The organism is Chitinophaga deserti (assembly GCF_003149455.1).
Lineage (GTDB): Bacteria > Bacteroidota > Bacteroidia > Chitinophagales > Chitinophagaceae > Chitinophaga > Chitinophaga deserti.
In genome coordinates this window covers 288,358-346,028 of the sequence record NZ_QFFK01000001.1, presented here as the reverse complement: position 1 = coordinate 346,028, position 57,671 = coordinate 288,358, and the positions used below count along the sequence as shown (strand labels likewise).

General features: G+C 50.5%; 40 protein-coding genes (1 of these 40 running past the window's edge). 31 read left to right on the top strand and 9 right to left on the bottom strand.

Features of this window, described 5'->3' with window-relative positions:
- Nucleotides 1–321: 321 nt before the first annotated feature.
- Nucleotides 322–1,086, bottom strand: a complete 765-nt coding sequence (locus DEV76_RS01280) for a hypothetical protein (protein WP_109694302.1) — start codon at nt 1,084–1,086, stop codon at nt 322–324.
- Nucleotides 1,087–1,349: 263 nt separating this feature from the next.
- Between DEV76_RS01280 and DEV76_RS01275 the strand changes: the two genes are divergently transcribed.
- From DEV76_RS01275 to DEV76_RS01250, 6 genes are all read left to right on the top strand, one after another.
- Nucleotides 1,350–5,252 carry a glycosyl hydrolase gene (locus DEV76_RS01275; RefSeq protein WP_198651902.1) on the top strand — a complete coding sequence of 1,301 codons (3,903 nt, stop codon included), beginning with the start codon at nt 1,350–1,352 and terminating at the stop codon, nt 5,250–5,252.
- Between the two features lie 204 nt (nt 5,253–5,456).
- A complete protein-coding gene (locus DEV76_RS01270; RefSeq protein WP_157962652.1) occupies nt 5,457–9,092 on the top strand; it encodes a hypothetical protein in 3,636 nt (1,211 codons plus the stop codon).
- A gap of 280 nt (nt 9,093–9,372) precedes the next feature.
- Complete coding sequence (locus tag DEV76_RS01265; protein WP_157962651.1) at nt 9,373–9,780, top strand: hypothetical protein; 408 nt, start codon at nt 9,373–9,375, stop codon at nt 9,778–9,780.
- Nucleotides 9,781–9,924: 144 nt separating this feature from the next.
- A complete protein-coding gene (locus DEV76_RS01260) occupies nt 9,925–11,007 on the top strand; it encodes an efflux RND transporter periplasmic adaptor subunit (RefSeq protein ID WP_109694295.1) in 1,083 nt (360 codons plus the stop codon).
- Nucleotides 11,008–11,034: 27 nt separating this feature from the next.
- Entirely contained in the window at nt 11,035–14,199 is a 3,165-nt protein-coding gene (locus tag DEV76_RS01255) for an efflux RND transporter permease subunit (protein ID WP_109694293.1), read from the top strand.
- 10 nt (nt 14,200–14,209) lie between these two features.
- On the top strand, nt 14,210–15,622 hold the full coding sequence (locus tag DEV76_RS01250; protein ID WP_232826842.1) for a TolC family protein: 1,413 nt from the start codon (nt 14,210–14,212) through the stop codon (nt 15,620–15,622).
- 53 nt (nt 15,623–15,675) lie between these two features.
- Here the strand turns inward: DEV76_RS01250 and DEV76_RS01245 are convergent, their stop codons facing one another.
- The gene (locus DEV76_RS01245) at nt 15,676–16,785 is read right to left on the bottom strand and encodes a right-handed parallel beta-helix repeat-containing protein (RefSeq protein ID WP_109694290.1); all 1,110 of its coding nucleotides are present in this window, start codon (nt 16,783–16,785) and stop codon (nt 15,676–15,678) included.
- Between the two features lie 82 nt (nt 16,786–16,867).
- Entirely contained in the window at nt 16,868–18,286 is a 1,419-nt protein-coding gene (pdxR, locus tag DEV76_RS01240; RefSeq protein ID WP_109694288.1) for a MocR-like pyridoxine biosynthesis transcription factor PdxR, read from the bottom strand.
- A gap of 98 nt (nt 18,287–18,384) precedes the next feature.
- Here pdxR and DEV76_RS01235 point away from each other — a divergent pair, with 98 nt between their 5' ends.
- The 4 genes from DEV76_RS01235 to DEV76_RS01220 all read left to right on the top strand — a co-directional run bounded on the left by DEV76_RS01235 (nt 18,385) and on the right by DEV76_RS01220 (nt 20,834).
- Complete coding sequence (locus DEV76_RS01235; protein ID WP_109694286.1) at nt 18,385–18,867, top strand: cupin domain-containing protein; 483 nt, start codon at nt 18,385–18,387, stop codon at nt 18,865–18,867.
- A gap of 35 nt (nt 18,868–18,902) precedes the next feature.
- On the top strand, nt 18,903–19,787 hold the full coding sequence (locus DEV76_RS01230) for a dihydrodipicolinate synthase family protein (RefSeq protein WP_109694285.1): 885 nt from the start codon (nt 18,903–18,905) through the stop codon (nt 19,785–19,787).
- 5 nt (nt 19,788–19,792) lie between these two features.
- Nucleotides 19,793–20,023 carry a thioredoxin domain-containing protein gene (locus tag DEV76_RS01225; protein WP_109694283.1) on the top strand — a complete coding sequence of 77 codons (231 nt, stop codon included), beginning with the start codon at nt 19,793–19,795 and terminating at the stop codon, nt 20,021–20,023.
- A 79-nt stretch (nt 20,024–20,102) separates the two neighbouring features.
- A complete protein-coding gene (locus DEV76_RS01220; protein ID WP_109694281.1) occupies nt 20,103–20,834 on the top strand; it encodes a YggS family pyridoxal phosphate-dependent enzyme in 732 nt (243 codons plus the stop codon).
- A gap of 42 nt (nt 20,835–20,876) precedes the next feature.
- Here DEV76_RS01220 and DEV76_RS01215 read toward each other — a convergent pair whose 3' ends face one another.
- The gene (locus DEV76_RS01215; RefSeq protein ID WP_109694279.1) at nt 20,877–22,052 is read right to left on the bottom strand and encodes a glucuronyl esterase domain-containing protein; all 1,176 of its coding nucleotides are present in this window, start codon (nt 22,050–22,052) and stop codon (nt 20,877–20,879) included.
- A 64-nt stretch (nt 22,053–22,116) separates the two neighbouring features.
- Here DEV76_RS01215 and DEV76_RS01210 point away from each other — a divergent pair, with 64 nt between their 5' ends.
- Nucleotides 22,117–22,563: a hypothetical protein gene (locus DEV76_RS01210; protein WP_157962650.1), complete on the top strand. Its 447-nt coding sequence runs from the start codon at nt 22,117–22,119 to the stop codon at nt 22,561–22,563.
- Between the two features lie 4 nt (nt 22,564–22,567).
- Here DEV76_RS01210 and DEV76_RS01205 read toward each other — a convergent pair whose 3' ends face one another.
- The 5 genes from DEV76_RS01205 to DEV76_RS01185 form a co-directional block, all read right to left on the bottom strand.
- Entirely contained in the window at nt 22,568–22,840 is a 273-nt protein-coding gene (locus DEV76_RS01205) for a hypothetical protein (RefSeq protein WP_109694275.1), read from the bottom strand.
- A gap of 212 nt (nt 22,841–23,052) precedes the next feature.
- A complete protein-coding gene (locus tag DEV76_RS01200) occupies nt 23,053–23,754 on the bottom strand; it encodes a WG repeat-containing protein (protein ID WP_109694273.1) in 702 nt (233 codons plus the stop codon).
- Nucleotides 23,755–23,850: 96 nt separating this feature from the next.
- Nucleotides 23,851–24,369 carry a DinB family protein gene (locus DEV76_RS01195; RefSeq protein ID WP_109694271.1) on the bottom strand — a complete coding sequence of 173 codons (519 nt, stop codon included), beginning with the start codon at nt 24,367–24,369 and terminating at the stop codon, nt 23,851–23,853.
- A 116-nt stretch (nt 24,370–24,485) separates the two neighbouring features.
- On the bottom strand, nt 24,486–26,873 hold the full coding sequence (locus DEV76_RS01190; protein ID WP_109694269.1) for an outer membrane beta-barrel protein: 2,388 nt from the start codon (nt 26,871–26,873) through the stop codon (nt 24,486–24,488).
- 74 nt (nt 26,874–26,947) lie between these two features.
- A complete protein-coding gene (locus tag DEV76_RS01185; protein WP_109694267.1) occupies nt 26,948–28,015 on the bottom strand; it encodes a helix-turn-helix domain-containing protein in 1,068 nt (355 codons plus the stop codon).
- Nucleotides 28,016–28,263: 248 nt separating this feature from the next.
- On the opposite strand from DEV76_RS01185, the gene DEV76_RS01180 reads away from it, so the two are divergent.
- The 20 genes from DEV76_RS01180 to DEV76_RS01085 all read left to right on the top strand — a co-directional run.
- The gene (locus tag DEV76_RS01180) at nt 28,264–29,451 is read left to right on the top strand and encodes an ROK family protein (RefSeq protein ID WP_109694265.1); all 1,188 of its coding nucleotides are present in this window, start codon (nt 28,264–28,266) and stop codon (nt 29,449–29,451) included.
- A 319-nt stretch (nt 29,452–29,770) separates the two neighbouring features.
- Nucleotides 29,771–31,402: a tetratricopeptide repeat protein gene (locus DEV76_RS01175; protein WP_157962649.1), complete on the top strand. Its 1,632-nt coding sequence runs from the start codon at nt 29,771–29,773 to the stop codon at nt 31,400–31,402.
- Nucleotides 31,403–31,620: 218 nt separating this feature from the next.
- Nucleotides 31,621–34,701, top strand: a complete 3,081-nt coding sequence (locus DEV76_RS01170; protein ID WP_109694261.1) for a SusC/RagA family TonB-linked outer membrane protein — start codon at nt 31,621–31,623, stop codon at nt 34,699–34,701.
- 22 nt (nt 34,702–34,723) lie between these two features.
- Nucleotides 34,724–36,244, top strand: a complete 1,521-nt coding sequence (locus DEV76_RS01165; protein ID WP_109694259.1) for a RagB/SusD family nutrient uptake outer membrane protein — start codon at nt 34,724–34,726, stop codon at nt 36,242–36,244.
- A gap of 59 nt (nt 36,245–36,303) precedes the next feature.
- Entirely contained in the window at nt 36,304–39,381 is a 3,078-nt protein-coding gene (locus DEV76_RS01160) for a glycoside hydrolase family 2 TIM barrel-domain containing protein (protein WP_157962648.1), read from the top strand.
- A complete protein-coding gene (locus DEV76_RS01155) occupies nt 39,378–41,273 on the top strand; it encodes an MGH1-like glycoside hydrolase domain-containing protein (RefSeq protein ID WP_109694255.1) in 1,896 nt (631 codons plus the stop codon). Before DEV76_RS01160 ends, DEV76_RS01155 begins: the two co-directional genes overlap by 4 nt.
- A gap of 4 nt (nt 41,274–41,277) precedes the next feature.
- Nucleotides 41,278–43,575 (top strand): aminotransferase class III-fold pyridoxal phosphate-dependent enzyme, encoded by a 2,298-nt coding sequence (locus DEV76_RS01150; protein WP_109694253.1) that lies wholly within the window; start codon nt 41,278–41,280, stop codon nt 43,573–43,575.
- An 11-nt stretch (nt 43,576–43,586) separates the two neighbouring features.
- Nucleotides 43,587–44,483 (top strand): DUF1338 domain-containing protein, encoded by an 897-nt coding sequence (locus DEV76_RS01145; RefSeq protein ID WP_109694251.1) that lies wholly within the window; start codon nt 43,587–43,589, stop codon nt 44,481–44,483.
- Nucleotides 44,480–46,003: an L-piperidine-6-carboxylate dehydrogenase gene (gene amaB, locus DEV76_RS01140; RefSeq protein WP_109694249.1), complete on the top strand. Its 1,524-nt coding sequence runs from the start codon at nt 44,480–44,482 to the stop codon at nt 46,001–46,003. The genes DEV76_RS01145 and amaB overlap by 4 nt, the downstream gene beginning before the upstream one ends.
- A 121-nt stretch (nt 46,004–46,124) precedes the next feature.
- A complete protein-coding gene (locus DEV76_RS01135) occupies nt 46,125–46,463 on the top strand; it encodes an ArsR/SmtB family transcription factor (RefSeq protein ID WP_109694247.1) in 339 nt (112 codons plus the stop codon).
- A 41-nt stretch (nt 46,464–46,504) separates the two neighbouring features.
- Nucleotides 46,505–47,587, top strand: coding sequence for an ACR3 family arsenite efflux transporter (arsB, locus tag DEV76_RS01130; RefSeq protein WP_109694245.1), 1,083 nt, complete (start codon nt 46,505–46,507; stop codon nt 47,585–47,587).
- Nucleotides 47,588–47,598: 11 nt separating this feature from the next.
- A complete protein-coding gene (locus DEV76_RS01125) occupies nt 47,599–48,120 on the top strand; it encodes a DUF6428 family protein (RefSeq protein WP_109694243.1) in 522 nt (173 codons plus the stop codon).
- Nucleotides 48,121–48,140: 20 nt separating this feature from the next.
- On the top strand, nt 48,141–48,557 hold the full coding sequence (locus tag DEV76_RS01120) for an arsenate reductase ArsC (protein ID WP_109695337.1): 417 nt from the start codon (nt 48,141–48,143) through the stop codon (nt 48,555–48,557).
- A 296-nt stretch (nt 48,558–48,853) separates the two neighbouring features.
- A complete protein-coding gene (locus DEV76_RS01115) occupies nt 48,854–49,567 on the top strand; it encodes an RNA ligase family protein (protein ID WP_109694242.1) in 714 nt (237 codons plus the stop codon).
- A complete protein-coding gene (locus DEV76_RS01110; RefSeq protein ID WP_109694240.1) occupies nt 49,548–50,657 on the top strand; it encodes an AAA family ATPase in 1,110 nt (369 codons plus the stop codon). The genes DEV76_RS01115 and DEV76_RS01110 overlap by 20 nt, the downstream gene beginning before the upstream one ends.
- A 333-nt stretch (nt 50,658–50,990) precedes the next feature.
- A complete protein-coding gene (locus tag DEV76_RS01105) occupies nt 50,991–51,347 on the top strand; it encodes a hypothetical protein (protein WP_109694238.1) in 357 nt (118 codons plus the stop codon).
- 172 nt (nt 51,348–51,519) lie between these two features.
- Nucleotides 51,520–52,875 carry an AraC family transcriptional regulator ligand-binding domain-containing protein gene (locus DEV76_RS01100; protein ID WP_109694236.1) on the top strand — a complete coding sequence of 452 codons (1,356 nt, stop codon included), beginning with the start codon at nt 51,520–51,522 and terminating at the stop codon, nt 52,873–52,875.
- Nucleotides 52,876–53,003: 128 nt separating this feature from the next.
- Nucleotides 53,004–53,600 (top strand): sigma-70 family RNA polymerase sigma factor, encoded by a 597-nt coding sequence (locus DEV76_RS01095; RefSeq protein WP_109694234.1) that lies wholly within the window; start codon nt 53,004–53,006, stop codon nt 53,598–53,600.
- 68 nt (nt 53,601–53,668) lie between these two features.
- Nucleotides 53,669–54,844, top strand: coding sequence for a FecR domain-containing protein (locus DEV76_RS01090; protein WP_109694232.1), 1,176 nt, complete (start codon nt 53,669–53,671; stop codon nt 54,842–54,844).
- 104 nt (nt 54,845–54,948) lie between these two features.
- On the top strand, nt 54,949–57,671 hold the 5' portion of the coding sequence (locus DEV76_RS01085) for a TonB-dependent receptor (RefSeq protein ID WP_198651901.1). Its footprint extends 643 nt past the window's final position; the window shows 2,723 of its 3,366 coding nt (coding positions 1–2,723); the start codon lies at nt 54,949–54,951; the stop codon falls past the right edge of the window.

Genomic DNA, 57,671 nt, shown 5'->3' with positions numbered 1-57,671 from the left:
GGCATTTGCATTAAAGCGGTTGGGCTTACGGTATTTGAAGCTTATTTGAAGCTTATTTGAAGCAGTTATCTACGGGTCGTCTACGTGTCAGTTATAGGTGAATTAGCAGTAAAGTGTGTCGATGAGGTGGACTTGAGGCGGAGGTGATGCGGAAGTGATGTGGATGCGGTGTGAAGGTGATGGCAGGCTGTAAAAGGGAAGACCGGGTGGCTGTGGCCCATGGCACTGGCTGGCGGAGGAGGGGCCTGCCGTGTAGATCTGGGTTCCAAACTTATTGATATTAAAATACTTACAACAAAAACACCCTGATATGGCTAAGGGCTATTCCCGTTGGATGTGTACCTGATTTTCCGGAATGGTAGTGGGTGCCCCGGGATTGGGTAATAAGAAGCCGGTGCGGGGCTTTTCTTTGGTGTGGGTAACCTGTGGAGCCTGCTCTTCCACAACGGCTACAATATCTGCTGCTTCGCTCTTCTTGTCGCGGATATCGAAATCCTCAGTAAAAAGCTTTACCTGTAATACTACCAGTAAGGTGCCTTTGCCGGGTACATCTACGCGCAAATCCGCCCCTTCGAAGTAGTGGCACTCCTTGTTGAGATCGATTTTCAGGAGGGCAGTATCTGTGCCTTTAATAGTGCGGGTGCTGAAGTCGATGCGGGTAGCAATTACTTTCAGCTCCATGCGGAGGGCATCTCCATAACCTTGAATGTACTGCGCAGGTATGTGCAGGGAGCCGTCTTTTTTAAATACAGTCTTGCTGCCGAAGAACCTGTCCAGCCCGGTGTAGCCTTTGAAGCGGAAATTAAGCAGCCCTGCGTGGTTGTTTCTGCCCGCTCCCAGGATGTAGCTGTTGAGGCGGTTTACCAGCGCACGGTCCGGGTGGATGTTTAATTCAGGCGTAATAGCATGCCGGATAAGGGCGCCCTTGCGGCTGGTAGCACCGAATACTTTTGCCGCACGGCGGGTATTATCCGTTTGCCGTACTGTTTGTGGTACTGTACGTAAACAGTGTTTGCCGTTGCGCTCGTACGAGATAATATTGCCGAGCCGGCCTTTAAATGGAATGAGAGAATCTAAGATTGCCATAACAATGTGTTTTAGTTGTTGAAGTTAAATTTACGAATAGCGCACCGGAGTAGTATGGGCGCGGGTTTAGAGGCTATTCAACACCACAGTATTACGGTTTGCCGAACTACGAAATTTCAAAGCAGTCAGGATGAATAATTTCGAAGCTGACAGTAGCAGGGTTTGGAAGTTTTCGAAAATTGCAATATTCCCGGAATACTGCTCACCAACAGGGACGCATTAAAATTCAGTATCTTGTTAAGGCTATCAACAAGATGGGTAATATGCAAAGAAGGGAGTTCCTGAAAAATTCACTGATAACGGCTACGGGAGTATTGGTATTGCCGGCATTGAGTAGTGCCGGTGTAAGCGATGAACCGTTTAATGCAGCAGGCTTTATGCGGCCGCCGGCCCGTTACCGGCCACAGGTATTCTGGATGTGGCAGAATGGTCATGTTTCGGAAGAAGGCATTACGAAAGATCTGGAAGCCATGCGGCAAATGGGGCTTGGCGGGGCCATGCTGTTTAATGTTGAAGCTGCCACGCCTAAAGGGCCGGTAGATATGGGTAGTGCAGCGTGGCGGCAGATGGTATTGTTTACCACGCAGGAAGCGCAACGCCTGAAGCTGCAGATCACATTGCATAACTCATCTGGTTTCTCAGGTACCGGTGGCCCATTCGTTCAGCCAGATCAGAGTATGCAACAGCTGGTATGGAGAACTGTGCAGGCCGTTCCGTCAATAAATACTTATCATCTCCCGCAGCCTTTTTCGAAACTTGGATACTACAGGGATATTGCCGTGCTGGCTTTCCCGGAACTACCTGAGCCCGATACCCGTCAGTTATGGCTGAACGGGGAAGCGGCAGATGTTTCCCTAATTGCTGACGAACATCCTGAAACTGCTTTGCGGTTAGAGAAAACAGGAGAGCTGGTGTTTGAGTTTACAGCCATAAGCACCATTCAGTCGGTAACCATCTGGCGCAAGCCGGAAGTACCTGCTGATGTATATAACGGCCCCCCGGATAACCCGCCCACTTTAACAATAGAAAGCAGTGCAGACGGTGTGAGTTATGCTCCTGTATGCAAAATGCCCATGCCGCAGTTGCGTAAAATGAATGCTCCCGGCGTTGCGGTATTCCCTGCTGTTCATGCAAAATTTCTCCGCCTTAAAACCAGTACGGCTACCTGGCTGTCTGGCATACGCTGGCATGCCCATGCGGGTGTGAATAACTGGCCGGGTAAAGCTAACTTTTATCAGTACGTACCGGCTACCGGTGCTGAACCTCCTGCAACGGAAGGCATCAGGGAACGGAATGTGCAGGATCTTACCCGTCTCCTGCAGCCAGACGGTACACTTTCCTGGAGCCCTCCAACAGGCCGGTGGACCATCCTGCGCATCGGGCACACTGCTACCGGGCAGTTAGGTGCATCCCAGCCTGCAGCAGGTGCGGGGCTTGTGTTGGATAAATTCAGCCGCAAAGCTTTGGACAATTGGTGGCAGCACATGGACGATTACATTTTCAAAGACCTGCGTTCCTGCCCTGCTTTCGGAGGTTTGCTGATAGACAGCTGGGAGGTAGGCGTTCAGAACTGGACGCTGGAGATGCCTGAAGCTTTCCGCTCCCGGAATAATTACAGTATCATCAGCTGGCTTCCAGCGCTTACCGGGCGTATTGTGGAAGATGCGGATGCAACCAACCGCTTTCTGGCTGATTTTCGCCGTACACAGGCCACCCTGGTAGCCAAAGAATATTACGGCGGGTTTAAAGCACATTGCAGGGAGTATGGCTGGCATTTGTGGGGCGAACCTTATGGCGATGGGATGTTTGACAGTTTCGAGGTTACGCAGCAGCTGGATATGCCTATAGGCGAATTCTGGACCCGTTATGCGCCCGGCTCCATGAACTGTATCAGTACATCCTTATCCGCAGGGCATACTGCAGGTAAGCGGGTTATTGGGGCAGAAGCATTTACCGGATTGCCGGAAACCTCCCGTTGGACCGATTACCCTTACAATCTCAAAGTACAGGGCGATCATTTTTATTCCATAGGAATCAATCAGATGGTACTGAGCATGATGGTGCACCAGCCTTACCGGTATGGTGCACCGGGCTTTTCAATGGCGCATTTTGGCGCTCACTTCGACCGTACCAATCCATGGATGCCTTTTGCCAGCGGCTGGACGGATTACCTGACGCGTACCCAGTACCTCATGCAGCAGGGGCATTATGCCGCAGATTTCGTATTCTTTAAAGGGGAAGAACCTTCCGCTACCGTACCTGACATTGATCTTGCCTCACCCTCAGCCCCTACCGGATACGGTGCTGATGTGATGGGGCCGGATGCATTGTTCAGTGATATCAGCATCCGGCAACATGTAATCGTATTTCCGGATGGGATGCGGTATAAAGTAATGGCGCTGATACAGCAGCAAAGCATGTCTGTCCGCGTACTGCAAAAGCTGAAAGCACTGGTGGAGAAAGGTATGTGGCTGGCAGTAAATGAGGCGCCGGCATCATTACCCGGGCTGGATGGTGATAAGGCCGAACAGGAAGCACTGGTCAATGCAATATGGGGCGATCTGGATGGGGTAAAGGTAAAGGAACACAGGCTGGGAGCGGGAACGGTTTTCCGGGGTAAATTGCTTGCGGAAATCATTCAATTACCGCCTGATTTTACCTTCACTGCTCCACGCCGCGATGCTGCCATTCGCTTTACCCACCGCCGTACCGGTACAGCAGATATTTATTTTGTGAGTAACCGGCTCCGCCGGTATGAGCGTGTTACAGCCGAGTTCAGAGTGAAAGGCATGCAGCCTGAATTATGGAATGCGGAAACCGGCAGTATAACAGACGTATTGATGTACGAAGCAACGGAACATGGTATCCGCATACCGCTGGAGTTTTCTCCCGGAGGGGCGTGGCTCGTTGTATTCCGGAAGCCACTGCCGGGCAAAGGGATCAGGACGTTGTTAAAAGATGGGGAAGTGCTTGCTGCTGCACGGCCATACACAGTTCCGGAAGCAACACAATGGAAGACTGTTCGGCAAACATTTTCGATGGAAGTTTGGCTGAAGCCGGATACTTATGCCATGCCGGGGAAAGGGTATGTTGTGTTCCCTGCAGAGGGAGAAGTGGTATATGGTAAAGGCATCACCACTGCAGGTATTGCAGCCGGACAAAATGTTATCCGCATATGTGAACGTGCGAAAGGGGCCGCCTATTTCTCTAAGGATGTTGTGGCGGTGTATGCCCCGGTTTCGGGATGGACGCATGTGGTAGCTGTATATCATAACGGTGCTCCTGCATTGTATATAAACGGAAAGCTGGCAGGGCAGGCTCCTGCAGGGGATCATATAGTTATACCCGGCCTTGGTACCAAGCCCACGGGAGAGCTGCAGTCTGGTGTGTTCGAAGGGAATGCCACAGCACCTAAACTTTACCGCGAAGCACTCAGCCCGCAAAAGGTACTGGCACAGTATTCTGCCGGATTACCTGCCCCTGAATTACCGGGCGGTATGGTGATCTATGGACAGGGAGCCCGTAGGAAAGCGCTCGTCCGGGAAAATGGTGATTATTGGATAGATGGCCTGCAGCAGAAAGTAACAGACAAATGTTCGGTTCACACGGTTAAGGGGCCCTGGCAATTATCTTTTGAAGCAGGCCGTGATGCTCCGGCAGGAATAACCCTTCCGGAATTAACGTCGCTGCGTAACCATCCGGATTTTAATGTGCGTCATTTCGCGGGAGTAGTCTCGTATGATAAAGCTATGCACATCTCAGCAGCCATGCTGCAAAAGGGTAAGCGGGTGTTCCTCGATCTGGGAAGGGTAGAAGTGGTTGCTGCCGTAAATATCAATGGGAAGGATGCAGGCCTTTGCTGGAAAGAACCCTATCAAATAGATATCACACCATTTGTACATACAGGAGAAAACAAGTTGCGCATTCAGGTGGCTACATTATGGCCCAACCGCCAGATTGGAGATGAATACCTCCCGGCAGAAAACAATTATTCATCTTCCAATTACATCACTGCCTTACCCGATTGGCTGGTGCAGAACAAAGAAAACCCCGGGCGGCGTATCTCATTCTCTTCATGGAACAACTATAAGAAGGACGATCCCCTGCTTGAAGCGGGCTTACTGGGGCCGGTAAGGTTACAGATTGCCTGGGAAGCAAGCCTGTAGCGAAACAGCAGTAGAATTTTATCTGCACTAATTTGGAATTGTCTTACATTTATTGTGGTAAGGCCTGAAACGCCTTTTCGTATTTTTTCTCCTTCAGCCTATTTTCCGTTCCGGCAATATTTTTTAGAAGTTATCAGCAGTATTAAGCGAAACTATTTCGTTCGGCTTACTATGCCCGATTCCATATCCTTAAAAATTATTGTCATGGGAACTCAACCTCAGATTGCCGGCTCGCAGCAAACGAACACTGCACCTGCCACCACAGATGTGGCTTCATTCACCACTAACTGGACCTCCTCCCGGTCAGTTGGTCCATCAGCATCTGCCTGCCTTTCCGACCACTGTGTGTGGTATTGTTCCGGAGATAAACTGTATGGATTTGATCAGTTTACGGGAGAGGAACAATATTGTTTAACCGGGTTTGGCGCCAGAACTACTTCAACCGTATTTGTTCAGCCTTATGATGATGGCTTGCTGGTAGCCTGCGATGATGCGGGGCTGTATTACATCGAACTTTCTGTTGCTGCACCTGTACCCCTAAAAATCGCAACTATCGACGATGGTGGGGATCACCCCGGGCATCACGATCAGCCCCTGTGGATGGAAGCCCTTAATGGGTCGGTGTACCTGTATTCCGGAGACGGGCACCTGTTTCGTATGCCGCCCAAATCAGAAAGTGCGCATAAGATCGTTTGGGGAGAAAAACCCGGCTCCGGGTGTTATCCCAGTTTGGGTACCGATGGGGTGTATTTAACAAAAGGGAAAGAGCTGTGGGTGTACGATCTGCAATTATTGAAGAAAAAACATTCGCTGAAATTAGAACACAGCGGCTGCGGCAGTATCCGTACAACATCCACTGCGCCGGTATACTGCGTTGTTTTAAATTCGGGTAAGCTTTTTAATATTGTTTGCGGTATTTCCGGCGGGGCACACCCTAAGGTTTTATGGACCACCACGTTTGAGGTGTCTCTCAGTTCCACCGGCGTGCTTGTAAGCGATGCATTGTATTGTTACATCCCCCTTGTCAGCGGCTCACTGGTGGTGCTGGATGTTTTAACCGGTAAGCAGGCCACTTTCAATAAGAAGAATGTAGGTCCCTACTCGCTGGGTACCATCATTCTCGGCAAAACCATCATGCAGGAAAGTATTCTGTATATGGCCTATGCGCAGGACGGAGTTTCCGGCGGTTTTGTATATGCCATTAATCTGAACACCGGGGTAATAGCATCCATGCATACCGATCCCGGTCCTCAGTTGATCGGAGTGGATAATGGGGTGCTGTATTACAGTGACCTTACGCCGGAAAGTGAAGCGGAAAGGAATATACATGCGGTACGATTGTCGGATCTGGTAAGGGAATTTTATGCAGAAAGCATACTGATGCAGAATATGGAGTTTACCGGGCATACGGATGAGCTGGGAGCAGTTCCTGTTAAATCCGCAAGTATCGCAACGGAGATCACCCTGTTTGATGTATCCGGCACTCCCCGCTTAGGGCAGTATCTCCGATTGGGCGCTACGGAGCCTGCCGTGATACAATGCGAAGGTGTGGAATATCGGGTGGGGCCATCCCAATTTGCTGATCTGATCACAGATGCAAGCGGGAGGATGCGAATAACCGTGAAGCCGGGTTATACTGATAGCTCGGGTGCCTTCCATGACGGACTGACCTTTCCCGGCCTGACCTTGTATTCAACCTTTATGGATAAGGACCTCAGCATGCTCATCCGGCCGGATGCACAATTGCATGATGTACTAACCGGGATAACAGCGGCAACCCTCACCAATGGGATAGATTTTAATGGTAACCCCGTGATAATGGATGACTACCGGAAAGATGATACTATCATGAAAGATGTGGCAGACAGTATCAAAACAACGGCCATGATGGTAAAAGCATCCATAGCTCACAAGAACAAGAGAATGGAAAGCCGCTACCTGGCAGGTGGTTGTAATATGGATACCATCTGCTGTTGTGCCACCGGCGATTTTCATTGCCCCGTAGTTTGCTCCAATAACTATGCATTTGACCTGGGTGGGGCTGCAGGAGGCCAAACGTATTTTAAGGACCAGTTGAATGAAGCAGGTATTCAGGAATGGTTACGGCAACACCCGGTAACTACACACCTGGTGCCCATGTCATTTGGGGATTTCTGGGATAGTATTAAAAGCGGTGCGGCAGCGGTTACAGATGCCATCGTTTATGCCGCAGATAAAGTGCTTGCGAGAGTAACTGCGATCATCAATAAAGTGAAACATACCATCGACCTGGTGATTGATACACTGGGAAAAGCCATGCTTGTGGCACAGGGTATATTCAACACTATTGCCAGGGGAATTGACAAAGTGAAGGAAATGCTGAGCTTTTATTTCGACTGGCAGGATATCCTTGCCATGAAAGATATACTGAAAGGACAGGTAAACTCAGCCGTGAGTAAACTGTTAGATCCGCAGGAGCATGGTGAACCCAGTGTTTTCGATCAAATGAAGGGAAAGGGAGTTGAGATGTTTGCGAAGCTGAATGAAACCGTGCAAAAGAATTTAACGGATCTGGAAAAGGAATATGGAGCATATACCGGGAAGGTTGCCCGGGAAGATGCGGAACGGGCTGCGGGTATTGCCAATTCCGCAGCCGGAAGTGTAAAGTCTAATTGGTTACTTTATAATGTAATGGATCAGTTGCTGTCAAAAAGGATACTTACAGCCGATAAATTAAATGTGGAAATGTCTGGCCTGCCATTCGGGTATCTCATTCCTGACCTAACAGTACCCGACAGCCTGAAAGAAGAAATACAGAAGTTGTTCGGGGACCTGGAGCATAGAGTGACGGACGATATTAAAGCAACCATGCGGGAAGTGCAGGCAGGTTTAACAGAAAATGCCGGCAACCTTTTCTCCGCAACGGTTAAATTTTTTATCGGTATAGTAAAAGGTGCCGCCAGGGTAACTATCGATGTGGTTAGTGGTTTGTTTGAAGCGATGATGGCCATATTGAAAGCGCTGTTAAAGATGGTAGATGCATATCTTACCCAAAAGATAGAAATACCTTTCGTTTCAGACCTGTACCGGTTTATCACAAGGCCAGACAAAAATTCCAAGGGCAGCGACCTTACAGTGGCAGATTTTGTATGCCTGCTGCTGGCCATCCCAACCCAGCTGGTAACCAAGGCCACGGCCGGATTAACGGCGGTCCCGAATAAGGTTGCGGCTATATTGAGTATTGCCAGTGGTGCCGGGCAGGAGCTGTGGGCACTGTTTAATGCACAGTTAGGCGGCACTAAATTGTTAATGGACAGGGGGAAGATGGTTTTGGGCAAAATTGGCAAGCCGATTTATAAAATTGCCCAGCTGATAGGAATCGTAGTAATTGGAGGAGTCGTACGATCTCTGCTCTTTCTGGTAGAATTCTTTGCAAATGCAGAAAACCCCACGGCGCTGGCTTATGATACGCTCTTATGGGCGGTAACAACCTTTGGTGTGTTTGTGGATGTAATCGTAATGAGTGTGTTCGCATACACGAAGTTTATACCTGATGAGGGGAGAACAGCCATCAATGCAGTGCTGGGTCTTTTTATGGGCCTGTCCGGACTATTCATTTTAGGTTACGTGTCTAATGTGAGTACAACCTCCAACCCGCTGGGTGTTTTATTTTCATTCCTGGGCTTCGCTGCAATTTCAATGCGGCCAGGTGTGTTGATTGGCACACCCCGAAGCAGGGGGATATGTATCGGCACTGCCTGGGTATTTACATCCGGAACAGCAGCCATCAAGCTCTACACTGGCATAAAAGCTTATAAGGCGCTGAAGGAAAGTAATGCCGTGATGTCAGAAATGAACTAGCAGACAGGATAATTGTAATTTGCTACCGGGGAAAACATATTATGGCTATAGCTATGTGTGTTTTCTTCCGGTGATGCATCAATTTTAATGAAAAATTAATCTCTTTTAACCCGCAATAGTTTGCTGTTTGCCCGCAAACCTTTTAATTTTACGCCCCACTGCTATATGCATGCACAGGGGAATGATGGATTCTTCCACATTACCTCCGGGGAATAAGAACATGTGAGCATTGATAATCAGGTGTGCCTGGCGTATCAGGCACGGTAATTTAAATTGGAAAATGGTACGGTCGCTGATCGGATTTATGCTATTGGTAATAGTCCTCCTGTTGGACGGGTACCCTCATTGCATACATTCGTCTGCCCGGTTTTCCCCCGGCAAATATTATCTTAACCTTACAGAAGAGGAGCTGGCCGATGAACCCTGTGATGTGCTGGAATTCAGTAAATCCGGTACACCAGACGCCAGGAGCTCTTCCGAAAAGATACAGGCCGTTGAACTCTCCGAAGAAGACATTGAATCCATTTTCCGCAAGCAGCATATTCCTTTTAAATTAGTTATTACCGCACTTTATACACACACCACTACCTTTTCATCTGTAAGCCCCCCAACTCCATTACCTTTCTCTCCCCAAATTTCCTGCACCACGCCCGATAAGATTATTGTGCAGCGGGTGATCCGTATTTGATCTGCATTCTGCAGTTCCGCCTTTCCCGGCTAACTGAACTATTATCAGCTTCCGTCCGCGATGTTCCAACATCCGGTAAGGCGCCTGTATGTGCCTGTATGGTTGCTGCCGTTATCTGAATCCATCCTTAAACAAATACACTAAATGAAGCCAATTCTGACAGTATTGGGCTTGTGTGCCCTCCTGTGCCATACCAGCTGCCATCCCAAAGAAGAACATCACGAATCTTCCTCCAAACTGCTTGTAACCAGTCCGCTTAAAACGGATACCACCATTACCCGCGAATATGTTTGCCAGATCAAATCTATCCGCAACATCGAAGTGCGCGCCCAGGAAAAAGGGTATCTGCAGGAAGTGCTGGTAGACGAAGGCCAGCATGTAAAAGCCGGACAGCTCCTCTTCCGGATCATGCCCCGCCTGTATGAAGCGGAAAAACTAAAGGCTGAAGCCGAAGCCCAGGCCGCAGAGATTGAAATGCAGAATACCAAAACCCTGGCAGACAAGAACGTAGTATCAAAGAATGAGCTGGCCCTGGCCAATGCCAAACTGAAGAAGGCACAGGCAGAGCTGGCACTGGCGCAGGTGCATCTCGCCTTTACGGAGATCCGTGCTCCCTTCGACGGTATCATCAACCACCTCCATCTCAAACTGGGAAGCCTTGTGGAAGAGGGCGACCTGCTCACCAGCCTCTCCGACAACAGCAGGATGTGGGTGTATTTCAATGTATCAGAACCGGAATACCTCAACTATGCCGCTGCCATCAAACCGAAAGAGAAGATCAACGTGCACCTGCGGATGGCCAATAAAGAAGAATTTAAACATCCCGGCGTGGTGGAAACCATTGAAGCGGAATTTAACAACGAAACCGGGAATATCGCCTTCCGCGCTGCGTTCCCCAATCCGGAAAGCCTCCTGCGCCATGGGGAAACGGGCACCATACTCATCCGGGAATCCCTGAAAGATGCGGTTATCATCCCGCAGAAGGCTACCCTCGAGATTCTGGACCGGAAGTATGTGTATGTGGTAGACGCGCAAAATACTGTGCAGTTGAAACCCATTACCATCGCCGCCGAAATGCCCGACCTGTTTGTGATTAAAGAAGGCCTGACGGGGAATGAAAAAATACTGCTGGAAGGATTGCGGAAAGTGAAGAACAACGACAAGATATCTTTCGATTTCCAGTCGCCGCAAACCGTCATTTCGCAATTGGTGCTGCCGTCAGAATAAACTTTAGACCCATAAACCGACAACCGAATGTTTAATATATTCATGAAAAGGCCGGTCTTTGCGATCGTCATTTCCATATTTATCATCTTTCTCGGGGTGCTGGCCATTAATGTGCTGCCCACCTCGCAGTTTCCGTCTATTGCCCCGCCACGGGTTATCGTGAGCGTGGCATACCCGGGTGCCAGTGCCGACGTGCTGGTACAGTCTGTACTCATCCCCATGGAAAAAGCCGTGAATGGTGTGCCGGGCATGAAGTACATGACCTCCGATGCCGTAAGTGCAGGGGAGGCTAACATCCAGGTGGTGTTTGAACTGGGGACAGACCCCAACCAGGCTGTGGTGAACGTTAAAAACCGTATCGAACAGGTAACCAGCAGGTTGCCGGAGCTGGTGCAGCGGGAAGGGATTATCGTGAACATCCTGCAGCCCAACATGCTCATGTACGTCAATGTTTACAGTAAAGATCCGAAGGCAGACGAGAACTTCCTTTACAACTATTCCAATATCAACATCCTGCAGGAGCTCCGCCGTGTAAATGGTATCGGCAGTGCGCAGATCCTTGGCAGCCGGCAGTACGCTATGCGTGTATGGCTGAAACCAGACCGGATGCGGGCATACAATGTTTCTACGGAAGAAGTGATGGAAGCCCTCTCTACGCAGAGCATCATCGGCTCCCCGGGCCGTTTGGGGCGTAGCGATGGTAAGCGGTCGGAAGCACTCGAATACGTGCTTACCTACCCGGGCCGTTACAATAAACCGGAGCAGTACGAGAATGTCATTATCCGGGCTAATCCGGAAGGCGAAGTACTGTATCTGAAAGATGTGGCGGAAGTAGAGTTCGGCAGTGAATTCTATGATATCTATTCAAACCTGAACGGCCATCCCTCCGCGGCTATCGTACTCAAGCAAACGTACGGTAGTAACGCCAGCGAGGTGATCAGGGATATTAAAGCCAAGCTCAATGAGATTAAGGCAGACTTCCCTCCGGGCATGGATTATGAAATCAGCTACGACGTTTCCAGCTTCCTGGATGCTTCTATCGATAAAGTATTGCACACGCTGGGCGAGGCGTTTATCCTCGTGGCATTGGTGGTGTTCATCTTCCTTGGCGACTGGCGTTCCACACTGATCCCCACCCTGGCGGTACCCGTTTCACTGATAGGTGCGTTCTTCTTTATGCAGCTGTTCGGCCTTACCATTAACCTGATCACGCTTTTTGCCCTCGTACTGGCAATCGGTATTGTGGTGGATAATGCGATTGTGGTGATAGAAGCGGTGCATGCGAAGATGGAGGAGGAAAACCTGACGCCTTATGTGGCATCGTACAGAGTAGTGCATGAAATCAGCGGCGCCATTGTGGCCATCACTTTTGTAATGGCGGCAGTGTTTATCCCGGTGGCATTCATGTCTGGCCCGGTAGGGATCTTCTACCGGCAATTTGCCATTACCATGGCCACGTCTATCGTACTGTCCGGCGTGGTAGCACTTACGCTTACCCCCGTGCTTTGCGCCATGATCCTGAAAAATAACCATGGCAAGCCTAAGCGCAAAACACCGATCGATCATGCATTGGATGCCTTCAACAGGGTATTAGGTAAACTGACCGGCCGGTACGAAAAGCTGCTGCACAGGATCGTTAGCCGCAGGGTATTGACAGTGGTGGTGTTACTGGTATGCTGCGCCGGGATCTTCGGGATATCGAAGAGCCTGCCATCAGGGTTTATTCCCAACGAAGATCAGGGGATGATTTATGCCATCGTGCAAACGCCCCCCGGTTCCACACTGGAGCGTACCAATGATATTTCCCGTAAGCTGCAGGAGATCGCGGAGAAGGTGGAAGGCATCCGTTCCGTATCCGCACTGGCAGGTTATGAGGTGCTCACAGAAGGCCGCGGTTCCAACGCCGGTACCTGCCTTATCAACCTGGAAGACTGGTCGAAGCGTAAGCACAATGTAAACGAGATCATCGAGGAGCTGGAAGAGAAAGCGAAAGAGATTCCCGGTGCTACCATTGAGTTCTTTGGTCCTCCCGCTGTACCGGGGTATGGTGCGGCAGGTGGTTTTGCTTTGCGCCTGCTGGATAAAACCAATAACGACGATTACAAGGAACTCGAGAAAGTGAACGATCAGTTTATGGAAGCTTTGGAAAAACGCAAGGAGCTTACCGGACTGTTCACCTTCTTCAGCGCCAACTATCCGCAATACGAATTACAGATCGATAATAAGGCAGCCATGCAAAAGGGTGTGTCTATCGGCAAAGCAATGGACAACCTGTCTATCCTCATCGGTAGTACCTACGAGCTGGGTTTTGTCCGCTTCGGTACGGCACTGAAAGTATACGTACAGGCATCTCCTGAATACCGCCGCCTGCCCGATGATCTGATGCAGCTCTATGTGAAGAATAATCGTGATGAAATGGTACCGTATTCGGCCTTTATGTCTATAAAGAAATCGCATGGGCTGAATGAGATCACGCGCTTCAATATGTATACCTCATCCGCGATCCGTGGGGAGCCTGCTGCAGGTTACAGCAGTGGTGAGGCCATTGCAGCCATCCGGGAAGTAGCGGCTAAAACATTGCCGCGCGGGTATGATATTGACTGGGAAGGCCTATCGAAAGACGAGTCGGAGCGTGGGAATGAAGCCCTGTACATCTTCCTGATCGTACTGGCGTTTGTGTACCTGATTCTGGCAGCGCAATATGAGAGCTTTTTCCTGCCGCTGGCGGTGGTATTGTCTCTGCCGGCTGGTGTATTCGGAGCATTCCTGCTGGTGAAGGTGATGGGGCTGGCGAATGATATTTATGCGCAGGTAGGGCTGGTGATGCTGGTAGGCCTGCTGGGTAAGAACGCGGTGCTGATCGTGGAGTTTGCGGTACAGAAGCACCGTGCAGGGATGCCGGTTTTGCAGGCTGCCATTGAAGGCGCCCGTGTAAGGTTCCGCCCTATCCTCATGACCTCCCTTGCGTTTATTGCCGGCCTGATACCCCTGGTATTTGCCACAGGGCCGGGAGCTATTGGTAACCGTACCATTGGTGCTGCCTCTGCAGGAGGTATGATCCTGGGAACGCTGGGCGGGGTATTGATGATACCCGGGCTGTATTACATCTTCGGAAAACTGGCTGAGCGGCGTAAGCTCATTAAGGATGAAGAAGAAAATCCATTAACAGAAGAACTGGAACACAATGTTTAAATATCGGAAATTGACATACTTCGCCATAGGATGTGCGTGCCTTACTTACACGGCATGTAAGATCCCGGAACTGGCGGAAACACCGGCGGTTAGTAATGTGCCGTCCGGATTTAATGATAGCAGGGATACGGTAAGCACAGCTTCCCTTTCATGGAAAGCATTCTTCGCAGACCCGGATCTGGCCGCCCTGATTGATACTGCGCTCCTTCATAACCAGGAACTGAACATCGCGCAGTGGGAAATTGAGATAGCGCGGAACGAAGTGCGGGCACGGAAAGGGGAGTATCTCCCTTCTGTAGGGATCAAAGCTGGTGCCGGTGTGGAAAAGGTAGGGCGTTATACCAGCCAGGGGGCCAACGATGCCAATACCGAGATCAAGGAAGGCAAGGAAATGCCCGAGCCGTTGGGCGACTTTATGGTGGGTGCGTTTGCCAGCTGGGAAGTGGATATCTGGCATAAGCTGCGTAATGCGAAGAAGGCTGCAGCAGCCCGGTACCTCGCTTCTGTAGAAGGGCGGAACTTCGCAGTAACCAACCTCATTGCAGAAATTGCCACATCCTACTATGAGCTGCTGGCCCTCGATAAGCAGCTGGAAATCGTAGATCAGAACATTGCCCTTCAGGGTAATGCGCTTTCTGTGGTGAAGCTGCAAAAGGAAGCCACCCGTGTAACGGAGCTGGCAGTGCGCAAGTTTGAAGCAGAAGTGCTGCGTACCCAAAGCCTCCGGTTCGACATCCTTCAGCGCATCGTAGAAACTGAGAACAGGATGGGACAGCTGACAGGCCGATACCCCTCGCATGTACCGCGGAACAGCCGGCAGTTCGGGGCAGTAGTTGCAAGTATCAGTGGAGGTATCCCCTCAGCCATGCTGGCAAACAGGCCCGATATCCGTGAGGCAGAACTGAAGCTTGCTGCTGCAAAGCTCGATGTGAAATCGGCCCGAGCGCAGTTCTATCCTTCCTTAGGGATCACTGCGGGCGTGGGATACCGTGCTTTCAATCCCTCGTATCTCATCAAAACACCGGAGTCTCTTCTGTATTCGCTCGCGGGCGATCTCGCAGCGCCTTTGGTGAACAGGAACGGCATTAAGGCGGCATATCTCAATGCCAACGCCAAACAGATACAAACGGTGTATGAATATGAACGTACCATCCTGAATGCATATGTGGAAGTGGTGAACCAGTTGTCGAAGATCGCTAACCTGGAGAAGCGTTATGACCTGCAATCGAAGCAGGTAGAGGCGCTTACCCAGTCCATTGCGATCTCTAACGATTTGTTTGCATCCGCACGGGCGGATTACATGGAAGTACTCATGACGCAGCGAGATGCACTGGAATCGAAGTTCGAACTGGTGGAAACGCAATTGCAGCAATTACAGGCCGTGGTAAGTGCGTACAGGGCACTTGGCGGTGGATGGAAATAATAATAAGCAGGGTAGATTGGAAAGACGGGCTTTGCAGCAATGCAAGGCCCGTTTTATTTAAGGGCAACAGGTATGCTGCAATTCCTGCAGGCGGGGTTATATGAGACAGTTTCGCCACTTTCAGATACAGGTAATTGTGGTCCCTGCCAGGTACTGTCTGAATTATGCGTCCATTGATTGCCGGAGAAGGTAAAGCTTTCCGGAGCTGTGCCTGGGCCGATACTGCAAACGGTGCGTACCTGACTATTGATACAAATCTTATTGTTGCTGAAAGTATTGTCCGCGCATTTAACAAAACGCAGGGTGTCTTTATTTTCCTGCAGTATCCGGATCACCCATCTTTCAGGATGGCAGATGGTGTTGCTGATGACGGATGAGCGGATGCAGCCAACAAAGGCCACGGGTACGTCTGAGCCGGAGAAGTAGTTATTATCAACGGTAAGATCTGCTGCTTCCCAGGTAGCATTGGCCGGGCGGAAGAATGCCTCGCCCGTACTGCCCCCCAGGTTAATGGCCCGGCTGCCGGCATGGATGAATACGCTACGCTCCACTTTAATATGACTGCTGCCGCCTTTCATCTGAACGGCATTGGCGCCCAGGTTTTCGAAATGGCATTGGGAGATGAGCCCTTTATGGCAGCCCACCATATCTATCCCGCTGCCTCCTTTTGCGCCATTGATAAAAGTACAATGCTGAATGGTAACTTCATCCACTCCGGAAAGCTTCAGCAGATCGTTGTTGCCACTGGCAGCCATGTCTTTAAAAATGCAATGCCGGAAAACGATATGATGTGCCGGCGAATTGTATGTGCTGCCATCATCGAAGTTTACACCATTGCCGGTTTGTTTGGCGAACCCTATCCCTTCAATATGCAGATATGCTACATCAGTACCCCTCCAGGCAGATGTGCCTCCCTCAAACCAGACAGATCCCTGTTTCTCTGCTATGATGTATATCCATGCTTTTGCGGTTCCCTGTAAGTTCCCCAGTATCTGATTTCCGGGATAGGTACCTGCATGTATAAATATGGTATCTCCGGGAGTGGCGGCTTTAGCGGCAGCGGTAACATCGGGGAATGGTTGTCTGTGGCCAGTATGGAGGATTTTGGCCGCAAGGGGGCGGGGGATGAGGGCGATGTTAAGGAAGAGAAGGAGCAGGCGCATATGGTCCGGCGTTTTCTTAAATGTAATAAAATTGTCTGCGTATTAACTTTTTCATATCCCGGGTCCGTTTGTTTTTAGCAGGTTACAATACTGCAGCGATGGCCATGATCCCTTCTTCCAGCTGTGCTTCGGTAACTGAGCCGTAGCTCATCCTGATGCCGTTCACGGCTTTGTCGCAGCTGAAGCGGTCTGGCGTAATGATCTGGATGCCTTTGTCGCACAGCTTGCCTGATACTTTCTTCCAGTTGGGCATTGCATTTGGTACGATCCAGAAGGCGAGGCCGCCATCAGGGGTTTGAAAAGTGGCTTTGTTTGCCAGATGCTTATGTAACAGGGCTTCGGTGTAATCCCGCTTTGCTTTGTAATACTGTGTTGCTTTACGGAGGTGGCGTTTGATGGTGCCATCGTTGATGAGCTGCAGCACCGCCTGCTCCATAATAGCGTCTCCCTGCACATCGATGATCTTACGTAATGCACTTACCTTTTCCATCAGCGCTGGTGAATTACTGACCAGGTACCCGATCCTCAATGCAGGTGCAACCACTTTGCTCATGGTGCCTATGTACACATAATGCTTCAGGTTGCCGTGGCTGGATAACGGAAGTACCGGCCTGTAACCGAAATGGAATTCATTATCATAGTCGTCTTCAATAATGGTAAAGCCGTATTGGTTGGATAGTTGTACGAGTTCCAGCCGGCGCTGAAGACTGAGGGTTACTGTAGTGGGGTATTGGTGGTGGGGTGTGGTATAAAGGGCTTTGATGTTTTTGCCTGATTGCAGGTGTTTAACAATATCGCTGATAATAAGCCCTTCACCATCTACACGTACCGGTAATACCTGGGCCCCTGCATGTTCAAAGGCTTTCCAGGCAGGCTGGTACCCCGGGTTTTCAACCATCACGAAGCTGTCTTTTTCAAGCAGGCACTGGGCGGTGAGGTACATGGCCATCTGGCTGCCCCGGGTGATGCATATTTGTTGCTCATTCATCTGCATTCCCCGCTGGTGGTTAAGCATCTGTACAATGGCCCGGCGGAAAGCAATATCTCCCAGTTCATGCGTGTATCCCATCAGCTGCCATTTGGCTTTCCGCTGGAAGATCTGGCGGTAGGCTCTTGCCAATGCCGTAATAGGGGCTATTTTACTGTCGGGGTGCCCGTCGTCGAAGTTGATCCGGGTGGAAAGCGTTAAAGCTTCAGGCGCGCTTTTGAGTGAAGTCTTACGGGTACCTTTTTGCAATGCCGGCAGCGTTTCTGACACAAAGGTGCCCCGCCTTTCCCGCGATACCAGCCATTCTTCATTGAGCAATACCTGCAGTGCTTCCACAATGGTATTCCTGTTCAGTTTCAGCTCCTGCGCAAGGGCACGGCTCCCCGGCAGGGCGGTACCACCTTTTAACCGGCCTGATTGAATATCCGCAATAATAGCATCGGCTATCTGCAGGTAAACCGCCTTCTCCGAGCGGTCGTCTATCTGTAATTCCAATTTCCAGGGTCTAAGCATCTGGACTACCTGATTTTATGAAAACTGTATCATTAAGGTGGTCCAAAGGTAGGGTAATTTTGTGTCGTCATCAATCAGATCACTTAAAACATCTTCCCATGGTTCAAACAAATCAGGCACCTGTAACTGATGCAAAACAGTTCAGTTCCAAAGACTTCCATGAAACATTTGCCCGTCCTAAGTTTGTAAAACCTTCGCATCTCATCCACCGGAATGTGGAAAAAGCCGGAGAACATAATCAGTTCTCCACGGAAAGGAAGCACCCCGTCTTCTTCGTGGACCTGCCCAGTAAAAACGTGAGCATGACCATCGGCGGGCTCCTGCCGGGGCAGATCACCAACCGCCACAGGCACACCTATGAAACGGTGTTATATGTGATAGAAGGCCGGGGCTGGACGGAGATAGAAGGAGAGAAAGTGGAATGGCAGGCCGGAGATGCGGTATACATCCCTTCCTGGGCCTGGCACCGGCATCAGAACCTCAGTAATGACGAGCCGGCCAAATACATCGCCTGCGAAAACGCGCCCCAGTTACAGAACCTCGGTGTAGCACTCCGGGAAGAAGAAGGGCGCGACCTCTGATCCGGTATTCATCATATCCAGCACAGCATTACCACATGAAACACATCCCGATTCAGGGTGTTGTCGCTTACCCGATCACACCCTTCAATGAAAAAGAACAACTGAACCTCCCCCTGTTCAGATCCCTGGTGGAAAGGCTGGTGGTTTCCGGCTCCCACGCCATAGCCCCTTTAGGCAGCACAGGTGTTTTGCCATACCTGACCGATGAAGAGAAAGAGGCGGTTACAGAAGCCTGTATACAGCAGGTAGCCGGCCGTGTACCAACACTGGTAGGCGTATCTAACCTTACCACCGAAAAAACGATCTACCATGCACGGTTCGCCGAAAAAGCTGGCGCTTCTGCCGTCATGATCATTCCCATGAGCTATTGGAAGCTGACAGATGATGAGATCGTACAGCATTATGATGCGGTGGCTGCTAATATTGGTATTCCTATCATGGCATACAACAATCCTGCAACGGGCGGAGTAGATATGTCTCCTGCACTTCTGAAGCGTTTGCTGGAAATCCCCAACGTAACAATGATCAAGGAAAGCACGGGCGATATCCAGCGGATGCATTACCTCCGCAGAGAGCTGGGCGAAGATGTAGCTTTTTACAATGGCTCGAATCCATTGGCACTGGCAGCTTTTACTGCAGGCGCCCACGGGTGGTGTACGGCTGCACCTAATCTCATCCCTGCATTGAACGTTGCATTGCACGATGCAGTGCAGCGGAATGATTTCAATGCTGCCCGCCAGGTATTTTATCAGCAACTGGATCTCCTCAGATTTATAGTGGCTAAAGGATTGCCACGGGCTGTGAAGGCAGGGTTACAGATTTTAGGGGAAGATGGCGGTTTCCTCAGAAGTCCGCTAAAGCCCCTTACACCCGCCGAATCGGCCGAATTATCCACCATTCTTTCACTCATTAAAAACTAATCAAAATGGCAAAATCAGTATTTTATCACGCAGGATGCCCGGTATGCGTGAGCGCAGAGCAGGACATTATTCAGCTTATCGGAACAGAAAACGTTGAAGTAGTACATCTCGGTAATGATAAGTCGCGGCTGGCGGAAGCGGAAGCTGCAGGCATACAGTCGGTACCCGCATTGGTAACGCCCAATGGAAATGTATTGCACATCAATTTCGGAGCAGCTTTTGCAGATTTGAAATAGTAACGGACAATGAAGCCGCCCGGCAATTGGTGCTTTACCATTTGCCGGGTTTTGGCATGTAATAACTTAATACGACAGGATGTACCAGGATGTAAGCAACAATATAGTCCGTATCCGGCAGCGGATAGCAGCGGCCTGTATGGCCAGTGGAAGGGCACCCGGAGAGGTGCGCCTGCTGATGGCTACTAAAACAGTACCTGCCAATGGTATCAGGATCGCACTGGAAGCAGGAGAAACGCTCATTGCAGAGAACAGGGTGCAGGAACTGAAAGAGAAGTATGATGCATTGAAAGATATACCCCATGAGAATCATTTCATCGGGCATTTACAGACCAACAAGATCAAAGACCTCCTGAAATGTGAGGTGACCTGCATTCAGTCGGTAGACCGTTTATCGCTGGCAGAGAAGTTGCACCAGCAATTATCCGCCGCTAACCGTACTATGGATATCCTCATACAGGTAAATACTTCCGGGGAAGAAAGCAAGTTCGGCGTTCATCCCTCTCAGGCGGCAGAGCTCGTGAAACAGGTGGCTGCGTTTGGAACGCTGAAAATAAAAGGACTGATGACGATCGGGCTATTCAGTACCGATGAAGTAAAAGTGAGGGAATGCTTTCGCATCCTCCGCAAACTCCGCGATGAGATTGCTGCTATGGATGTACCGGGTGTGGAAATGAAAGAATTATCGATGGGGATGAGCGGGGATATGGAAATGGCTATCGCGGAAGGGGCTACTATTGTAAGAGTGGGCACTGCCATATTCGGACAGCGCCCTACTCCGGATAGTTTTTACTGGAATGAAAAGTTTTAATGCCCGGCAGGCGGATGGGAGCAGGTGGGGGCAGATCGGTTATTATTTCCCGAAATGGTGCCTGGCAAACCGGATAAACTGCCTCCAGTCGAACTCCGTCATATCATGTTCCCCTTCCCGGTTGTGATAACCGAGCGTGGAGTTAACTACCGCCTCATTCACAGCAGGGGGAGCGGCCGGCAGCTGCGACGATTTTCTATATAGCGCGTATACCTTCTCCGCATTTTTCATTGCGAGGAAAGTGCCTGTAGGATCGGCCCAGAGATCTTTGGTGGCATTGGTGGCATACACAGGGCGCGGGGCAATCAGTGATATGAGCATGTGCTGATCTACCGGAAGGTCGTTTTCCTTATCGTTGTATTGTTTGTAATTATTGCAGAACCAATGAGGGAATACGGTATTGATGCGGCTGATACGCTCCCCGAACTGCCTCCGGGAAAGGGCGGCGCCTGTGTTACCGGAACAGTTGCTCACGCAGATAGCAAAACGCTGATCCTGCGCTGCTGCCCATAGTGAAGTTTTACCTCCTCTCGAATGCCCCACCAGTACTACCTGCTTCGCATTCACTAACGGTTCCTGCTCAAAGTAATCCATCACTCTGGAAGCACCCCATGCCCAGGAGCCGATAGCTTTCATCCCATTGGGCTGTTGCAGCATTTCCGGATACAGGCGTAATGCGCCTTCGGGGTATTTTATTTTATCATCGGGTGCCAGATCGCTCACGTGAAACGCCGCTACGGCATAACCACTGTCTATCACCATTTCTGCCGGCCAGAAAGCGCTTTTCTCTTTCCTGTCGGCGTCAGTGTTCTTTTTAGGGCGGTTGTTGATGAGCAGGAATACCGGTACGGCGCCTTTGGCGGCTTTGGGGATGAAGAGCGTTACGTCAATGGACACGGAGTCGCCGTGGTGATATACCATTACACGGGTCTCTTTCAGGATGGCATGGCCATTCATTGCGCTGCGGCTTTCACGGACAGGGGTATAACTGATCCGGTCAAATGTTTTCGGCATCTGTCCATATACCAGGTTTTCGAATAAGCGGAGTATTTCCGGCCGCCGTGTCTGCTCCCATGACTTTACATTTTTAACCGGCCGGTTGTTCAGTGTTATCAGTGGATCGGGCAGTGTATATGCAGGTACAAGCGCTTCATTGTAATTCTGAGCGAAGGTAATTGTGCAGAAAAGCATGGCTGCGAAAAAGGGAATTGTTTTCATGGTGGAATTTTTAGGCCGGTGTGCCGCCAAAAAAGATACGGCATTTTTTTATGACATTTGCATCATGCATATTCGTTTTATAGCCATACTCGCGCTGCTGTTCGTTTCCCTGCAAACCCGCGCGCAGGAGAAGCCCCTCCTGTTACTCTATACCGGAGAAATCGACGGAAAGATCCCCGTTACCATGTTCCTCGAAGGCGTACCGGATCCCTGCAACGGTGAACCGAAGTACCGGGGCATATACACTTACAACAAGCAGCTCGACCGGGAGAAGTGGCTCCTGCTGACGGTGGATTACAATGGTAAAGACCAGTACGTGATGGTAGAAACCGGTGTTTCCGGTGTGCTGATCCTTCAGCGCAGTGAAGAAGGCTTCACTGGCAGCTGGATATCTCCGGATGGGAAAACCATCCGTAAGGTTACGCTCCGCAAAAAGGAACTACCCGCCAATAAGCAGGAATTTTATGAAGATGCGCTGGAGCATACCCATTACCGTTATAACGATTGCTGATCCTTTACCGCAGAATTTTAAACAGGTAAACGAGGTGTGCCAGCAGTAATATAGCCGCAACCGCCAGCAGGGGAATGTTTTCCCGGGTGAGTTTAGACATCAGTACAATGCAGAAAACAAAGTAAAAAATGCCGGCAATAACGGCATAGTAAAGATGCGTCAGGTCGTAATAACCCCCTCCGATACCATCGCTGTCCAAATTAACCAAATACAGTACGAAGGCAGAAATCAATGGCAATAGCAATAAAACGATTTTAATGATCAGGGTCTTTTTCATAATGTGTAGGGTTTAAGCTGGCTCTCACTCATGAATATACGATGTATTCTGTTTTTTCTAAAACCTGTCATTAAAAAAAATACAGGCCAGATCTCTGTCATATCGACAAGTTATATCCGAATAAAATATTAATTATAAGAATTTAAATATTTGCCGGAATAGAAAAGGGCTGTCTCTTATTACAGAGACAGCCCTTTTCTATAAACTGCAGTTTATTTTTTTACAATCTTCCCATCGGGGTAAACGATGTAATCTTCTCCATCTGCCTTCTGCAATACTACCTTTCCGTTTTCGAAAGGAGCTACAAAGGTGAATTGAGGAGGAATCACTACTTCATTCTTCAGGTTGATGAAGCCCCATTCCTGTGGCTTATGCATAAAGGCTACCAGTCCTTCCCCTACGGCCTCGGCTTCTGCATATTGGATGGGGATCACTACTTCGCCTTTCAGGTTGATCATGCCAACGGAATCATTTTTAACAGCCCGTAAAAGCCCGAATGTGGCATGGTCGGCCAGCATATTATATTGCGGCGCCACTATCTCCTTACCCTCCCAGTTTACAAGACCTATGAGGTTTTTACGGTGAACCTGGCAAACACTGTCGGTAAAGCCCACGCTTAAGCCATCATAAATAAGCGGTACACGGATAACGCCCTGGCGGTCGATAAGGCCCATGCCAATGTTCTCGCCAGTGGAATCCTGCTTTGTGATACTGGCGAACTCAGCACTTTTATCGTAGAATGCGCTGGCGGAATAGGCCTGATCTTCACAGATCCATTGGTCCTGCAGGGTATCGAGGTATCCCGGGATGGAGTTTTCTGTTGTTGTAACCTGGGCATTGGCGGCCGGGGTACCGGTTTGCGACTGGCAGGCTATTAAAAGAGCGCCTGGCAGGAGGAAAAGGAATAGCTTCATAATCTAAGGTTAATGGATATCACTGCTTTTGGCAGCGTTGGCGAAGCTAGTAAAAATGATGGTTATCACCGGCCAACCGGATGGGTTTTCTCCGTTTTATTTTGAGACGCTGTTAAAATGAGGCAGCATATTTTTCATCTGATGTGTATGCCTTTTGGCATGGCTTATCATAAACTTCATCCATTCAAAGCCTGTTAATTCTCCCAGTTCAGGAAATGCGAAATCTGTCAGATGCCTTGTCAGATCCCTGGTGGATATCAGCTGCAGGATATGTTCACGGTTTTGTTTCAGTTGCTGCCTGAGCGCTTCACCGTTTTTGGGTTCTTCGTCGGGGAGAATGAAATCGGGAGATTGCATTTTAGTGGTGAAGTCGAGGAAGATCGAGTGTATCACGGGTACCAGGGCATCGGGTTCCCGATTGGCAGGAGCGGTATTGCCTTCAAAAAGTTGAGGAATGCCGCTTTCTGATTTCAGCAGATGTTGTGCCACCTGCCCCGGCGTCCAGCTGCCGGCAAAAGGAACCTGGTTCAATTGTTCATGCGTAAACAGGCTGATAGCATCCAGTAATTCATCTGTGGAGGTGCGGATCTCTGCTATAAGGGTTGTGGTTGTCATAATGCGGATATTTAATAATCAAAATTAAGCATCCTGCATTGCTGCGTCCTGTGCATATGCGACAACCTGAAGGCGTATTTGTGACAGGATAAATCACTATACGTATGTATCTGCTTTTACATCCCGATCCTGTTTTCTTCTTCCTGCTTCTTTCGCTGGCCGGCTTTGTATACAGACTGGCCAAAGCGCCAGGATAATGACGCCACCAGCCTCCGGGTGCCAAACCAGTGGCTGAGCTGATTATCAATTATCTGTTTCTCCCGGAAAGTAAACACTACTCTGTAAGTATCGAACATGTCGTAGAAGTTCAATCCTGACTGCAGTTTTCCTTTCAGCCAGGCCTTTTGTAATCCTATATCGATGGCATACATATGTTTGGACCGGTACAGTCCATTACCTCCGCGGGATCTGTAGTTGTAAGCTAAGTCGGCTGTGATGCCGGCAGGTAATGTAAATACCTGGCTGCCGTTAACAGTCCATTGGAGGATGGGAATTTTGTAAGTGGCATTATGATAAGGCGTGATCTCTTTCCGGTAGTAAAGCCCGAAGTTGTTGTTCATCCTCCACCAGGGTGTTACCCGTAAAGGAAAGGCAGATTCAATACTGGCGAAATCGCTGTAAGGAAGGTTGCGTCCAAGGTATTCCAGTACATGCGTTTCGCGGTTATACTCAGGGTAGCGCGCCATGGGATCTTCTTCGCGGCCCATCAGTAAAGTAACTGACCATGCCTGTTGTGTATATCCCATACTAAGCGTATTGAGAATGGCTGGCTGCAACTGGGGGTTGCCTACGAAGTAATTCAAGGGACTGAAATAAAAACGAAAAGGGTTTAGCTGTGCAAAATTAGGTCTTGTAATACGGCGGGTAAAACTCAGCAGCAGCTGCCTGTCTTTCCCCAAAGGCTGCATAAGGCTGAAGCTGGGAAGCCAGCTGAGGTACCGGCGGGTATTAGTGATACCTTCCTGTACAGACTTTCCCAGGGTGTGTGTACGCTCCACCCGCAGGCCTAAGGAATATTCCATCTTATTCAGGGTGCCGCTGCGGGAGAGGTATATAGCGGAAATGCGTTCGTCGTAATTGAAGTGATTAGTGCGGCTGCTGTCTGTATGGAATCCCCAGGCTGACAGGGTATCGTACCGGAGGTTGTTCCTGGTAGTATTAAATGCCATGCGGAAGCCGGCGCTCCATTTCCCTGCTGCCACAGGAATCGTGGCGTCGGCCTGCAGGGTACGGATGCGGATATCATTTTTTAACACAGTTCTCCATTGGCCGGGGCGCCGGGCATTCAGGTCATCACTGAAAACAATGTCTTCCGTCTGGCGGTTACCAATACTGAAAATGGCCCCGGCAGCTTCCAGCTGCCATTTTTTGAAATTACTGAGGTGGCGGATGTCGCCTGATAAATTATGCTGCACAGGATGCCCGTTATTGCGGAACCTTGTAAGAGCCACAGTTTCCGGCTCGGCTGCAGGAATTGTAGTGTGTATGGTGTTGTCAGTAAACGTACGGCGGTTAGAGCGGAACCCACGTAACACTACTTCTGTACTATGGCGATCATTGATGCGGTACAGGGTTCCGAAATGGATAGTGTAGTTGTCGTGCCGGGTGGGCACGCTGGTGCGGGTGCGCTGTATGTTTTTATCGGACAGATGTTGCAATGCGCCGTAACGGTAAATGGTGCTGCCTCCGGTATAGCCAAGGCGTGTTGAATAAGTGAAGCGCGGGGTGCGGTAATGCATTGCCAGTGAATTGTCGGACTGGGTGTATTCGTTTTGCTGCAGGGAAGAAGATAGTTGCCCGTTCCAGCCCAGCGTCTGATCGCGCCGGAGCTTCAGGTCAATGATGGCTTTAAATTCCGCATCGTACCGCGCCGAAGGCTGGGTGATAACATCGATGGAAGCGATCTGATCAGGGCGCAGGCTGCGCAGGTATTGCCTGATTTCTTCGGGGCTCATCTGTGCAGGGCGTCCGTCTATGAATAATGCGGGAACAATACGTCCGGATACCAGGAGGCCGCCTTCGCCATCCACTTCCAGCCCCGGTACCTTTCGCAGTACATCGAATGCATTGGCGGAGGCGAGGAACATCTTGTTGTCTGCCACCTGAACAGTGATCCTGTCGGCCTGCCGCCGGATAGCCATACGGTCTGTGCTGATGGTTACTTCTCCCAATAAACTGGCAGAGGGTTGCAGTGAGAGGGTGTCGGACTGCCAGTGCTCCATGGGTGGAATGGGAACACGGCGGGTTTCGTATCCCAGCGCAGAAAGTTCAAGGAGGTATTCCGCACGCCGGAGCCCTGTGAACGAAAATCTTCCCGCGGAATCAGCCACTTGTCCTGTTATCATCACAGCGCCGGGCGTAAGCACCCTAACGGCGGCGAAGGGTATCGCATTGCCGGAAGAATGGTCGGTGGCCCGCCCTGTGATTTTACTTTGGGCGGAAAGAGATGAAAAGGAAATAAGGCAAAAGCATGTCAGCAGTGTTCGTTGCACCAGGGTCGGCATGAGGGTTGTTTTTCACAAACCTAGTACCTCCCGTGGCCGGGAACGTCCGGTTGCGGGAATTCCGGCGTCCTGTATTATAATCCCGGACGCCCGCTAAGTGGCACTTCTCCATTGTTTTCACGGAACAGCGCCGGCGTGGTGCCGGTAACTTTCCGGAAGGCTGTATAGAATGTGGATTTGGAATTGAAGCCTACTTCGTAGCCAATCGCTTCAAGAGAAAGGTGGTCGTTGGCGGCAATGATCCGGCATGCTTCCCCGATCCGGTATTCATTTACGAAAGCGGAGAAGCTCCTGCCGAGGTTATCGTTCAGGAATTGGGATAACAGGTGAGGGGTAATATGCATGCGGCGGGCCAGGTCGCCCAGTTTGAGATTGGGATCTTTATATATGGCAGGGTCGGCCATAGCGGCTGTGAGTTTATCGTGTAAGGCCTGAGCATCGCCTTCCGGTATTTTCTTTTTCGCAGATGGAGATCCGTTTGTTTTTGTATTACCGCCGTAGAAGAAAATGAAAATGGTTACATATAATATAAAGGAGAACGAAACGGCCGCAGAAATATAAGCTGCGGGGAGATAGCGGAAAAGTGCGAGTGCATAAAAGAGATACAGGATGATATTGCCGGCGAGTACAGACAGCATTTGCCTTTCCAGCACGGTTGCTTTACCTGCGAAAATGCCTGCAATCTCTTTCCGCATAATATAAACGGAGGCCAAGAGGTAGATGCACCACTGGGCATATATCATATAAGCGATCACTTTGTTCCAGATTGCCGGGTAGGCCTGGTAGGAAATGGCGGTGCCGCCGACGATTACGATCCCCAACAGAATGGCCCATGCTACTTTCCAGCTTTTAGGCACCGGCTTCCCGGCGTTCCGTGCAGAGAGTAACATATAATATAAAGAAGGGCCGATGAAGAAGCAGGCGCTTAGGCCGGTCTGAAGGCATGGCTTCGGAAGGGCTGGATTGAAATAAAATAATACGGATTTGGCTACGCGGATGCTGATCATTAACAACATGAGGCCCATGAAGAAGGTCCACAATGGCCGGCCCTTCCGGTTGAGTAAAAGATACAAACCGAGGATGAGACCATTACAGGCGCCAAGAGCGCTGAGGGATAAGAGTATTTGCTGCCAGGTGTTCATAGATAACTCCTAAAATAAATAAAAATCAGGTGGCTTCATGATGAATAGTGGACAAAGGAAAACTGTAAAGTTAGACGGAGAATAGGGTGGACGGGGGAGGGAAACGGGGAAAAGTAAGATGGGTTGACTTGCGAATGTGCTTTATTATCAATTGGTTATAAGGACTAGACAAATACTTCCTAAAAAAGTTAGAAAGTTTTGTCTTCATTCTAAATTTATTATTATCTTGAGGTGGATTCTTTCCCTGCATGAAAAAAGATGAGCAATATAAACGTTTGATACTGAGGGAGATTTACTATGCAAATACGTTATCTGCCACTGAATTGAGCGAGCGCATCGGAAAGAGTCTGCCGCTTACGATCCGGACGGTTAATCACCTGGTGAAAGAGAAGATTCTGGAGCCTTCGGGCTATGCACCATCCAGCGGCGGGAGGCGTCCCATTACATACACCATTAATAAAAAGGCACTTTACATACTGTCGGTTTCCATGGACCAGCTGGTGACGCGCATCTCTATGATGGACCTTACCAACAGCCATGTAGGCGGTATCCGGAGGCACGAGCTGCCTTTGAAGAATAATCCGACGGCACTGAAGGCTTTGGCTACACTGCTGGCGGATGCGGTAAATGAATCGGGGATAGACCGGTCGCGCATCCTGGGAGTTGGTATCGGAATGCCGGGGTTTATTGACGGGATGCGTGGTGAAAATTACAGCTTCCCCATGCAGGACGGAACGGAGCAGCAAACGATTGTGGAATACCTGGCAACAGCCACCGGCCTGCCGGTCCATATCGATAACGATTCCAGTCTTATCGCACTGGCGGAATACCGGTTCGGCATCGCCCGGAAAGCGGCCAACAGTATGGTAGTTAATATCGGATGGGGCGTAGGCCTGGGAATGATCCTTAACGGATCACTCTTCCGCGGCAACAACGGTTTTGCCGGTGAGTTCAGCCACATCCCGCTTTTCAATAACAACAAACTTTGCAGCTGTGGAAAGAGCGGCTGTCTCGAAACAGAAACTTCACTGCTCGTGTTAATAGACAAAGCCGTGAAGGGCCTGCAGGACGGTAAGATATCTTCCCTGCAGGATCATTTCCCCACCGGTGAAATTGAAAAAGATGCCGAAAGCATCATGGAAGCAGCAGCCCGGGGAGATAAATTCTGTATAGAGCTGATCAGGGAAATAGGGTATCACATCGGGCGTGGCGTAGCCATCCTGATCCACCTCCTCAATCCTCGCTCTATTGTGCTCAGCGGCCGCGGATCACTTGCCGGAAGGCTTTGGCTCGCGCCCGTACAACAGGCACTCAATGAACATTGCATACCGCGGCTGGCTACACAAACCGCGGTAGAAGTATCCGCCCTCGGCTATGAAGCCGAACTGCTCGGATCCGCAGCACTGGTCATGGAGAATTATGCAACACCTCAGTAAACCAACCGCATCATTATAAAGGCAAAATTGAAATACAGTGAACAAGGAAACCGGCCCTCTTTCAGGGTCGGTTTTTTTTATACTATATGCTCACGATAATGATATGGTACCCTTCAGTATATTTACCGTAATCTTACCTAAGTAGTACTGTAATGTATATAAATCTGTACCTTATCCAGTACTGTATTGGGTTTTACTGCATTTTATATACATTAGATATACAGTAACCCTTCTTTAAATAAGGAGTAAGTATACATTAGATCAGTCTTTTCCTAAATTTTGTTATTTTTCCTTCATGAGGATTTGGATTTGGTTCTTGATGGCATGCTTTTGCCAGGCAGCTTCCGCACAGGTAAACACCGATAGTCTCACGGCCCTGCTGGCCGGTAAGTCGATGTCAGCCCCGGAAAGAATCCGAACGCTCAACCTGCTGGCCGGCTATTATAATAAAGACTCCACCAACATAGCCCTTGTATGGGCCAACGAAGCATACCTGCTGGCACTGAAAGAAGAAGATCCCGCCCTTCAGGCCGCTTCACTCCTCAATTTATCGGAAGGCTATTTATATAACGACCAGTACGACCAGGCTCTTAACTATGCCTATACTGCGCTCGACCTCGTAAAAACCGACAGTGCCCGTGCCCGGAGCCTCACACACCTGGCCTGGATATTTTACGATACGGAAAACGCCCATTTCGCCCTCCAGTACCACCAGGAAGCATATGATATTTACCGCCGCCTCAACGATCCGCGCAGGATTGCGCTCTCACTGAACGCCCTCGGCCTGGTATACCTGCAAAAAGACGAGTTTGCCACTGCCCGCAAGTATTTCGACAGTACCCTGCAGCTTGCCCGGGATCGGGGATTGGAAGGCATGGTGGCTACTGCCCTCAGTAACAGGGGGATATGTGAAAACGAGTTTGGCCGTTATCCTGAAGCAATTGCCGACTTCAATCAGGCACTGGCCACCCTCCGGCAAACGGATGGCCTGTCTCATGCGGAAGTGCTTAACCAGATGGCCTACAGCCGCATTATGCTGAAGGAGTACCCTCAGGCCCGGGAGTTGCTGGCACAGGCACGTACCCTCATTCACCAAAGCAATTCCAATACCCGGAAAGAGAAGCTGCTCGATAACCTTACCAATTCCGTTCTCCTGTACCAGAACCTGGGTGAATACAAAACCGCCTTCAACGAACTGCAGGAATATACACGCGTCCGGAACGAGATACTGTCTAAAAGTAAAAGCGAAGCCATCTCCGCCCTTAAGCTTAAGCGCGAAGCCGATGAGAACCAGACGCGCATCATTACCCTCGTGGCCCAGAAAGAGCTCCGGTCCTTCCAGCGGAACGCCCTGGCCGCCGGGGTGATACTCCTTATTATTATAGGCTTCCTCCTGTATTCCAAGCTGAAGCAAAAGCAGAAAAAGGAAAAAGAGCTGGAAGAAGTGAAGCGGGCGCTCATCAAACATGAGCTGGATGGCGCCCTCATGGAAAAGGAAGCCCTCAATAATAAACTGGAGTTCCGGGACAACGATCTTAAAAACTACGCCCTTTACATTTCCCAGCGTAATGAAATGATCCGCCATTTCATCGACGAGCTGGCCTCCCTCGACATCCACTCCGATGCCAAAAAGGAGAATATTGCCCGGTTCAATAAGATGGTCAATAAGTTCCAGCACGATCTTGATATCAATAAAGACGCGCAGGATTTCAACCTTTCGGTGAACGAGATCCACAAGGATTTCTTCTTCAACCTCCTCCGCCAGTTCCCCAACCTTACCGAAAATGAGCGCCGCCTTTGCGCCCAGATCCGCCTCAACCTGTCGATAAAAGACATCGCCTCCCTCAATAATATCTCCGTAAAGTCAGTTGAAATGGCCCGCTACCGTCTCCGGAAAGCGTTTAACCTGGAGCATAAAGACAGTCTGTCTGACTTTCTCCGTAATTTCTAATTATTTTATTATCAATTAGTTAACCCTCTTGTAGGGGTCCTGTAGAGGTGCCTGTAAGGCACGGATAGAGGCCCTTAATGCCGCTGCGCCCGTTTTTCCGGTCTACTTTACGAATACATTCCCGGGGCTGTGATTTCACGTCCTTCTGCTACAAAAACCTATGCAAGCAGTACCCGGGCAGGTCCATGTTATTCTTAAAAAACTAAAAACCAAAATGTATGTGGAAATTATTCCGAGGGAACGGACTGTTGCTGGTCCTGTTAATATCCGGGTTTGCGGCGATGGCCCAATCCGGTAAGCCCCTCAAAGGTAAAATTACGGATGCCGCCGGGCAGGCCATTCCCGGGGCCAGCATCCAGGTAAAGGGCACCAGTAACGGAACGGCCAGCGGTGTTAACGGTCAATTTACCCTCACAGTTCCAGACAACGCAGTGCTCGTTATCTCCGCCATGGGTTTTGCCTCCCGTGAAATACCGGTAGCAGGCCAGAGCGATATCACCGTAGCGCTCGAAGAAAGCTCCAAAGGTCTTGATGAAGTGGTAGTGGTAGGGTATGGTACCCAAAAGAAAGGGGATGTTACATCGGCCATTTCCACCGTTAACACCAAAAACCTGTCTAAGCAGCCTTCCGGTAATATCGGAACCATGCTGCAGGGCCAGGCTGCCGGTGTGATCGTTAGCTCAGGTACGGGCAACCCCGCTGCCAACCCTACGGTGCTTGTACGCGGACTGAACAGTATCAATAACGATAACCCGCTGTATGTGGTAGATGGTATCCCCCAGGGATATGCTTACGACATCAACCCGAACGATATTGAGTCGGTAAGCATTCTGAAAGATGCATCTGCCGCCACCATTTACGGTGCCCGCGCAGCAGGGGGCGTTATCATCATCACCACTAAAAAAGGGAAATCCGGCGAGCCGCGTATCAACTTCAACTCCTACGTTTCCATGCACCGGCTCAATAACAACATCGATCTGCTGGATAAGTTTGCCATGAACAAAGTGGTGAAAGAAGCGTATGCGAACGATGGTTCCTCTTCCGCACCTCCCATCTATGTGCAGGACGACAGCAAGTACGCCAACTCCGACTGGGTAGGTGCGTATATGAAAAAAGGTGTGGAGCAGAAGCATGATGTAGACGTGTCCGGCGCTTCGGAAAAGATTTCGTACCGCCTTTCTCTCGGCCACTGGGAGCATTCCGGGAACGTCATCAATTCGGGCTCCAAGCGGGATAACATCCGCCTCAATACCGAGATCCGGCTCATGAACAACCGGTTGAAAATCAGCCCTATCTTCTCCTATACCCGTTTCAATAACAAGAACTTCGGGGATGTGACCGGTGACGGTGGCGCTGGGTTTTCGCCCATCATGAACCTCTATAACACCCTTCCGCACAAACGCATTTTTGATGCTTCGGTGCCCAACGGGTATGCCAAGCCGGAAGCAGAACTGGGATCAGGGAACCCCGTTGGGGAAATGATGCTGAGCAACAGCCGGTCTGCCGACGATCATTTACAATTCAACATCGCTGCCGATCTGAAGCTCTGGAAAGGATTCTCCTACAACTTCAGCGCGGGCCGCAACATCGTTAATACTTTTGGGTTTACACAAACGCCTGCCTACGACTTCGGTGCACAGGCACTGGTAGAAAACCCCAGCAGGTCTGAAAGCCGCGGACGTACCGAGTTCCAGGTGTTTACACATCTGCTGAACTATGAGCAGACTTTTGGCAAGCATAATGTGAAAGCCATGTACGGCTTCTCCCGTGAGAAGTCTGTAAGCCAGGGTACAACAGGTTCGGGTAACCACCTGAGCAGCCCGCTGATTGAATCCCTCTCCGGGCTCATCATCGACGGTACCAGCGATTTCGTACGCGCCAATGGCTGGAACTATTCCAGCACGCTCCAGTCGTACTTCGGCCGTGTGTCTTACAACTACAACGATAAATACTTCCTGCAGGGAAGCCTCCGCCGCGATGGTTCTTCCAAGTTCGGCCCGCTCAACCGCTACGGTACTTTCTACTCCGTATCCGGTGGCTGGAATCTGCATAACGAAAGCTTCTTCGATGTACCCTGGATCTCAGAACTGAAGCCCCGCTTCAGCTACGGTTCTGTTGGTAATCAGAACGTGGCCAACTTCCAGTACCTCGCCAAGATTTACATCGCCGGTTCCGACGGGCTGCTGAACTATCCTTTCGGTTCCGCACTGAGCCAGCAGGTGTATGTGGGTGCCATCGCCAACAGTCTTGCCAATAACAATATCAAATGGGAGCAAACCTCCACCCTCAACGCTGGTTTGAGCTATAGCTTCCTGAAAGGTGCCATCAGCGGCAGCTTCGATTATTTCCAGTCCAGAACGTCTGACATGCTGGCTGAAACACCAATCCCTTCTTCATCGGGCATCACGGCTATGCCGCTGACCAATATTGCCGACATGGAGAATAAAGGATGGGAACTGACGGCCACTTACCGCCAGCCCGGCGCCAAAGCATTTTACTGGGATGTAACGGTGAACCTCTCGCACAGCCGTAATAAAATCATCCGCCTTGGATACGACGAAGGGATGATTGCTGATGGCTTTGTGGATTTCGCAAACAGGGGTACTACCATCACCCGCAAAGGTGAAGCGCTGGCATCTTTCTATCTCTACAAATCTTCCGGCATCTTCCGCTCACAGGCAGAGGTTGATGCGCATGTGAATAAAGGTGGTGATAAGCTGCAGCCCAATGCCGCGCCCGGCGATCTCCGTTTCGATGATACCAATGGAGATGGTGAGCTGAACGATGAGGACAAGCAGATCATGGGCAACGGTTTGCCGAAACTCGATTACGGTGTAACCTTCAATGCTGCCTGGAAGAACTTCGACCTGATGATCTTCCTGAATGGTAAGCAGGGGCAGAAAATGTACAATGGTGCAAAGATGTTCCTGTACCGCTTCTACCGCTCTGCAGACCTCGTGAATGCCTGGAGCCCTTCTAACTCAGGGTCCGACATTTACCGCCTGAGCAACGAAGACAGGAACGAGAACCTCCGCGTATCAGATTACTTCCTCGAAGATGCATCGTTCCTCCGCTTACGGAACCTTCAGCTGGGATACACCCTTCCGCAGGAGCTGACTAAAAAGGCGCATGTAGACCGTCTGCGTATTTACGCCGGAGCATTCAACCTGCTCACGTTCACGAAATACACCGGCTTTGATCCGGACTTATCCAACACCGGTATTTTCAGCCGTGGTGTAGACCGTGGGTATTATCCCATGAGCCGCTCCTTTGTGGTTGGTGTAAACGTAGGCTTCTAAACTGAATCAAAAATCGAACATTATGAAACTTAAAATAGCCGTCCTCAGTTTCCTTACCGCCGCAACTTTCACTGCGTGCTCGGACAAATACCTGGAACTGGACGATAAGCAAAACTTAACGGAGAATACTTTCTGGACCACCCGCCAGCACGCCCTTCAGGGTATCACAGCCACCTATGGTGCATTGCAGGCGCACGACGGTTCTAAATGGACCTGGTTCGAAGAAGTGTTTACCACACTGAATTATAAAGGCGACGATATCGATAATAATAAGAACGAGCCTTATGGGAAAAACCTCGCTGCATTTGTGAATAGTGCAGATGAAAGCGGTCCCTGGGGGCTGTGGGCTACCTGCTATGCCGGTATTGGCCGTGCCAACCAGGTGATCGAGAAAGTACCTTCCATTAATGTGATGACGCAGGACGAGCGTAACCAGATCGTAGGGGAAGCCAAATTCCTCCGCGCATACAATTACTTCCTGCTGGTGAACGGATTTGAAAATGTGCCGCTGGTACTGAAGTTCGAGAAGGATATTACCAAGCTCCAGGCACCGCAGGCATCTGCTGCAGATGTATGGGCGCAGATCGAAAAGGATCTGACGGATGCTGAAGCCGTGCTTCCTCCCAATTACACAGATGCCTATAAAGGCCGTGCTACAAAAGGTGCCGCAAAAGCATTGCTGGCTAAAACCTATCTGTTCCGCGAAAAGTGGGCACTGGCAGAAGCCAAGTTCCGTGAGATCTACGGGCAGTACACACTCAACGCTAACTACGTTGACAACTTTAATGGTACGAAGGAAAACGGACCGGAAAGCATTTTCGAGATACAGTTCAGCGGAGACCGTACGGTGTCTGATGAAAGACATCCTTTCAACTTCGAGGTGCGCCCCGGTGTGCTCGATGGCTGGGAGCTGCTGTACCCCTCAGACTGGCTGGTGCAAACCCTGAAGAACGATAAAACACCCGGTGGTGGTTTCAGTGACCGTGTGTACGGTACCATCTTCTTCGATGATCCGCAGTCTGCCATGTGGGACCTCAATACCCCTGCCAACCTGGTGCCTTATGCCGATGTGAAAGGTACCATGGTGCGTACGGTATACTTCAACAAATACGCCTATCCTAACGACAGGGGAGGAGCTTATGTAGGGTATAATATTTCCGTGATCCGCTATGCCGACGTGCTGCTGATGCTGGCAGAAGCTGCCAACGAAAACAATAAAACCGCAGAGGCCATTGGATTTGTGAACGAAGTACGTGTACGCAGCCATGCAGCACCCATTGCAGGTTTAAACAAAGATCAGTTGCGTGAGCACATCCGCCATACCGAACGGCCGGTAGAGCTGGCAATGGAATGGGGCATCCGGTGGTTTGACCTGATGCGTTGGGCACGTGGCACTACGGCTAAGCTGAATGTGAAAAGCACGCTGCAGCTGCATGCCAAGCCTTCGGCAGCCAACTATGTGGAAGATAAACACATCCGCTTCCCAATACCCTTGAAAGAGATCAGTGTAAACCCGCTTCTGAAACAGAACAATTTGTATTGATTTCCTGCGGCGGCGCCTCATACCGCGCCGCCGCTTTTTTAACTATTAGCACGGAACGCATGATACATCGAATAGGATTCACCATTGGAATGGTATGTTGCCTGGCATTGAACGCCCGTGCACAGCAGGAAGGGAAGCCCTGGCAGAACCCTGCGGTGCAAACGGAAAACGCTTTGGAGCCACATGCTCACTTTATACCTTCGGCCACCGAAAGTGATGCGCTGGCAGGAAAGCCTTCACCATTTGTATTGTCGCTGGACGGGAAATGGCGCTTTCAATTATCGCCTTCGCCTGCGCAGCGGCCGGATAGCTTTTTTGCTGATAAATATGATGTAGGGGGATGGAAGGAAATAAAAGTACCGGCGCATTGGCAAACAGAGGGTTTTGACCGATTCATTTTTACGGATGTGGAATATCCTATCCCTGTAAACCCGCCGTATCCGCCGGAGCATGATAACCCCGTAGGCTCTTACCGCCGCAGCTTCCGTGTACCGGATAACTGGAATGGCAAGCGTGTTGTATTGCGCTTTGGTGCGGTAAACTCATTTTTCTACTGCTGGATCAACGGGCGGTATGTGGGCTTCAGTAAAGACAGTAAAACTGCTGCTGAGTTTGATGTTACCGACTTACTCAGAAAAGGCGACAATACCGTATCCGTACAGGTATTCCGCTTCAGTGATGCTACCTACCTCGAGGGGCAGGACATGTGGAAGCTTTCCGGTATTGAGCGCAGTGTGGAACTGATTGCACGACCTAAAAATGCAGTACGCGACTTCTTTGTACAATCGCTTTTAGACAGTACTTATAAGAATGGCATCCTTCAGTTGGATGTTGCTATGAGTACACCTGCTGCAGGAGGCCGCCTGCAGATCCGGTTGCTGGATGATGGTGGCAAAACCATTTACTCCGCACAGCAGCCTCTCCGTAACAAAGACCGTTACCATTTCGAAGCCCGGCCGGGCACTGTAAAAAGCTGGAATGCAGAGCATCCCCATCTTTATACGCTGCTCATATCTCACTTCGATAAAAATGGCCGGCTTGTGGAAAGCATCGCTCATAAAACGGGCTTCCGGACGGTAGAGATCCGCAACGGGCTATTCCTCGTGAATGGTGTGGCCGTGAAGATCAAGGGTGTGAACCGGCATGAACACGATATGTATACCGGGAAAGTAATTACAGTGGAAAGCATGGTGAATGATATCCGGCTGATGAAACAATATAACATCAATGCCGTACGTGCCAGTCATTACCCTAACAGTCCTGATTGGTACCGCCTGTGCGATGAATATGGATTGTACGTGGTAGATGAAGCTAACATCGAATGCGACGGGATGTATTTTCACCCCACCAAAACCCTGTCTGATAAACCGGAATGGAAAGAGGCCTACCTCCACCGTACCCGGAGGATGTTTGCTTCGAATAAGAACTATACCTCCATCGTAACCTGGAGCCTCGGCAACGAAAGCGGTTTCGGGGAAAACTTTATTGCCACCTATCAATATCTGAAATCGAACGACAGTACGCGCCCCGTACAATACGAAGCTGCAGAGCGCAATGCATATACGGATATTATCTGCCCCATGTATAAATCTACCAGCGTGTTGCTGGAGTATGTGCGCCGCTGGCGCGACAGGCCTTACATCCTCTGCGAATATGCGCATATGATGGGCAACGGCGGAGGGAACCTGCAGGATTACTGGGACCTGATGTACAGGCACCCGCAACTGCAGGGGGGCTTTATCTGGGATTTTTCTGATCAGACATTTAAGAAGAAAGACAAAGCCGGCCGCGACATCTGGGCTTATGGCCGGGATATGGGTAATGTGGGTGCTACCAGTGATACGAGCTACTGTGCCGACGGACTTTTTACTGCCGCCCGTACACCGCATCCGCAGGCTTATGAATTTAAGAAAGTTGTTCAGCCGGTAACCTTTTCAACAGTGCCGATGTCTGCCAATCAGATCCGGTTAACCAACCGTTACGATTTTACGGGGCTGGATCAATTAGACTTTTCCTGGTTTGTAACCAGAGATGGCAAACGGGTGGCGGAAGGAAAGCTGGATCGTGTGCAGGTTGAACCACAGGGAGAAAAAGTAATTACACTTCCCCTGCCTGCAACAGACTCACAATCCGAATACTTTGTAACGATAGAAGCGCGTACCCGTGATAATTCACCGCTGGTTCCTGCCGGACACCTTGCGGCATGGGAGCAGTTTCCAATGAATACACTGCAGCGGGCAGTATTGCCGACCGTTAGCGGGCAGGTGAAAGTAGTGGAAGCTGATGGAAAGCTGCGCGTTGCCGGAAATAATTTCGAATTACAGTTAGATCAAAAAACTGGATGGCTGCAGCAATACACCCTTAACGGGAAAGAGATGATGATTGCTCCGCTGGAGCCTCATTTCTGGCGGGCTCCTACCGATAATGATATCGGTAACAGTCAGCAAATGCGTTGTGCTGTCTGGAAAGATGCGCCGGCCTCTGCACGCCTGGATTCTTTCCGGGTGATGCAGGATGTTTCCGGAGTAAGGGTACGCACTCAGCATTACCTGCCAGCCGTTCAGGCAGTTTACATCGTGGAATATCACATACAGGTAGATGGCCGGGTGGTAGTGAACGTGGCTATGAAAGCGGGTAAAAATCCCCTGCCTGAGTTGCCCCGCTTTGGTATGCGCATGCTCCTGAAAGGGGATATGGATAATGTAAGCTGGTTTGGCCGCGGTCCGTTTGATAACTATGAAGACAGGAAGACTGCAGCGGCAGTGGGGTTGTATAGCATGAAAGCCGACAGTCTTTTCCATCCATACCCCCGTGCGCAGGAAAGCGGATACCGTACCGATGTACGTCGTATTTCCCTGACGAACGCAGCGGGTCTGGGGCTTACAGCACAGGGGGAGCCGCTCATCTGTACCGGTGTGCTTCACTTCGATATGAACCGCATGGAATTCGACAGGCATGCACCGGAGAATATTCACGGCGGCTCCATGACCAACGACGATCTCATCTGGTGGAACATCGATTACAAACAATCAGGCGTAGGTGGCGATAACAGCTGGGGAGCAACCCCGCATGCCGAATACATGCTGCCTTACCGCGATTATCAATATTCATTCATTCTCCTTCCGATAGTGCCATGAAGTCCATTCTCCTTTTCATCATATTATTAACTGTAATGCCGGGCGCGTTTGCACAGCGCGCCCGTTTCCCCGATGTGCTGGACCTGCGTACAGGTATGCCACAGGGGCGAAGCATTGAAGCCAATGTATTCAGCGATATGGGTGCATGGCATGCATATGCATTGCCTCTGGAAGAAGGGGATTATGGTGCATTCGCCGGTCCGCTGGTAATGGATATGAACGGGCGCTGGCTGTCGGATGCCGTATCCCGGCTGGCAGTGACAGTAAACGGTCAACGGGTGAATCTGGCAGAAGGGAAAGCTGCGATCCATTACTATCCCGGTTTGCTGGAGCAGTCGTTCGACAGCAAAGGCTGGTCGGTAAAGCAGCAATTGATCTTCGTATCAGGCAGGGAAGCCCTGTTGCATACGCGTATCATCAACCGTGGCAGCAAGCCTGTTCAGTTGCAGGTGGAATACAGCGGTAAAGTGAAGGGCATGGCTGCTGATAAGCAGGGCTTGCAGGGACGGGGTTTTGAAATCAACTGGCCGATGGCAGATGCCATTACATCCGATTCACTGGGGTATTCGGCAGTATGGAAGAAGACGCTGCAGCCGGGAGGTGTATATACACAAACCCAGCGGCACTCCTATGCACCGGATGGTAAACACCCGCATGGGAAATATGATTTTGCGGCGGAGCTGAAAAGGAACGAAAGGAGATGGAACGGTTATCTCGCTACCTACTTTTCCCGGGCAAAAAATTTGAATGCTGCGGAAAGCCGCCTCGCAGTGAAATGCATGGTTACGCTCATCACCAACTGGCGTAGTGCTTCGAAGCACATCCTGCACGACGGGGTTTTCCCTTCCGTGAATTACCAGGGCTTTTATGGTGTATGGAGCTGGGACAGCTGGAAGCAGGCTGCCGGAATCGGTATGTTCTTCCCGCAGCTGGCGAAGAATAACATCCGCAGCATGTTCGATTACCAGGACGAGTATGGCATGATCGCCGATTGTATATACGCAGATAAAGATGAGAATAACTGGCGCGATACTAAGCCGCCCCTGGCCGCCTGGGGTGTTTGGGAGGTTTATAAACATTCGGGCGACCGGGCTTTCGTCCGCGAAATGCTGCCCCGGCTCATCCGCTATCACGAATGGTGGTTCCGGCACAGGGATCATGATCAGAACGGTCTTTGTGAATATGGCTCTACCGATGGTACGCGCATTGCCGCAGCCTGGGAAAGCGGGATGGATAATGCAGTCCGGTTCGACAGTGCGGTGATGCTGCAGAACAACAAATCTGCCTGGTCGCTGAATCAGGAAAGTGTGGACCTCAACGCTTACCTCTATGCCGAAAAATTGTACCTCGCTAGGCTTTGTGCGGTAGCAGGGGAGAAGAACAACTTTGTACAGCAGGCGGAGGAACTGAAGCAACTGATCGGAAACCGCTTCTATGACAACAGTGCCGGATACTTCAGAGACCGTATGCTGGGTGCGCCCGGGCATGTGCCGGCCGATGGGCCTGAAGGATGGATTCCTTTATGGGCAGGGCTGGCTACACGGGATCAAGCCGCTGCAGTGAAGAAGAAAATGGAAGATACTGCCCGCTTTAATACCCGTGTTCCGCTGCCAACGCTTTCTGCCGACCATCCTGCCTTCGATCCCATGAAAGGATATTGGCGCGGGCCGGTATGGCTGGATCAGTTTGCTTTCGGAACAGAGGGCCTGCGGAATTACGGTTACCGCGCGCTGGCAGCAGTGCTTGAAGCGAAGTTGCTGGCCGGGGCTGAAGGGGTTTTAACCGATCAGCCTGTATATGAAAATTATCACCCGCTCACCGGCAAAGGGCTCAATGCGAGAAACTTCAGCTGGTCGGCGGCGCATCTCTTAATGATATTGAAAAACAAGTAACGACATGCAATTCACAGCAAACGAAGTGCAGCAGCTGGTGCAGAAAAACTACCTGCTTGCGGTGGAAGTGGACACACTTCAGGGATACGACGAATACAATTACAGGCTCACGGATGCGTCTGGCCGGAAGTTTATCCTGAAGGTAACAGGTGAGGAAAAACCTTATTCCTTCCTCGATGCACAGCTCCGCCTGCTGGATCACCTTACGGTAAGCCCTGTAGCCTGGAAGTTTCAGCAGATACTCCGCAACAAGAACCGCCAGGAACTAACGCCGGTTTTCAATAACGGGAAGCAGTATAATGTGCGCATTCTCACCTGGCTGGATGGTGATTGCTGGGTGCATGTGAAAGATAAACCTAAATCACTCTATACCGGCCTGGGCCATTTCCTCGGTAAAACCGATGAGTCTCTGCAGGACTTTGCCCACGACGCCCTTCACAGGCCTTATGTGTGGGATGTGAATACCGCAGCAGATGCCAATCGTTTTCTGCATTGCATTACCGATCCGGAAAAGCGCCGCCTGGCGGGATACTTCCTGCTGGCATTTGAAACGGAAGTACTCCCCGTACTCAGTTCCCTGCGGCATGCCTGCATTCATAACGATGCCAACGATTATAACGTGCTGGTGAAGAACGGTGAAGTAAGTGGCCTGATCGATTTGGGGGATATGGTATATTCCGCACTGGTTAATAACATTGCCATTGCATGTACTTACGCCATGCTCGATACTCCTGATCCTTTACAGGCCGCCGCCTGGGTAATTGAGGGATATCATGCTGCTTATCCGCTCACGGAACAGGAGGTAGACCTGATTTATTACCTCATTGCCGCGCGCCTCTGCATCAGTGTTACGCAATCGGCCTGGCAGGCTTCCAATGGTTCTGTTAACGGCCACCATTTTGTAACAGAGCGCCATGCCTGGGAGCTGCTGGAGAAACTGATCCGTATCAATCCTGTAAAAGCAGCAGATGTATTCCGTAAAGCGTGCGGCATGCCTGCACTGGTAAAGCAGGAGCAGGACTATAGCCCGCTGCTGAAGGAGCGCCACCAGTTCATAGGCCGCAACCTCAGCATCAGCTACCGTCAGCCACTTAAAATAATTAAAGGCGCCTTGCAATACCTGTACGATGATAAAGGCGGTACCTATATCGACTGTGTGAACAACGTGAGTCATGTAGGACATTGCCACCCTGTGGTGGTAAAAGCCATGCAGCGCCAGATTGCCACACTCAATACCAATACCCGTTACCTGAACGATCACCTGGTGGAGTTCGGGAAAGCCCTTACCCGTACGCTGCCTTCTAAACTTAAAGTGTGCTATTTCACCAATTCGGGGAGTGAGGCGAATGATCTGGCCATCCGCATGAGCCGGCATTTTACCAAAAGGAAAGATGTGATCGTACTCGATCATGCTTACCACGGAACTTCCACGGTAGCGATTGAAATGAGCCCGTATAAGTTTGACGGGAAAGGCGGTTTCGGGCAGATGCCTTATATCCATAAAGCCGATTCTCCTGATCTGTACCGTGGCCCCTATGGTTATAACGACCCGCAGGCAGGAGAGAAGTATGCGGAAAGTGTGAAGAACATATTGGCTGCAAATTCCGGAAAAGTATCTGCATTTATTTGTGAAACACTGCTGGGCGTAGGCGGCCAGATCCCTCTGCCCGATCATTACCTCGAAAACGTATACCGTCTGGTACGGGAAGCCGGCGGACTTTGTATAGCCGACGAAGTTCAGGTTGGTTTTGGACGCGTAGGAGAACACTTCTGGGGCTTCCAGCTGCAGAACGTGGAGCCTGATATCGTAGTGCTGGGCAAACCCATTGGCAACGGTCACCCGCTGGCTGCTGTGGTAGTTACAGAAGAGATTGCGGATGCCTTCAATAATGGTATGGAATACTTTAACACATTCGGCGGTAACCCTGTATCAATGGCTACCGGCAGGGCTGTGCTGGATGTGATCCAGTCAGAAGGCATGCAGCAGCATGCACTGGAAACCGGCAACTTCCTCATGGAAGGGTTACGGGGACTGATGGAGAAACACCCCGTAATCAGCGATGTGCGCGGGCATGGATTGTTTGTAGGCGCCGAAATGGTGAAAGATCGTGGTACAAAAGAACCCGCAGTGAATGAAATTAACGCGCTGGTTGAAAGCATGAAGGAAAGAGGCTTCCTGCTGAGTACCGACGGGCCGCTGTACAACGTACTTAAAATAAAACCACCTATGGTTTTCAGTAAACAGAACGCTGCAGATATGGTGCGCCATCTCGACGAAGCCTTAACCGCATTATCACTCTAAAATCATTACTGATGCAAACACTGCAACGCATCCTCGACGGACTGATGCGCCGGTATAAAGAACGTGTTCCGGATGTGGATAAAGTGATCTCCGCCATGATCGCGGAGGGACTTATCCGCCAGGGCGAAGAAATAGAGAACGACCATATCGCCTTCAGGACGATGGGCGTGCCTGAACTGGGCATTGCCTCACTTGAAAAGATATTCCTCCACCATGGTTACATCCGGAAGGATTATTACCATTTCGCGGAAAAGAAACTGGATGCATACTGGTATGCACCACCCCATCCTTCACTTCCCAGGATCTTCATCAGTGAGTTGCGGGTAAAAGATCTATCGGCCGAAGCGCAGCGTATCATCCTCAGCTATACCAGTGAAGTGAAATCGGACCCGGTAACTATGCTGGATCTGAATGATGCCGCCGCAGTGGATAATTTCCTGCACAGCGGCTTATGGCGTCTGCCTTCGCTGGAAGACTTCAGGGCGCTGGCAGCAGAAAGTGAATACGCCTCCTGGGCTATTTACAACCGCTATTACCTGAATCACTTCACCATCAGTGTACATAACCTGCCGGAAGGATATAATGAGATCCGGCAGTTCAATGATTTCCTGGAAAGGAAAGGGCTTGTGCTCAACGATTCCGGAGGGAAGTTTAAGGAAAGTCCGGATGGGCTGCTCCTGCAAAGTTCTACCGTAGCGGGCATGATTGAGGCAGACTTTGCCGGAGGGGAGCAGCAGCGGATCTCCGGATCGTATGTGGAATTTGCAGAGCGCCGGGTGCTGCCGGAATTTGCACATCTGGCTTCCGGAGAAATAACTAGGGCACACCGCCGTGAGGGTTTTGAGGCAGCCAATGCCAACCGGATATTCGAGAGTACCTATTCTTCACAAACCAATAAACATTCATGAACTTTTTACAGGAAACAGGCATCCTGACGGAACAATCAGGGGTAAGTACCGGCTCGCGCCGCCTTACCGGTGAAGGAGCAAACTTCGCATCCCATTCTCCGGTAGACGGGAAGCTGATAGCCTCAGTAGCCAGTGCATCGCGGGCAGAATATGAGCAGGTGATAAAATCGGCGGAAGCAGCATTTAAACAATGGAGGCAGGTGCCGGCTCCCCGCCGTGGTGAAGTGGTAAGGCAGATAGGAGATGCATTGCGGGAGAAGAAGCAGGCATTGGGGATGCTGGTGAGTTATGAAATGGGTAAAAGCCTGCAGGAAGGATTGGGTGAAGTGCAGGAGATGATCGATATCTGTGATTTCGCAGTAGGGCTGAGCCGCCAGTTGTATGGCCTCACCATGCACAGCGAAAGGCCACAGCACCGGATGTATGAGCAATGGCATCCGCTGGGGATTGTGGGAGTAATATCTGCCTTCAATTTTCCGGTGGCCGTATGGAGCTGGAATGCCATGATAGCCTGGGTGTGTGGTAACGTTTGTGTTTGGAAGCCCAGTGAGAAAGCGCCACTTTCTGCCGTAGCCTGCCAGCAGATAGCTGCAGAAGTATTTGCGAAGAACGATGTGCCGGAAGGGGTAAGCTGCCTCGTAACAGGTGGCCGGGAAATAGGTGCCTGGCTCGCGGAAGATGTACGGGTGCCATTGGTATCTGCCACAGGCTCTTCGCGGATGGGGCAATCGGTAGCTACTGCAGTGGCAGCACGCTTCGGGCGCAGTTTGCTGGAACTGGGCGGCAATAATGCCGTTATCATTTCTAAAGATGCGGACCTGGAAATGGCGCTGGTAGGTACAGTTTTCGGTGCGGCAGGTACTGCCGGGCAACGGTGTACCACTACGAGGAGGCTCATCATCCATAAAGAAGTTTACGAACGCTTCCGGGATAAACTTAAGAAGGCTTATGGTCAGTTGCGAATCGGCAATCCGCTCGATGAGCAGAACCATGTAGGCCCCCTGATCGATAAAGGTGCTGTGGAGGCATATTTACAGGCCATAGCGGCATGTAAGGCACAGGGAGGCAGGTTTGTAGTGGATGGCGGTGTGCTGGAAGGACCGGGCTATGAGAGCGGTTGTTATGTGAAGCCCTGTATCGCAGAAGTGGAGCCGGGTTTCCCGATCGTACAAACGGAAACATTCGCCCCCATCTTATACATCATGCCTTACGCCACGCTGGACGAAGCTATAGCCATTCAGAACAACGTGCCGCAGGGGCTCTCCTCCGCTATTATGACCCTCAACCTCCGGGAAGCGGAATTATTCCTTTCCGCAGCCGGGAGCGACTGTGGAATTGCCAACGTTAATATCGGTACCAGCGGTGCAGAGATCGGCGGCGCCTTTGGCGGAGAGAAGGAAACCGGCGGTGGCCGTGAAAGCGGCAGCGATGCATGGAAAGCTTACATGCGCAGGCAAACCAATACCATCAACTATGGTAACCGTTTACCGCTGGCGCAGGGGATAAAATTCGATTTATAGGTGTAAATATGCAAGAAACGGCCTGCATCCTCCCGGATGCGGGCTTTTTCATTTCAGGGGATGGAAAAATAATTTGCCCGGTAAATTATCTTTATCGTAATATTGCAATAAAGGAACTCGTATGGGCATCACCCGGTCAGATTTATTCAGCAAGCAGCAAAACGGGCTGGCCAATATGGCCAAGGCTATCGCGCATCCGGCGCGTATTGCCATTTTGCAGCACCTGAAAAAAGCGAATTCCTGTATCTGTGGCGACCTGGTGGATGAACTGGGGCTGGCACAGGCTACTATTTCACAACATCTGAAAGAACTAAAAACCGCCGGTCTCATTCAGGGGACGGTGGAAGGGACGAGTGTTTGCTATTGCATCCACCCCGGTAACTGGAAGAAGTTCCGTGAGCAGTTCGCAGGCTTTTTCACTGATGTAAACCTGGATAGCAACACCTCCTGCTGTAGTTAATATTTTTTTGTACTCATTTATCGTAATAATGCAATATTACAATGTTGAAAAATAATAACGTTTTACCTGAAAAGCCGGGGCGCCTCGGTTTCCTTGACCGTTACCTCACTGCCTGGATCTTTGCAGCCATGGCATTGGGCGTACTGCTGGGGCATTTATTCCCTTCCGCCGCGGAGCAGCTGGGTGAATATTCCTCCGGTGCTACCAACATCCCGCTGGCTGCGGGCCTCATCCTTATGATGTACCCGCCGCTGGCCAAAGTGAACTATAGTAACCTTGGCGAAGTATTCCGCAACACCCGAATTCTCGGGGCTTCCCTGTTGCTCAACTGGGTAGTGGGGCCGCTGCTGATGTTTGTACTGGCGGTTACTTTCCTGCACGATCAGCCGGAATATATGACAGGTCTTATCCTGATAGGTCTGGCCCGTTGCATAGCCATGGTTATTGTCTGGAACGAACTGGCAGGAGGTAACCGGGAGTATGCAGCCGGACTGGTAGCCCTTAACAGCATTTTCCAGGTGCTGCTGTATAGTGTGTATGCCTGGTTGTTTATTGCGGTATTACCACCGCTGCTGGGCCTGAAAGGACTGGCGGTAGATATCACCATGGGCCAGATTGCGGAGAGTGTAGCCATTTACCTGGGGATTCCGTTCGCATTGGGTTTCCTCAGCAGGCTCATACTCGTACGCTGGAAAGGGGAGCAGTGGTATACTAAGAAGTTTTTACCGGTTATTAGTCCGGTTACACTGATAGCATTGCTCTTTACCATCGTTGTAATGTTTAGCCTGAAAGGCGCGCTCATAGTTCAGATACCGCTGGATGTGGTGCGGATCGCCATACCGCTGGCAATTTATTTTGCCCTGATGTTCCTGGTTAGTTTCGCTATGGGCAAAAAGCTTGGTGCGGATTACGGGCAGAATGCCGCTATTTCCTTTACTGCTGCGGGCAACAACTTCGAACTGGCGATCGCTGTAGCCATAGGCGTATTCGGTATCCATTCAGGTCAGGCTTTCGCAGGAGTGATTGGACCGCTCGTGGAAGTACCCGCCCTGATCGCATTGGTGCATGTGGCTTATTGGCTGCGCAAGCGCTGGTATCATACAACTTCATTACCAACTTCATAAATACATATAACATGAATCATCAAAATATGACCTGGGGCGCCTTTAAAGCCGCGCTCGAACAACATCCGGAGCATGTACTCCAATTCCAGTATGCAGATGCGCAGTGGGTATCGCCTTCTTACCACATCACCGAAGTGAAACAGGCTCCCATTACCTCTGTTGATTGCGGTGGCGTAATGAACGCCTGGACGGAAGTAGTGGTACAGCTTTGGGAACCCTCGGCATCAGAAGCAGACCGGGCCATGAACGTGTCTAAAGCCATGAAGATCTTTCACCTTGTTGAAAGTAAATTAGCATTGAATGCGCAGGCAATCGTGAAGATAGAATTCGGGAACAGCGTATTCGATACCCGCCAGATGCTTCCGGCAGCTATAGAGGTTACCGGTGAAAACCTGGTGGTAGATCTCCGGGCTGATGCTACCCAATGCAAGGCCCTGAACCGTGGCGATTCCTGTGGCAAACCGGAACCCTCTTCTTTACAGGTAATCACTTCCGCGGATGCTTGCTGCACTCCGGGCGGAGGCTGCTGCTGATCTTAAAACCTACAAACTATATGAAGAAAATTTTAGTGCTCTGTACCGGAAACAGTTGCCGCAGCCAGATCGCCGAAGGTTATCTGAAACACTTTGCCGGGCAAAAGGCGGAGATATACAGTGCCGGCGTGGAAACGCATGGTGTTAATCCCAGGGCCATCGCCACAATGGCGGAAGACGGTATCGATATATCGGCGCACACTTCCAACAACGTCAGCGAATATGCCGGGATCAGTTTTGATTATGTGATCACAGTGTGTGACCATGCAAAGGAAAGGTGCCCGGTATTCCCTTCTCAGGCGCAACAGTTCCACGAGAATTTTCCGGACCCTGCCAAGGCAAAAGGAACGGAAGAAGAGATAAATGCTCAATTCCGGGAAGTGCGGGAGATTATTAAAGACTATTGCCGCAAGTTCGTGGATGCCCGGTTGGGGTGATTGAATTGAAAGTTGTTATTAAAAGGCGGACAAAGTAATCTGGCCGGGAGCCATGCTTCCTCCGGTAAACTTTGCCCGCTTTCTATTTATATATATCCATTCATACATGATCTGACGAGTACTCCGCTTAATTGACGAACGCAATTTAACCCTGCAGGAATATCCCTACCTTTGCAACTTATACGCAAACACGACAAGCCTTGCGCCATGTAATTGCTTCAACATATTAATCCTTGATACGGTGCCCCTTCTGCGGGCGCCCGGAATTCTATTTGTTGAACTAATACCTGCATAACATGGCTATTTCAAATAAATACGGCCGTACCTATCACTATCCGTTCTCCCCCGGAACTTCCAGTGACGATCGAATCAAATACGATTACTGGCAGCACCTGGCACAGATACCTGCATTGGTACATACCGAAAAGCTGGATGGTGAAAACAATTGTCTTTCCCGCTACGGTGTTTTCGCCCGTTCGCATGCCGCTCCCACGGTATCGCCCTGGACGGAAAGCCTCCGCCGGTTCTGGCAAATGATAAAAAACGACTTAGGTACACTGGAGATTTTTCTGGAGAATCTCTATGCCATCCATTCCATCGAATACCGGCAACTCGATCATCACTTCTATGTTTTCGCTGTAAGGGAAAACGAGCAGTGGCTTAGCTGGGAGGAAACGAAGTTTTATGCCCGCCTGCTCGATCTGCCGGTGGTGCCTGAAATTCAGCTGCCTGTATTAACTGAAGACAGTATTGCTTACGAAAAGGCGCTTATTCATGCAGCAGGCGGTCCCGGAGCATTGGCGCCGCATGATGCCGCCACGGGAAACCCTGTAACCATGGAGGGCATTGTAACACGTAATGCAAACGGATACGCTGTCAGTGATTTTTCAGAGAATGTGTTTAAATATGTAAGAAAAGGGCATGTGCAAACCAGCGTACACTGGACACGGAACTGGAAGCGCGCCCGCTTAAAACAAGAAGGAGGCCCATATGTGGACACTCACCAATAATAAATCATGGGATCATCTCGAACAGTCGTATGACTGGGTACGTGACATGGCGGAAACCCCGCAAGATCCCATACATCACGCAGAAGGCAACGTGGCTGTGCATACCCGCATGGTATTGGAAGCTTTATCTGGAGATAGTAATTATAAATCTTTACCGGCAGAAGAACAGGAAGTGCTTTGGGCTGCTGCGCTACTACATGATGTGGAAAAGCGCAGCACTACGGTAACGGAAATTAATGGCAGCATTGCTTCGCCGGGGCATGCCCGGAAGGGTGCCCTTACGGCCAGGCGCATCCTGTATGCAGAAATCCCTGCGCCATTCGCTATCCGGGAACAGATAACGGCGCTGGTACGCTACCATGGCTTTCCTCTTTGGGTATTGGAACGTCAGGATCCCGTCAGAGAACTGGTGAAGGTTAGCATGGAAGCAGATACCCGCATGCTGGCTATGCTTGCCCGTGCGGATGCGATGGGCCGTATATGCAGCGACCGGGATGAGCTGCTCTACCGTATTGATTGCTTCGAGGCTTTCTGCCAGGAACAGCAATGCTGGGGCACTCCAAGACCATTTGCATCCGCCCGCGCCCGGATGTATTATCTGCAAAGGGAAAATGCCCATCCTGATTATATACCCTTTGATACTCCGGGAACGGAAGTGATCCTTATGAGCGGATTGCCCGGTGCCGGAAAAGACACGTACATCAAAAAGCACTTCCCTGGGCTGCCGCTTATTTCATTGGATGGAATCCGGGAAGAAATGGATGTTTCACCCACAGACTCATCGGGGAACGGACAGGTGATCCAGGCTGCTAAAGAACGTGCGCGGGAATACTTGCGGCAGGGTTTAGGCTTCGTATGGAATGCAACGAACACTACCCGCCAGATGCGCATGCAGTTGATGGATCTCTTTTACAGCTACCGTGCACAGGTGAAGATTGTATATATAGAAGTGCCTTATCGCCGGTTATTCCGGCAAAACTGTAGCCGGGAGGCCGTGGTGCCGGCACCGGTACTGGAAAAGCTCCTTTCGAAGCTGGAAGTTCCAGCTGCCTGGGAGGCGCATGAAGTGATGTGGATTGCCGATAAATAGGATAAAAGCTGCCTTAAAATGTCCGTTTTTGAGAAAAAATGTCCGCTTTTAGAATCCACCGTTCTCCCAAAACCGGTTAGCCCGATGATGATTTATAAGGCTTTAAGTAGCTGAAGCCCGTCCAATGGACGGGCTTTTTCGTGGAAATACTTATGGGGTAAGGGTTTGACGGGGGGTAAGGTGAATGTCCGATCTGTACAAAAGCGGACACTATTCCGGTTTTGATTTGCCGTTCATCCGCCGATAACTATTCGTTTTAGCATGTGAGCAACCGTTTATACTTTTGAATCATCAAACAAACAACAACGTTTACCACATAAAAACATTACTAACATGAAAACTATTATCGCACTCTTCGCCACCGCCATTATTTCCCTGAACGCTGCAGCTGCACCGGTTGCCGATATGATGTACAGGGCCTCCGTAAGCCTTAGCGCAGTTAAGAAACATTATGATGAGTCCGGCAACCTGCTGGCTACTTCCAAATATGTTTCCGATGCAGCATTACCCCTGCCTGTTGTTAAGAAACTGATGAAGAAATGCCCTGATCACCAGATCCGGCTCGTTCGTGAGTTTGAAGCTGAAGGAAACACTACTTACATCATAACCCTCGAAAATGAGACAGGATACAAAGTAGTGCGCTGTGCGGGTTCATCTTATACCGTACTGCAGTCGCTCGATAAGTTTTAATACGCCATTCTGATTATTGCCAGCGGCCCGGAAGTACACCTCTTCCGGGCCGCTGGCTTTTTCTATGGGCGGTGGTATTATGTAGCGGCAGGCTTGGTGGCGGTGCTGAATTTGTTTACTTTTAACCCTGCAGCATAACCAGATAAGTAAATAGTCCCAAACCGATCAATGCATGGAAACGCCGGTAACTACTGTGGAGGCGCTTAAAATTCTCCTCATTTACTGTGAGAAGCTGGGATGGCCTGTTGATGAAATTCTTCAGGCTGCCGATATGGACCCCGAATCACTCGAGGTGTTCCAGTCTCCCGTTTCCCTGCAAATGCTGTCACGTTTCTTTGAAGCTTCGGTGAAGATTTCCGGTGATCCCCATATTGGCCTCCATATCGGTAATATCTCCAACCTCGATGCCTTGGGTATCGTGGGCCAGTTATATCGTTACAGTAAAAACATGCGGGAAGGCATGCACCGCATACAGCGCTATCTTCCTTTGCTGCATACGGTATTCGACTATACTTTCTATGAAGAAGCTGAACAGTCTAGGGTGGTAATGTCTCCACGGCACCATGGGCCTGCCGATGGTTTTGTTACCCGGCAGTTCATTGAACTGGCCATGTCGTACTGCATGCATGGCACACGCTACGCCGCGCAGCTGGACTTGTACCCCTTTGAGGTGCATTTTTCCTGGCCGCTTACCCCTGCAGAAACAGAACATTACATTACGATATTTAATTGTACGGTTAAAGGAGGGCAGGAGCATACCCAGCTTATTTACTTACCTACCGACCCGGATATTCCGAATTTATTTTACAATCCCGTATTGCTGAAGGCATTGGAAGCCGGTGCAGATGCCGGTATGGAGATGGGGCCATGGAGCAGTAACGATCTTCAAAAGGCGTTGCTTATCATGAACGTGGAAGAGAAGGAGCGGAGCCGTATTGCAAGGAGCCTGCACGATGGGGTGTGTGGCACACTGGCGGCAGTGCGGCTGCATCTTAGTGCCCTGCAGGGGCAACTTCCCCAGCTGAACCTGCCCGAGTTCCAGCAAACGCTTTTCCTGCTGGACGAAGCTACCCGCGAAGTGCGTAAAACTGCTCACAGCCTTATGCCGGAAACGCTCCAGCATTACGGGCTAAGCGAAGCGCTGGAAACCCATTGCCGTAATCTTTCCCCCTGTGTACCCGCACAGATCAGCTTTTACAGTTTTGGCCAGCCATTCCGCTTTGAGCCGGGTGCTGAGCTTACCGTATACCGCATTGCCCAGGAACTCCTGCAGAACGCGGTGAAGCATGCACAGGCAGGCAGCATCATTGTGCAGCTCCAGTTTGACGGGGCCGATATTAACCTTACCATTGAAGATGATGGCATAGGCTTCCGGGAAGACAGACTGCGCCCAGGTTCCGGGCTGGATATTCTCCGTCAGAACGTTCACGGCCTCGGAGGCACCATTGAATGGGACAGCAGCCAGGGGCGTGGTACAGCCGTGGTAGTAGCCCTTCCTGCCATTCAGCCGCAGCTCGTGCGGGAGTAATTTCATTTGTATTATTTTATTATTAATTTGCCGGCAGGTCTTATGACCGTTCAACCAAAAGATTAAAATTTGCGCGCCGCTCCGGAACCACGTACCGGCATCTTTTTTTGTTTAAACAGGGGTACCGCATGACCTGGAAGGAATCTGATGAAATATTATGGGTAGACGCCTTGCGTAATGACAGTACCGAAGCTTTCGATGCTTTGTACCGTGTATATTTCCCGTCTGTATACGCCAATATCTGCCGCCTGGTGCGTGAGCCTGAGGCTGCGCAGGATATTGTGCAGGAAGTATTCATCCGCCTCTGGGAAAAACGCAGTCAGCTGAAAGCGGGGCAACCTGCCGGTAACTGGCTTTTTGTGGTCAGCTACAATCGTTCTGTTTCCTGGTTACGGAAGCATCTGCGGGAAAGGCTGCAGGTAGAAGGGCTGGATGCTGTGCCCGATATGGCATGTGAGCCGGGGTGGGATCATACTTCCCTGCAACTTGATATGCTGGAGAAAGCGATCGAGCAATTACCACCACAGCGTAAAAAAGTATTCCTGCTCTGCAAAGTGCAGGGGCGTACCTATGCCGAGGCTGCTTCAGAACTGCAGATTTCCCACTATACCGTAAAGGAACATATTCAGAAGGCCAGCCAGTTTATACGGGAGTATGTACGGCTCCAGCCTGAATGGCAGGCCCTGGCTCTGGGGGCACCTTTAATATCCCACCTGCTGGGATAAAAAAATATATCTTCCCCCGAACCCCCCTTTTTTCTTTTTCCGCGTATTTACTGTAAACCCGACTGCCATTGGAGGATCAAACATCATATCTCCGGGAGCTGCTTGCCAAACCGGAATGGACAGATGATGAATGCCGCTGGATGCTGCATTACCTGGAACACACACCCGCAACGGAAATGAAAACGTTGCTGCTGGATGCGTTCCGGGAAAGGAATATTCCTGCACCTGACCAGGCGCTGCAAAATAACCTGCTGGAACGTATTCATGCCCGCATGCAGCCGGCTCCCGAAGCAGTGGTATTACCCATACGCCGCAACTGGTGGCGCGTAGCAGCTGCTGTAGGAGGCATTGCCGTGATGCTGGGTGGCGGATATCTTTTGCTCCGCCAGCCTCAGGCAACGCAGCAACTGGCCGGTAATACTGAAGTGAATGCAGTGCAAACGGATGGAAACATTGCCCCCGGCGGTAATAAAGCGCGGTTGGTTCTCGGCAATGGCCGTACGGTAGTGCTCGATCAAACTGCCGACGGGCGCATCGGAGAGGGAAATCTGCATAAGAAAGATGCCGAGCTGGTATATGCATCCGGCGAAGATGCGGTGGTGAATGGCAATAATACCCTTATCACACCCCGTGGCGGGCAATACCGTGTACGCCTTTCCGACGGCACGAAAGTATGGCTCAATGCCGCCAGCAAACTGGAATACCCGGTAGTGTTTGAAGGTAGTGAGCGGCTGGTGAGTCTTACAGGGGAAGCTTATTTTGAAGTGGAAGCAGATGTACAGCGCCCGTTTTTTGTGATGGTAGACGGTATGAAGGTGCAGGTGATGGGTACAAAGTTCAATGTGAATGCATATCCGGAGGAAAGACAGTTTACCACCACCCTGCTGGAAGGCGCTGTGAGGGTTAGCAGCAGCAAAGGACAAATTACCCTGAAGCCGGGGCAGGAAACGGCCTATAGCCCAAAGACAAACGGACTGAAACAATACGAAGGCGATACAGAAAGTGCGGTGGCTTGGAAGAACGGAATCATCACATTTAAAAACGACGAGCTGTCGGCCGTTATGCGTGATCTGGGAAGGTGGTATGATGTGGATGTGGCATACGAGCCGGGGCTTGACCAGCTTATTCATGTATCAGGAGCTATGCGTAAACAGGAAGATCTGTTGCAGGCCCTGAAAATACTGGAATTAACCGCAGGCGTCCACTTTACGGTAGAAGGGCGCACGGTGAAAGTATCCCGATAAAAGAAACGATTACAGGCTAGCGGAAGTCAGGAAGGGACGCCTTCCGGACTGTCCATGCCATGCCCGGACGCATACATAGAACTTACAAAAACACAAAGCTTGTTATGAAGAAACGCATGAAGCCCGCGGTGCATCCCGGCGGGGTGGTATCCCGGAGGCGGAAAGCCTCTCCGGCCCTGCTCCTCCTCCTGATGCTGGCGCTTACAACCGGGCTGCCGGCAACTGCTGCCCGTCCGCAAGACGTGCCCCTGAATGTGCAGGTGCGCGATGCAGGCCTGGAAACTATTTTCAAAATCATCCGCCAGCAGAGCGATTACCTGTTCATTTTTAAAGACGAGAACCTAGCACGCATCAATACCCGTATTACCCTTCAGATGCAGAATGCTTCCATCCGTGATGTGATGGACAAATGCCTGGATGGCTCTCCCCTCACGTACCGGATCGTAGACAAAACCGTAATCCTTATGAGCCGTGAAGAGCCTGCCCGTGCTGTCGCTAAGCTCTCAGGCATGGTAACTGACGCAGAAAGCAGGGAACCATTGCCCGGTGTAACCGTTACGGTAAAAGGTGCTTCCGGAGGTACGGTTACCGATGCCAATGGCAGGTTCGCTTTACAGAACACTTCTCTCCCTGTCACCCTCGTTTTCACTTTTATCGGATATACTTCCCAGTCTGTTACCGCTACCGACGAAAAGCCCGTTCAGGTTTTTCTTCAGCGCGAAACCCGCAACATACAGCAGGTAGTAGTGGTGGGATACGGTACCCAGAAGAAAACGGAGCTTACCGGATCCATCAGTACTTTCAAACCTGATGAGCTGAACGCCCGCCCTGTACTGGGCCCTGATCAAATGCTGCAGGGCCGTATGCCCGGTGTGAGTGTTTCTTCCTCTTCCGGGATGCCGGGAGCCGGACTGCGCGTGAGTGTGCGCGGTACAGGATCACTGAGCGCCAGTAACGAGCCATTGTATGTGATCGATGGTGTGCCCATCATTCCACATGATGCCGGTATGTTCAACTTTGGTGGCAGAATGAACCCGCTTGCTCAATTGAACCCGCAGGATATTGCCTCGGTGGAAGTATTGAAAGATGCGGCTTCCGCAGCTATCTATGGTTCCCGTGCTACCAACGGGGTGGTGCTTATAACTACTAAAAGCGGCAGGAAAGGGGCAGGACAGCTTAGCCTCAACGCCTGGACCGGCGTATCGGAAGTGATGAACCTCCACAAAATCAAAATGGCAGATTCGAAGCTTTACCTCGAAGTAGCGAACGAAGCCATCGATAATTACAACCGCCAATACGGATATGAACCTGGTAACAGCAAGTTTATACAGGGTATCGACAATCCCTATCCAGGGTTGCCGGATACCGACTGGATGGACCTGGTACTGCGTAAAGCCTGGTCGCAGAACGTGGACCTCTCCGTTTCAGGCGGTAATGATAAAACAACGTACTACATTTCCGGCGGTTTCCTCAACCAACAGGGTACCATTATCCACAACGGACTAAAGAAATACACCGGCCGCATCAACCTTGCCAGTGAGCCACTGAGCTGGTTACGTACGGGTGTAAACCTGAGCTTCAGTTATTCTGACAACAACAGGGTACCCGGTTCCAACCTCGGTTCTACCGTTATGGGCCGCAGTCTGCCGCACCGCCCTTTCGACCGGCCGTATAAACCGGATGGCAGTTATTATGTAGGAGGCACATCCGACCTCGTATATCACAACCCTATTCAGATACTGAAAGAAGAAGTGGCCCAGCTCCAGAACTACCGCATGCTTGGTAATGCTTTTGCAGAACTGCGCCTCATGCCCGGACTTACCTACAAAACATCTTTCGGTACAGACCTTGGTCTTACCAATGACTACGTGTATTACAATGCCAAACATCCTTACGGAACTGGTAACGGCCGCATAGCAGATAACCGCCGGTGGATGACCAATATCCTCCTGGAGAATACCCTCACTTACAGCAAGCTTTTCGGACAGATGAAGCTCGATGTGCTGGGCGGGCATTCCTTCCAGCGGGTAATGACTTCTACCAGCGTAATTGATGGTAACGGTTTCCCTGCTCCTTCGTTTGATGTACTGGCGGCAGCATCCGTTATCAATAATGCAGGAACCAACCTGTTCGGCAATGCCATGGAATCTTACTTTGGCCGTGCAAACCTCGCGTATAAGGAGCGTTATCTCTTTGGTGCTTCTATTCGTACAGACGGCTCTTCCCGCTTTCATACGGACAACCGGTATGGGTATTTCCCTTCCGTGTCTGCTGGCTGGCAGGTATCTAAAGAACCCTGGTGGACAAAGCCCGGTACGGATCTGAAGGTGCGTATGAGCTACGGCTCTACCGGAAACCAGGAAGGAGTGAGTAACTATGCTTACCAGGCATTAACCGGTGGTGGTTATAACTACGATGGCAAAAGCGGTATCTCTATTACCGGCTTTGGCAACGATGCCCTTACCTGGGAAAAAGCCAATCAGCTCGATGCCGGACTGGAACTGGCATTGTGGAAAGGAGCGCTCAGCTTTACGCTGGACTACTTCGTGAAAAACACCACGAACCTCCTGTATAATATGCCTATCCATGGAACATCCGGTTTTACAAGCATTACCAGCAACATCGGCTCCATGCGCAATAAAGGCTTTGAAGCCGCAGTGAGTGGGAACTACCGGTTTGGGGAACTGCAATGGCAATCTGATTTCAATATATCCTTCATCCGCAACCGCATCACTTCCCTTATTGGTAATACAGACCTGCTGTCTGTAGGTAATAACCGCGGTCTTCAGGTAGGGCAGGATATCGGCAGCATCTGGGTGTATAAAAT

Bases quoted from the DNA above. Each gene is read 5' to 3' on its own strand.
- DEV76_RS01280 (WP_109694302.1), bottom strand. From the start codon at position 1,086: ATGGCAATCTTAGATTCTCTCATTCCATTTAAAGGCCGGCTCGGCAAT.
- DEV76_RS01275 (WP_198651902.1), top strand. From the start codon at position 1,350: ATGCAAAGAAGGGAGTTCCTGAAAAATTCACTGATAACGGCTACGGGA.
- DEV76_RS01270 (WP_157962652.1), top strand. From the start codon at position 5,457: ATGGGAACTCAACCTCAGATTGCCGGCTCGCAGCAAACGAACACTGCA.
- DEV76_RS01265 (WP_157962651.1), top strand. From the start codon at position 9,373: ATGGTACGGTCGCTGATCGGATTTATGCTATTGGTAATAGTCCTCCTG.
- DEV76_RS01260 (WP_109694295.1), top strand. From the start codon at position 9,925: ATGAAGCCAATTCTGACAGTATTGGGCTTGTGTGCCCTCCTGTGCCAT.
- DEV76_RS01255 (WP_109694293.1), top strand. From the start codon at position 11,035: ATGTTTAATATATTCATGAAAAGGCCGGTCTTTGCGATCGTCATTTCC.
- DEV76_RS01245 (WP_109694290.1), bottom strand. From the start codon at position 16,785: ATGCGCCTGCTCCTTCTCTTCCTTAACATCGCCCTCATCCCCCGCCCC.
- pdxR (WP_109694288.1), bottom strand. From the start codon at position 18,286: ATGCTTAGACCCTGGAAATTGGAATTACAGATAGACGACCGCTCGGAG.
- DEV76_RS01235 (WP_109694286.1), top strand. From the start codon at position 18,385: ATGGTTCAAACAAATCAGGCACCTGTAACTGATGCAAAACAGTTCAGT.
- DEV76_RS01230 (WP_109694285.1), top strand. From the start codon at position 18,903: ATGAAACACATCCCGATTCAGGGTGTTGTCGCTTACCCGATCACACCC.
- DEV76_RS01225 (WP_109694283.1), top strand. From the start codon at position 19,793: ATGGCAAAATCAGTATTTTATCACGCAGGATGCCCGGTATGCGTGAGC.
- DEV76_RS01220 (WP_109694281.1), top strand. From the start codon at position 20,103: ATGTACCAGGATGTAAGCAACAATATAGTCCGTATCCGGCAGCGGATA.
- DEV76_RS01215 (WP_109694279.1), bottom strand. From the start codon at position 22,052: ATGAAAACAATTCCCTTTTTCGCAGCCATGCTTTTCTGCACAATTACC.
- DEV76_RS01210 (WP_157962650.1), top strand. From the start codon at position 22,117: ATGCATATTCGTTTTATAGCCATACTCGCGCTGCTGTTCGTTTCCCTG.
- DEV76_RS01205 (WP_109694275.1), bottom strand. From the start codon at position 22,840: ATGAAAAAGACCCTGATCATTAAAATCGTTTTATTGCTATTGCCATTG.
- DEV76_RS01200 (WP_109694273.1), bottom strand. From the start codon at position 23,754: ATGAAGCTATTCCTTTTCCTCCTGCCAGGCGCTCTTTTAATAGCCTGC.
- DEV76_RS01195 (WP_109694271.1), bottom strand. From the start codon at position 24,369: ATGACAACCACAACCCTTATAGCAGAGATCCGCACCTCCACAGATGAA.
- DEV76_RS01190 (WP_109694269.1), bottom strand. From the start codon at position 26,873: ATGCCGACCCTGGTGCAACGAACACTGCTGACATGCTTTTGCCTTATT.
- DEV76_RS01185 (WP_109694267.1), bottom strand. From the start codon at position 28,015: ATGAACACCTGGCAGCAAATACTCTTATCCCTCAGCGCTCTTGGCGCC.
- DEV76_RS01180 (WP_109694265.1), top strand. From the start codon at position 28,264: ATGAAAAAAGATGAGCAATATAAACGTTTGATACTGAGGGAGATTTAC.
- DEV76_RS01175 (WP_157962649.1), top strand. From the start codon at position 29,771: ATGGCATGCTTTTGCCAGGCAGCTTCCGCACAGGTAAACACCGATAGT.
- DEV76_RS01170 (WP_109694261.1), top strand. From the start codon at position 31,621: ATGTGGAAATTATTCCGAGGGAACGGACTGTTGCTGGTCCTGTTAATA.
- DEV76_RS01165 (WP_109694259.1), top strand. From the start codon at position 34,724: ATGAAACTTAAAATAGCCGTCCTCAGTTTCCTTACCGCCGCAACTTTC.
- DEV76_RS01160 (WP_157962648.1), top strand. From the start codon at position 36,304: ATGATACATCGAATAGGATTCACCATTGGAATGGTATGTTGCCTGGCA.
- DEV76_RS01155 (WP_109694255.1), top strand. From the start codon at position 39,378: ATGAAGTCCATTCTCCTTTTCATCATATTATTAACTGTAATGCCGGGC.
- DEV76_RS01150 (WP_109694253.1), top strand. From the start codon at position 41,278: ATGCAATTCACAGCAAACGAAGTGCAGCAGCTGGTGCAGAAAAACTAC.
- DEV76_RS01145 (WP_109694251.1), top strand. From the start codon at position 43,587: ATGCAAACACTGCAACGCATCCTCGACGGACTGATGCGCCGGTATAAA.
- amaB (WP_109694249.1), top strand. From the start codon at position 44,480: ATGAACTTTTTACAGGAAACAGGCATCCTGACGGAACAATCAGGGGTA.
- DEV76_RS01135 (WP_109694247.1), top strand. From the start codon at position 46,125: ATGGGCATCACCCGGTCAGATTTATTCAGCAAGCAGCAAAACGGGCTG.
- arsB (WP_109694245.1), top strand. From the start codon at position 46,505: ATGTTGAAAAATAATAACGTTTTACCTGAAAAGCCGGGGCGCCTCGGT.
- DEV76_RS01125 (WP_109694243.1), top strand. From the start codon at position 47,599: ATGAATCATCAAAATATGACCTGGGGCGCCTTTAAAGCCGCGCTCGAA.
- DEV76_RS01120 (WP_109695337.1), top strand. From the start codon at position 48,141: ATGAAGAAAATTTTAGTGCTCTGTACCGGAAACAGTTGCCGCAGCCAG.
- DEV76_RS01115 (WP_109694242.1), top strand. From the start codon at position 48,854: ATGGCTATTTCAAATAAATACGGCCGTACCTATCACTATCCGTTCTCC.
- DEV76_RS01110 (WP_109694240.1), top strand. From the start codon at position 49,548: ATGTGGACACTCACCAATAATAAATCATGGGATCATCTCGAACAGTCG.
- DEV76_RS01105 (WP_109694238.1), top strand. From the start codon at position 50,991: ATGAAAACTATTATCGCACTCTTCGCCACCGCCATTATTTCCCTGAAC.
- DEV76_RS01100 (WP_109694236.1), top strand. From the start codon at position 51,520: ATGGAAACGCCGGTAACTACTGTGGAGGCGCTTAAAATTCTCCTCATT.
- DEV76_RS01095 (WP_109694234.1), top strand. From the start codon at position 53,004: ATGACCTGGAAGGAATCTGATGAAATATTATGGGTAGACGCCTTGCGT.